At 58.3% G+C, this 48,988-nt stretch carries 40 protein-coding genes (1 of these 40 only partly in view); 17 read left to right on the top strand and 23 right to left on the bottom strand.

The window, feature by feature from the left end; all coding sequences use genetic code 11:
• Positions 1–11 precede the first annotated feature (11 nt).
• The 5 genes from E4634_RS16380 to E4634_RS16360 are packed head-to-tail and all read right to left on the bottom strand — an operon-like array spanning position 12 to position 4,916.
• The gene (locus E4634_RS16380) at positions 12–794 is read right to left on the bottom strand and encodes an SDR family NAD(P)-dependent oxidoreductase (RefSeq protein WP_135445729.1); all 783 of its coding nucleotides are present in this window, start codon (positions 792–794) and stop codon (positions 12–14) included.
• Between the two features lie 46 nt (positions 795–840).
• A complete protein-coding gene (locus E4634_RS16375; RefSeq protein WP_135445728.1) occupies positions 841–1,584 on the bottom strand; it encodes a carboxymuconolactone decarboxylase family protein in 744 nt (247 codons plus the stop codon).
• A 25-nt stretch (positions 1,585–1,609) separates the two neighbouring features.
• Positions 1,610–2,710 (bottom strand): MBL fold metallo-hydrolase, encoded by a 1,101-nt coding sequence (locus E4634_RS16370; protein WP_135445727.1) that lies wholly within the window; start codon positions 2,708–2,710, stop codon positions 1,610–1,612.
• A 27-nt stretch (positions 2,711–2,737) separates the two neighbouring features.
• Positions 2,738–3,472, bottom strand: coding sequence for an SDR family oxidoreductase (locus E4634_RS16365; RefSeq protein WP_434783509.1), 735 nt, complete (start codon positions 3,470–3,472; stop codon positions 2,738–2,740).
• Between the two features lie 34 nt (positions 3,473–3,506).
• On the bottom strand, positions 3,507–4,916 hold the full coding sequence (locus E4634_RS16360; RefSeq protein WP_135445725.1) for an MFS transporter: 1,410 nt from the start codon (positions 4,914–4,916) through the stop codon (positions 3,507–3,509).
• A gap of 222 nt (positions 4,917–5,138) precedes the next feature.
• On the opposite strand from E4634_RS16360, the gene E4634_RS16355 reads away from it, so the two are divergent.
• Positions 5,139–6,074, top strand: coding sequence for an AraC family transcriptional regulator (locus tag E4634_RS16355; protein ID WP_135445724.1), 936 nt, complete (start codon positions 5,139–5,141; stop codon positions 6,072–6,074).
• Positions 6,075–6,161: 87 nt separating this feature from the next.
• Entirely contained in the window at positions 6,162–6,590 is a 429-nt protein-coding gene (locus tag E4634_RS16350; RefSeq protein ID WP_135445723.1) for a hotdog fold thioesterase, read from the top strand.
• A 58-nt stretch (positions 6,591–6,648) separates the two neighbouring features.
• Here the strand turns inward: E4634_RS16350 and folE are convergent, their stop codons facing one another.
• Entirely contained in the window at positions 6,649–7,332 is a 684-nt protein-coding gene (gene folE, locus E4634_RS16345; RefSeq protein WP_135445722.1) for a GTP cyclohydrolase I FolE, read from the bottom strand.
• A 76-nt stretch (positions 7,333–7,408) separates the two neighbouring features.
• Positions 7,409–8,701, bottom strand: coding sequence for a DASH family cryptochrome (locus E4634_RS16340; protein WP_135445721.1), 1,293 nt, complete (start codon positions 8,699–8,701; stop codon positions 7,409–7,411).
• A 133-nt stretch (positions 8,702–8,834) separates the two neighbouring features.
• Here E4634_RS16340 and E4634_RS16335 point away from each other — a divergent pair, with 133 nt between their 5' ends.
• The 15 genes from E4634_RS16335 to E4634_RS21715 all read left to right on the top strand — a co-directional run bounded on the left by E4634_RS16335 (position 8,835) and on the right by E4634_RS21715 (position 21,465).
• Positions 8,835–9,470 (top strand): flavin reductase family protein, encoded by a 636-nt coding sequence (locus E4634_RS16335; protein ID WP_135445720.1) that lies wholly within the window; start codon positions 8,835–8,837, stop codon positions 9,468–9,470.
• A gap of 161 nt (positions 9,471–9,631) precedes the next feature.
• Positions 9,632–10,906 (top strand): bifunctional O-acetylhomoserine aminocarboxypropyltransferase/cysteine synthase, encoded by a 1,275-nt coding sequence (locus tag E4634_RS16330; RefSeq protein ID WP_135445719.1) that lies wholly within the window; start codon positions 9,632–9,634, stop codon positions 10,904–10,906.
• 314 nt (positions 10,907–11,220) lie between these two features.
• A complete protein-coding gene (locus E4634_RS16325) occupies positions 11,221–11,712 on the top strand; it encodes a Rap1a/Tai family immunity protein (RefSeq protein WP_135445718.1) in 492 nt (163 codons plus the stop codon).
• Positions 11,713–11,716: 4 nt separating this feature from the next.
• Entirely contained in the window at positions 11,717–12,214 is a 498-nt protein-coding gene (locus tag E4634_RS16320) for a Na+/H+ antiporter subunit E (RefSeq protein ID WP_206046918.1), read from the top strand.
• Entirely contained in the window at positions 12,214–12,489 is a 276-nt protein-coding gene (locus E4634_RS16315) for an MrpF/PhaF family protein (protein ID WP_240725220.1), read from the top strand. The genes E4634_RS16320 and E4634_RS16315 overlap by 1 nt, the downstream gene beginning before the upstream one ends.
• Positions 12,482–12,805 (top strand): monovalent cation/H(+) antiporter subunit G, encoded by a 324-nt coding sequence (mnhG, locus tag E4634_RS16310; protein WP_135445717.1) that lies wholly within the window; start codon positions 12,482–12,484, stop codon positions 12,803–12,805. Before E4634_RS16315 ends, mnhG begins: the two co-directional genes overlap by 8 nt.
• Positions 12,802–13,779 carry a DUF4040 domain-containing protein gene (locus E4634_RS16305; RefSeq protein WP_135445716.1) on the top strand — a complete coding sequence of 326 codons (978 nt, stop codon included), beginning with the start codon at positions 12,802–12,804 and terminating at the stop codon, positions 13,777–13,779. The genes mnhG and E4634_RS16305 overlap by 4 nt, the downstream gene beginning before the upstream one ends.
• The gene (locus E4634_RS16300; RefSeq protein ID WP_135445715.1) at positions 13,776–14,135 is read left to right on the top strand and encodes a cation:proton antiporter subunit C; all 360 of its coding nucleotides are present in this window, start codon (positions 13,776–13,778) and stop codon (positions 14,133–14,135) included. The genes E4634_RS16305 and E4634_RS16300 overlap by 4 nt, the downstream gene beginning before the upstream one ends.
• 4 nt (positions 14,136–14,139) lie before the next feature.
• On the top strand, positions 14,140–15,633 hold the full coding sequence (locus E4634_RS16295; RefSeq protein ID WP_135445714.1) for a monovalent cation/H+ antiporter subunit D family protein: 1,494 nt from the start codon (positions 14,140–14,142) through the stop codon (positions 15,631–15,633).
• Positions 15,630–17,099: a proton-conducting transporter transmembrane domain-containing protein gene (locus E4634_RS16290; protein WP_135445713.1), complete on the top strand. Its 1,470-nt coding sequence runs from the start codon at positions 15,630–15,632 to the stop codon at positions 17,097–17,099. Before E4634_RS16295 ends, E4634_RS16290 begins: the two co-directional genes overlap by 4 nt.
• On the top strand, positions 17,096–17,362 hold the full coding sequence (locus E4634_RS16285; RefSeq protein WP_135445712.1) for a hypothetical protein: 267 nt from the start codon (positions 17,096–17,098) through the stop codon (positions 17,360–17,362). The genes E4634_RS16290 and E4634_RS16285 overlap by 4 nt, the downstream gene beginning before the upstream one ends.
• Positions 17,355–19,061, top strand: coding sequence for a Na(+)/H(+) antiporter subunit D (locus tag E4634_RS16280; protein WP_135445711.1), 1,707 nt, complete (start codon positions 17,355–17,357; stop codon positions 19,059–19,061). Before E4634_RS16285 ends, E4634_RS16280 begins: the two co-directional genes overlap by 8 nt.
• Positions 19,062–19,086: 25 nt before the next feature.
• Entirely contained in the window at positions 19,087–19,371 is a 285-nt protein-coding gene (locus E4634_RS16275) for a PLP-dependent transferase (RefSeq protein WP_206046917.1), read from the top strand.
• A gap of 319 nt (positions 19,372–19,690) precedes the next feature.
• Positions 19,691–20,791, top strand: a complete 1,101-nt coding sequence (locus tag E4634_RS16270; protein ID WP_135445709.1) for a hypothetical protein — start codon at positions 19,691–19,693, stop codon at positions 20,789–20,791.
• A gap of 164 nt (positions 20,792–20,955) precedes the next feature.
• A complete protein-coding gene (locus E4634_RS21715) occupies positions 20,956–21,465 on the top strand; it encodes a zinc ribbon domain-containing protein (protein ID WP_206046916.1) in 510 nt (169 codons plus the stop codon).
• A 616-nt stretch (positions 21,466–22,081) separates the two neighbouring features.
• On the opposite strand, the gene E4634_RS16260 is transcribed toward E4634_RS21715, so the two are convergent.
• The 16 genes from E4634_RS16260 to E4634_RS16185 form a co-directional block, all read right to left on the bottom strand.
• The gene (locus E4634_RS16260; protein WP_135445708.1) at positions 22,082–23,251 is read right to left on the bottom strand and encodes a DUF3322 domain-containing protein; all 1,170 of its coding nucleotides are present in this window, start codon (positions 23,249–23,251) and stop codon (positions 22,082–22,084) included.
• A 5-nt stretch (positions 23,252–23,256) separates the two neighbouring features.
• Positions 23,257–26,589 (bottom strand): ATP-binding protein, encoded by a 3,333-nt coding sequence (locus E4634_RS16255; protein ID WP_167854942.1) that lies wholly within the window; start codon positions 26,587–26,589, stop codon positions 23,257–23,259.
• Positions 26,582–27,343 carry a DUF4194 domain-containing protein gene (locus E4634_RS16250; protein ID WP_135445706.1) on the bottom strand — a complete coding sequence of 254 codons (762 nt, stop codon included), beginning with the start codon at positions 27,341–27,343 and terminating at the stop codon, positions 26,582–26,584. Before E4634_RS16250 ends, E4634_RS16255 begins: the two co-directional genes overlap by 8 nt.
• Complete coding sequence (locus tag E4634_RS16245; RefSeq protein ID WP_167854941.1) at positions 27,340–28,770, bottom strand: DUF3375 family protein; 1,431 nt, start codon at positions 28,768–28,770, stop codon at positions 27,340–27,342. Before E4634_RS16245 ends, E4634_RS16250 begins: the two co-directional genes overlap by 4 nt.
• A gap of 177 nt (positions 28,771–28,947) precedes the next feature.
• Complete coding sequence (locus tag E4634_RS16240) at positions 28,948–31,062, bottom strand: UvrD-helicase domain-containing protein (RefSeq protein WP_135445704.1); 2,115 nt, start codon at positions 31,060–31,062, stop codon at positions 28,948–28,950.
• A 1-nt stretch (position 31,063) separates the two neighbouring features.
• Positions 31,064–37,471: a DEAD/DEAH box helicase gene (locus tag E4634_RS16235; RefSeq protein WP_135445703.1), complete on the bottom strand. Its 6,408-nt coding sequence runs from the start codon at positions 37,469–37,471 to the stop codon at positions 31,064–31,066.
• 84 nt (positions 37,472–37,555) lie between these two features.
• Positions 37,556–37,942 (bottom strand): type II toxin-antitoxin system VapC family toxin, encoded by a 387-nt coding sequence (locus E4634_RS16230; RefSeq protein ID WP_135445702.1) that lies wholly within the window; start codon positions 37,940–37,942, stop codon positions 37,556–37,558.
• Between the two features lies 1 nt (position 37,943).
• Positions 37,944–38,183, bottom strand: coding sequence for a type II toxin-antitoxin system Phd/YefM family antitoxin (locus E4634_RS16225; protein ID WP_135445701.1), 240 nt, complete (start codon positions 38,181–38,183; stop codon positions 37,944–37,946).
• A 79-nt stretch (positions 38,184–38,262) separates the two neighbouring features.
• Complete coding sequence (locus E4634_RS16220; RefSeq protein WP_135445700.1) at positions 38,263–39,387, bottom strand: HNH endonuclease; 1,125 nt, start codon at positions 39,385–39,387, stop codon at positions 38,263–38,265.
• A complete protein-coding gene (locus E4634_RS16215) occupies positions 39,384–40,091 on the bottom strand; it encodes an OmpA family protein (protein WP_135445699.1) in 708 nt (235 codons plus the stop codon). The genes E4634_RS16220 and E4634_RS16215 overlap by 4 nt, the downstream gene beginning before the upstream one ends.
• The gene (locus E4634_RS16210) at positions 40,091–41,782 is read right to left on the bottom strand and encodes a hypothetical protein (protein ID WP_135445698.1); all 1,692 of its coding nucleotides are present in this window, start codon (positions 41,780–41,782) and stop codon (positions 40,091–40,093) included. Before E4634_RS16210 ends, E4634_RS16215 begins: the two co-directional genes overlap by 1 nt.
• A gap of 56 nt (positions 41,783–41,838) precedes the next feature.
• Positions 41,839–42,540, bottom strand: coding sequence for a macro domain-containing protein (locus E4634_RS16205; protein ID WP_135445697.1), 702 nt, complete (start codon positions 42,538–42,540; stop codon positions 41,839–41,841).
• A 1-nt stretch (position 42,541) separates the two neighbouring features.
• The gene (locus E4634_RS16200) at positions 42,542–43,453 is read right to left on the bottom strand and encodes a DUF4433 domain-containing protein (protein WP_135445696.1); all 912 of its coding nucleotides are present in this window, start codon (positions 43,451–43,453) and stop codon (positions 42,542–42,544) included.
• A 20-nt stretch (positions 43,454–43,473) separates the two neighbouring features.
• Positions 43,474–45,087, bottom strand: a complete 1,614-nt coding sequence (locus E4634_RS16195; RefSeq protein ID WP_135445695.1) for a hypothetical protein — start codon at positions 45,085–45,087, stop codon at positions 43,474–43,476.
• Positions 45,088–45,199: 112 nt separating this feature from the next.
• Positions 45,200–45,385, bottom strand: coding sequence for a hypothetical protein (locus tag E4634_RS16190; RefSeq protein WP_135445694.1), 186 nt, complete (start codon positions 45,383–45,385; stop codon positions 45,200–45,202).
• A 121-nt stretch (positions 45,386–45,506) separates the two neighbouring features.
• A protein-coding gene (locus tag E4634_RS16185; protein WP_135445693.1) for a DNA methyltransferase family protein crosses the window boundary here: on the bottom strand, positions 45,507–48,988 show its 3' portion. Its footprint extends 1,501 nt past the window's final position; the window shows 3,482 of its 4,983 coding nt (coding positions 1,502–4,983); its start codon lies off the right edge, out of view; it ends in the stop codon at positions 45,507–45,509.

Raw genomic sequence — 48,988 nt, 5'->3', positions numbered from 1 at the left:
CCTACCCACCCCTACCCTCCCCCAGCAAGAGTGATGCCGGAACGCTCGCAACACCACGAAAGCAACGCTTCCTGCCGCCACATCTCCAGAGCTGCGGCATCCGGTTGCTGCCGTTGCCGGTGAAAGAAATACTGGCCGGACACAGCACATGAGGCATCGTCCCCGGCAGCCAGCCAGGTCTGGGTCAGGATGCCTTCGCGCAGGTCGTCGGGTGCGCTGGGACCCCCCATGCGCGTCGGCACCCAACCGGGGTCGACTGCATTGACGTTCACCTCCGGCCAAAACCGCGCGACGGCCAATGCCAGCATCACCACGCACAGCTTGCTCTGTGAGTAGGCGGCGGAACTGTTCCACTGCCGCCGCTTCCACTCGAGGTCGGACAGGTCCGCGCTGGCGCCCTCATGCATGCTGGATGCCAGGTAGACGAGCCGCTGCGGGCGATGGATAAGGGCCGTCAGCACGTAGGGCGCGAGCACGTTGACCGCAATCGTAGACGGCAGGCCCTCCTCGGTCTCCACGCGCCCCTGCGCATCGCCGGTGAACAAGCCTGCGTTGTGAATGATGGCATCGAACTGCCCCAGGTGATTGACCTGCTCTGCCACCTGCACCATCTGCGCCAGTTGCGCGAGGTCGCCGATCACCACCGGGGTCATGGTCGGCAGCCGGGCTACCACATCGCGGGCGCGATCGGCATTGCGCGCGTGCAACACCACCTCGTGCCCCTGTTGCAGCAGTTCCTCGGCGGCGAGGAAGCCAAGGCCGTCAGTCGAGCCGGTAATAAAAATACGTGCCATAGGATGTTTCCTGCCCAGTCGTCGCTCTCGCGGCTGTCGCTATCCCTTACTCGGGAAGATCCATTTCCTTGACCACTGCCGCAGCCGAGAACGCGCGCGGCCAGCCGGCATAGAATGCCAGTTGGGTGATGACCTCACCGATCTCGGCGCGGGTCAGGCCGTTGCCGATACCCTTGTTCACATGCACGGGTATCTGCTCGACGTTGCCCTGGGTAATCAGGGCACTGACCGTGACCAGGCTGCGATCGCGGGGCGACAAGTCTTCGCGCAACCACAGGTCACCGTTCAGGATCGTGTTGGAAAAGTGCGCGAGTCCCGGGGAGACATCGCCGACCATCGACAGCACCACTTCGCGCTGGGCCTTGGCGGCCTCCGCGTCGGGTGCCGGCTTCGCTTCAACCACCTTGAGGTCGGCGGTCTTGATACCGCGTTGGGCGAACACCCGGGCGAGTACCGCCTCGGCCTCGACCGCCGCGGATACGCCGGAATAGTAGGCAATATGCGTCACCGCACCGGACAGTTCCTGCGGCTCGACGCCGTTCTCCAGTGCCAGTGCAAACTGGAAAGGCAGGGACTCAAGATGCCCCTGGGCAATCTCCGCGGTGATCGTTACCAGGCTGCGGTCGCGCCGGGTCAGCTCGGGACGCTCCCACAGTTCGGCGAACACGACGTTCTTCACGTCATCGTCCAGGTTGGGTGCAGCGCCCAGCGGCGCCGTGGATTCTGCGCCAACGGCAGGCGTCGCGCTGGCCGCCAGCATGGCCAGGAACAGGGAATAGGCTTTCATCATTGTGTCTCCAAAATAGTGCGGTTGATTACCACCAGCGGGTGAAGGAGCGGCGCTCGACACCCGCCAGCGGGACCGGCTCGCCGATTCTCGGCGTGAGCAGGTGGTAGCGACGGCCCTCGCTGGCAGCGGCGATGCGCTGCAGGGGTTCGTCCCAGGCGTGCCGGGCCAGCGCAAAGCGCCCGACATGGGCGGGCAGCAGCGCCGCTGCCCCGAGTTCCTCTGCCGCCCGCGCCGCCTCCTCCGGCGTCATGTGAATGTAGGCCCAGCGCGGGTCATACTGGCCGTGGTCCAGGGCGGCGAGATCGAAGTCGCCAAAGCGCCGGCCGAGTTCGGCGAAATGCGGGCCGTAGCCGCTGTCGCCAGAGAACAGCAGCCGTCGTTCCAGCGTCTCCAGCACGAAACCGACCCACAGGGTCTGGTTGCGTTGCAGCGCACGGCCCGAGTAGTGCCGCGCGGGAATGACATGCAGCGTCACGCCGGGCGCCAGTTCAACGCTGTCCCACCAGTCCCCTTCCACGATACGGGCGGGGTCATAGCCCCAGGCCTGGAAGTTCGCGCCCATTCCCAGGCCGGTGACCACCTGCCCCACCTTCGGCTTGAGGTCGACGACCGAAGGATAGTCCAGGTGATCCCAGTGGTCGTGACTCACCAGCAGGTAGTCGGTAGCAGGCATGTCCTGCGCCGAGAACACCGTGGTGCCGGCGAAAGCGCGGTTGACGAACGACAGCGGCGAGGCGACCTCGCTGAACACGGGGTCGATGAGGAAACGTTTGCCGCCCAGTTGCACGTAAAAGGACGAGTGCCCCAGCCAGATCACCATGTCTTCGCTGGCGTCCAGCGCCATGAAATCGACAGGCGCGACAGGGATATCGACCAGCGGCCTCAACTGCGCATCCGGGGCGCTGAGGTTTCCCAGCAGCACCGACGCGAAGGACTCGTCCGCGGTGAACAGCGGGGTTTCCACCAGGTTGCGAAATTCACCATCGACATAGTTCGGTGACTGCTGCACGCGCGCAAGCGCCGCGCCCTGCGCCGCGCTGCCGAACTGCGGTTGCTGCAGGAACCACCACGCCCCAGCGGCAGCTAGCGCGACGATAGCGACGAACGCGTACAAGACCTTGACCATCAAACCGGCACCATCACATCAGCAGCATCAGATCGGCTGCGCGGTGGGCCGGAACAGGATCTCGTTGACGTCCACGTTCTCCGGTTCGTTGATGGCGAAGGCGACCATGCGCGCGAAGCTGTCCGGCGGGATGGCCACCTGGGTGGCGAATTCGCGAGTTTGCGCCTGGATGGTGGTGTCGCTGATATGGTCAAGCAGTTCCGTCGCCACCAGTCCCGGCGAGATGATCGTGGTGCGGATATTGTAGGGTTTGACCTCCTGCCGCAGCCCCTCGGACAGCGCCCGCACCGCGAACTTGGTCGCGCAGTACACGGTCGCGTCCGGGCCCATCTTGTGGCCGTATACCGAGGACACGTTGATGATGTGACCGGACTTCTGCCGCTGCATGTGCGGCAGCGCGGCGGCGATACCGTACAGCGTGCCCTTGAGATTCACGTCGATCATGTGATCCCACTCGTCGGTCTTGAGTTGTTCCAGCGGCGCCAGGGGCATGACCCCGGCGTTGTTGATGATCACGTCGATCCGGCCGTACTCCTCCACGACCGCGTCCACCGTCTGCCGGACCTGGACCTTGTCGGCAACATCCGTGGGCAGGGCTTGCGCCCGGTAGCCGGCGGCGATCAGTTCATCGCGCAGCGCGTTGATCCGGTCTTCCCGGCGCGCGGCCAGCACGACCACCGCGCCGCGCTCCGCCAGGTGCCGGGCGGCGGCCTCGCCGTTGCCGCTGCTGGCGCCAGTGATTACGATGATTTTGTCTTTCACGTTGTCCATCATGTCGATTCCCTCCGTTATTTGATCAAGCCTGCTCACAACACTGTTCGACCGCGACCACTCGTTCGCGCGAGAACATGACGACCAGGGCGCCGAGCAGGGAAAAAGACGCCGTGACGCTCACTGCCTGGTCCCAGCCCCAGAGCAACCCCGGGGCTGCACCGGCCTCTTCGCCGTGGGCGATGAGCACCGCCCCCAGCGTAATACCAATAGCAGAGCCCAGGTAACGCGCCGTGTTGTTGGCACCGCTGCCCATGGCGCTGAGGTGGGCCGGCACACTGGATACAGCCTGCTTGCCCAATGCGGCATTGAGCACACCGTTGGCCGCGCCGGCCAGCACCAATGCGGGCAGCAGCGGCAGCAGGGATGCGTCCGGTTGCGGCGCAATCAGCATGAGTTGCGCCACGCCGCACGCCACCAGACCAAGGGTCAGCAGTATCCGCGGTGAATGCCGGACCAGCAGCCAGCGCGAGCCCAGTGCCGTGACCACGCTGGTCACCGACCAGGCCAGCAACACGAGCGCGGCGAGCAGTGCACCCACGTGCATGGAGCGCTGGAGCAGTGTCGGCACCAGCGTCATCAGGGCCAGCACGCCGGCGCCGGAGGCAAACGCGGCGACCGTCGCACCGACGAAATCCGGGTAGCGGAACAGGGAGAAATCCAGCACCGGTTGCTGGTGGCGAATCTCGACCAGCACAAACGCCGCGAGGCAGGCACCCCCGATACACAGCAGCAGGAGCGTCGTCGGCTGCGCCCAGCCCAGGCGCGATTGGGTGAGGCCGGACATCAGCGCAGACAACCCGGCCAACAGCAATACCGCACCCGCCCAATCGAAGCGGCCAGTGCGCGCAACCTGCGTCGCGGGCAGGGCGTTGCGCCCGGCCAGCAGCAGGGCCAGGGCCAGCCACGCGGTGCCGGCATAGGCCGCACGCCAGCCGCTAAAGGCGGTCAGCAACGCCGCCAGGATAGGCCCGCAGGCTACTCCAGCACCCAGCGCCGCCGCCCAGATACCGGTTGCCCGCGTGCGCTCGTGCTCGTCCCTGAACACCTGCCCGAGCAGGCCCAGGCCACAGGCGAGTACCGCGGCACTGCCCAGGCCCTGGATAATTCGCGCTGCCACAAGCACCAGGCCGGTGGGTGCCAGCGCGCCCAGGGCCGAGGCCGCTACCAGGATCGCCAGGCCCCAGAGAAATACGGCACGCCGGCTGTGGTTGTCGCCCAGCGAGCCGGCACCGAGCAGGCCCGCGGCGGCGCCGAGCGGCATACCGCTGAGAATCCACGCCTGCAGGGCCGGCCCGGCGGCCAGTGACTCCGCGCTGGGCGCGAGGGAGGTCAGGGGTACTGTAAACACGACCAGGGCGAGCATGGTCGCCCCGGAAACAACGGTCAGCGCGGACGCCTTGTGGGCCTCCTCGCTCTGGATTGAATAACTCAACGGTCACCTCCTGCTGCCGGTGATGGCCCGTGGTCCGGACAGTACGTGTTCACTGGTCCGGCTCGGCACAGGGCATTTCGATGAGTGCATTGTCCGGGCCGCCGCCTGGGATGGTTAGAGCATTCCGCTTGAATTATTGCCTGATCCTATTGATATTGCGGATTTCGATGGAATTCCTCCAGACCCCCCTATACAGTCGAAACTGAGGAGGACACCCACATCATGGTCAAGAAACACAGCTACAGCACGCAGTTGCGCCCCGACCAGCAGGCGATGGCCGGCATCATTGCGCGGCACGTCCCCGAAACAGCAGACTGGGCATCGCCCATACCCAACCTGCTGCTGTTCCGCCGTGACCAGCCGACGGAGCCCGACTTCTGCCTGCTCGAACCCAGCGTGGTGCTGGTGGTTCAGGGCACCAAGCGAATCATGGTGGGCGGCGAGGCGTTCCCCTACAACACCTCCAACTTCCTGATTACCTCGCTGGACCTCCCGGCCACATCGCAGGTACTGGAAGCCAGTGACGACGAGCCCTGCCTCGGCCTGGCGCTGAAGCTCGACATTCGCATACTGGCCGAGCAGATCGCCCAGGGCGTGTTGCCGAGTAACAGCGAGCGTGGCAACGGCATGAGCGTCGGCCTGGGCACCATGACGCCGGAAATACTGGCCCCGTTGCGCCGACTGGTGGACCTGCTCGAAGAGCCCGAAGCAATCGGCGTGCTGGCACCGCTGATCCAGCGCGAAATTCACTACCGCCTGTTGCGCAGCGATCGCGCTTCCCTGCTGCGCCAGATCGCCTCCGTGGACAGCCACAGCTACCGCATCGCCAAGGCGGTGGACTGGCTGAAGACCCACTACGCCTCGCCGCTGCGCGTCGACGAACTGGCGTCGCTGGTGCAGATGAGCGCGCCCACCTTTCATCACCACTTCCGCCAGCTCACTTCCAAGAGCCCGCTGCAGTACCAGAAGTGGTTGCGTCTGAGCGAGGCGAAAAGGTTGATGCTGAACGAGCACCTGGACGCCTCCAGCGCCGCATTCAAGGTGGGCTACGAGAGCCCCTCGCAGTTCAACCGCGAGTACAGCCGCTTGTATGGCATGCCGCCGAAGCGGGATATCGAGCACCTGCGACAGCAGGCCGGCGGCATGGTGATGAGCTAGTACCCGACCGGCATGCCGGATCGGAATGTTGCCTATTCCTTCTGGCCTTCGAGAAATCACCGTTGCACTAACCATGAGCACAAGCCGATGAGCATCTGGAAAAAGACACCTGACATCGCCGCGCTGGCCGAACTGAGTGCCGGATGCGCCGACGATGTGCTGGGCATAACGGTTGTCGAGATCGGCGAGGATTTCGTTCGCGGCGAAATGCCGATCACAAAACGCACGCAACAGATCTTCGGCCTGCTGCACGGCGGCGTGTCATGCGTACTGGCCGAGACCCTGGGTTCGATCGGTGCCAACCTCGCCTGCGATGACGACCACTACGCGGTCGGCGTAGACATCAATGCGACACATCTCAATGGCATTCGCGGCGGCAAAGTGATCGGTATCGCAACACCTCTGAAGTTGGGCAGAAGGCTCCAGACCTGGGCCATAGACATCGAGTCCGACGATGGCAGGCCGATTTGTTCGGCGCGCTTGACGACGGCGGTGCTATCGTCCGCTCCTCAATAAGCAGACAGCGCTGCCTCCATGTAGGGGGACTTCCCCACCCTGCCCCGCGCCGTAATGCCTAGCGCAAAAACTCCGCCCGGGTGCTGGCGTCGTTCTTGAACGCGCCGCCCAGGGCAGTGGTCCGGGTGGTGGAGTTGCTGTCCATCACACCCCGCGACTTCACGCAGTAGTGAGTCGCGTTGATGGTGATGGCCACGTCCTCGGTTTCCAGCAGCGTCTGCAAGGCGACGAGCACCTGCTGGGTCAGGCGCTCCTGCACCTGCGGGCGCTGGGCGAAGAAGCGCACGATGCGGTTGATCTTGCTCAGGCCGATGATCCGGCTACCCGGTATGTAGGCGACCCGGGCACTGCCGTCGATGGTCACGAAGTGGTGCTCGCAGGTACTCACCAGGTCGATATCGTCGATCAGCACCATCTCCTCAACCTGCATCTTGTTGTCGATCACCGCGACCTTGGGGAATTTGCTGTAGTCCAGCCCGGCGAAAATCTCGTCGACATACATCTTGGCGATGCGGTCCGGTGTGTCGCACAGGCTGTCGTCCGCCAGGTTCAGGCCCAGCGTGCGGGTAATGTCGGTGAATGCGGCGCTGATGCGCTCGAACTTTTCGTCCCGGCTCAATCCGTTGTCGATCAGCGGTGTTTCCAGGCCGCGCTCGACCAGTGCATCACGGACCCGTCGGGCGTCCTCGGAGATAGCAGGCGAGCGGTGTTGGCTGGGGTAGGTAGCGACAACGGCATCCATGGGCAATTCCTCGGCTATTTCAGCTTGCTACGCCGCCGCGGAGAGGATGGATTCTCCGCGGGCCATAAAAATGTGCCTAGGTGATCGGCCAGTCCGCCGCGTCCACGGTGAATTCGGGCTGCGGCGCACACTCGCCGTGCCAGCGCCGGACGAACTCGCCGTCCGGGTCGTACAGGGCCGCCTGCTTTTCGATATTGAAATGGCGGCCGCCGCGGGGGTCGGCACCTACCCCGGCGATGTACTGCCAGTTGCCATAGTTGCTGGCCACGTCGTAGTCCAGCAGGTGCTTCTCGAAAAAGGCGGCACCGAAGCGCCAGTCCAGGTTGAGCTCGTTCACCAGGCAACTGGCAGCGATCTGGCGACCGCGATTGCTCATCCAGCCTGTGGTGACCAGCTGGTGCATCAGCGCGTTGACCAGCGGATAGTCCGTGGCCCCCGCGCACCAGCGGGCGAAGTTGCGCGGCTCGAAGGTTCTCAGGTGGCGTCGGGGCTGGCGCCCGTGGGGGCGGAACAGCGCGGTGCCATCCTCGTAGGCGCGCCAGTGGAAGAACTCGCGCCAGAGCAACTCGCTGTAGAGGTGCCGGGTTGATTCGTTGGCGCCGTGCGTGCGTTCGTAGTCGCGCAAACTCTGCGCGACACGGCGTACGGACAGGCTGCCGTTGGCCAGCCACGGCGACAGGAAGCTCGAGAAAAACAGGCCCTCGAGTTCATTGCGCGTGGCCTTGTAGTTGTCCACCGCGCGCTCCCGGAACATCCAGGTGTGCAGCCGTTCTCGCCCTGCCTGTGTCCCGCCACGCACGATGAACGATGGGTGGGGATGTGTCGGATGGCCGGCCAGTGACATCGCCTCGAGCTGCCCCGGCGGCGGGGGAAGCCTGAGCACGTCCTCTGGCGCGTTCCAGGCGACCCCTTCCACGCCCTGGCGGAACGGTGTGTACTGCCGGGGAATATCGCCCATTTGCCAGGGCAATCCGGCGGCGGGGAATAGGGTGTTCCCCTCGTGCACCACCAGGGGCACGTCCAGCAGTTCGCCGAGTTGCCTGAGCTCCTTCGCCTCGTAGACGCCGGGGGTCTTCGCAACTCCCACCCGCTCTACGGAATAGCGCAGGACCAGCTCCGGCAGCCACCGCTCGGGCGAGCCCTGCAACACCAGCAATTCCTGGCCGCGCTCGCGCAGGTCAGACTGCAGCGCGACGAGGGACTCGGTGAGAAACCGCTCGCGCTGGCCGCCCAGGCCGGTGAGGTTGCACCAGGGCACCTGGCGCGGCCAGAAGTACACGCAGAGCAGGCGGGAGGCGCAGGCGTGGGCGCTGAGGCCAAGGTTGTCCTCGACGCGCAGATCGTTGCGGAACCAGTAGAGCTCGGTCATCGGACTCTCTATCAACCCCCTTGCAAACCCCTGCAAATGCCCTGGCTACGCGCGAAGACCCTCCCCGGTTCAACCGCCAGGAATCCGGCCATTCGCCGCTTGCGTAGAGAGAGCTGGAATCAGGAGTTCAACTATGCACATCACGTCCCAGGATATCCAGGACATGGACAAGCGGCGGCGGGCCGCGTTCATCAACTCGCTGTCGGGCTACAAGCCGGCCAACCTAATCGGCACCGCCGATGCGGCAGGTAACACTAACCTCGCGATCATGAGTTCCGTGGTGCACCTGGGTTCCCACCCGCCGCTGCTGGCCCTGGTCATCCGCCCGGGCGGCGAGGAGCGTCACACCCTGGCCAACATCCTGGCCACGGGCCACTACAGCATCAACCATGTTAGCGCCCACATGGTGGAAGCGGCGCACCAGACCGCGGCGCGCTACCACCGGGATGTTTCGGAATTCGATGCCACAGGCCTCACCCCGAAGTGGCGCGACGGTTTTCCCGCACCGCTGGTGGCAGAGGCCGAGATCAGCATGGGTATGGCGCTGCGGGAGCACCAGCACCTGGCGATCAACGAAACGCACCTGGTGATAGGCGAGATCAACTTCGTCGAGATTCCCGAGCACTGCCTGCGCGAGGACGGCGCGATCGATCTGGCGAGCGCCGACACCGTGGTGCTGGCCGGGCTGGACACTTACTTCGATACCAGCGCGATCAAGCGCATGGCCTATGCCAAGCCGGACCTTCCGCCGCGGGTGATCCCTGACTGAGAGCGGCCACAGCAGTGCCCGCACTCAATGAAAGGGTATTGACCCGCACTGCCCTCCTCCCCCGCGCGAGATTTCTACGCAGGGGCCAAAACTGCGGGCTGATCCTGTAGTATCTGTCTCGCTGGAGCTACAAGGCTCAACACTCCAATAAGGATTAGCCCATGAAAATCGAAACGCTCGCCGTGCGCGCCGGCTTCGAGGTGGACCCCACGACCAAGGCCGTGGTGACGCCCATCTACCAGACAACCTCCTACGCCTTCGACAACACCCAACACGGTGCCGACCTGTTCGACCTGAAGGTCCAGGGCAATATCTACACGCGGATCATGAACCCGACCAATGCGGTACTCGAGGATCGCGTCGCCGCCATGGAAGGGGGCATCGGCGCCCTGGCTGTCGCCTCCGGTATGGCTGCGATCGAGTACGCGCTGGAGACTATCTGCCAGGTCGGGGACAACATCGTCACCACCAGCAAGCTCTATGGCGGCACCTACAACTTCTTTGCCCACAGCCTGCCGCGGCGCGGCATCGAGGCGCGCTTCGTCGCCCACGATGACTTCGACAGTATCGCCAACGCCATCGACGACAACACCAAGGCCGTGTTCTGCGAATCCGTGGGCAACCCCGCGGGCAACATCGTCGATATAAAGCGCCTTGCGGATATCGCGCACCAGGCCGGCGTGCCACTGATCGTGGACAACACCGTCGCAACGCCCTACCTGTGGCGGCCCATCGAGCACGGCGCGGATATCGTTGTGCACTCGCTAACGAAGTACATGGGCGGGCACGGCAATTCCGTCGGCGGGATTATCGTCGACTCCGGCAAGTTCCCCTGGGCAGAACACAAGCAGCGCTTTGCCATGCTCAACGAGCCCGATCCGTCGTACCACGGTGTTGTGTACACCGAGGCGCTGGGCGAAGCGGCATTTATCGGTCGCGCCCGAGTGGCGCCCTTGCGCAACACCGGCGCTGCGCTCAGCCCGATGAATACTTTTCTTATATTGCAGGGCATCGAGACCCTTCCCCTGCGCATGGACAGGCACTGCGAGAACGCGCAGAAAGTCGCCGAGTTCCTGCGCGACCACCCGCAGGTTGATTGGGTGAACTATGCGGGGCTGCCGGAGAGTCCGGACCATGCGCTGGCGCAGCGGTACATGAACGGTCGTGCCTCGGGCATCTTGAGCTTTGGCATCAAGGGCGGCGCGGAGGCCGGTGCGCGGTTTATCGATGCGCTCGAACTGGTGCTGCGCCTGGTGAATATCGGTGACGCGCGGTCGCTGGCGTGCCACCCCGCGTCGACCACACACCGTCAGCTGGATGATGCGGAACTGGCCAGTGCCGGAGTGAGTCGGGACATGGTGCGGCTGTCGATCGGGATCGAGCATGTTGACGATATTCTCGAGGACGTCGGCCAGGCGCTGGATGCATCGCGGTAATTCTTCGTTGCAGGCACTCTACGACGAGAGTTTCCAAACGCCGTCTCTCCCGGCCCTCAAGCCCTGCGTCGTAAAGTACACAACTTCGCGACCGATAATATATTTTCTGGAGGCTTGAAAGGTCGGGAGCCGACAGTCGCGGTGACCAGCGTGGTGTCAGTCGACGTGTTGCGAAGATCGATGCCAACGCCTTGCGCCGCGGCATTGGTGGCGAATGCGCTATCAGCGCCGTAGAACCACCGTCGCCCGACCGTCGATTTTCAATCCTACTTCACTATAATGAAGGCGAGTTCCCGATCGCCACTGAGAACCCCATGACAAGATTGCTTCGCTCCTCCGCCGTCAATACAAAGCTCAGCTGGCTGCCACTTGCCCTGTGTTTCGGTTTCGCCCAGCACAGCCAGGCCCTGGAATTGCTGACAGTTCATGAACTGGTCATCCACTGCAAGCACCTCACCGCTGAGCCTGATGGCGTGGACGGACAATATTGTCTCCGCTATATCCAGGGCTTTATCGACGGTGCAGTAGAGACAGACGAGCGTATTGTGCAGGACATGGACTCCGCAGACGCGCAAAAGGAGACCCTCACCGAGCGGGCGATGCGCACGCGCATGCCACGTCGCGGCATGTACGACCGCCCGGGGAGCCTCGCGGGCTTCTGCCTCGGCGACCCACTGCCCCTGCGCGAAGTCGTCGATACTGTCGTCGCCGACCTGGTTGCGCTGGACATCGGGGACACCGCGGAGTCACCGGCACGCATCGCTGTCGACGACTCGCTCCGCAGCCATTATCCCTGCGGAGAGTAAGGCCTTGAGTTCTTCCTACAGCGCCAGGCCGCTGCAGATCGCAGGATTGCTGTTGATCCTGCTGATCAGCTGGGCGCTGTGGTCCGGCATCTACAAGCCGTTGCTCATCGGCCTGGGCGTGTTTTCCTGCCTGCTGAGCATCTGGGTAGCGATGCGCACTGGCTTTTTCCTTCACGCCATGCCCCTGCGCACTTTTCTCCGCCTGCCGCTGATGTGGTGGTGGCTGTTGGGGGAAGTCGTCAAGTCCAGCCTGGAAGTGGCCCGGGTGATACTCTCGCCGTCGCTGCCGATCCAGCCCGAACTGGTGGAGCTGACCACTACCGAGGAAACCGACTCCGGCAAGGTTATCCTCGGCAACTGCATCACCCTGTCGCCGGGCACCGTCACCATCGACGTACACGAGAACCGGTTGCTGGTGCACTGTCTCACAGCGCAGGGCGCGGCGGGGCTGCGCAGCCGGGAGTCGGAGCGACGCGTCGCCCGCCTGGAGATCAAGCGCTGATGTACGTTGTCGTTTCCCTGGCCATACTGGTGACCATGGTGCTGGCGCTGGTGCGTGCACTGCGTGGTCCCAGCGTCTACGACCGCGTGCTGGCGGTCAACATGTTCGGCACCAAGACCGCCCTGCTGCTGGCGGTTATCGCCTTCCTGTTCGAACGCCCGGATTTCCTGGACCTGGCGCTCGCCTATGCACTGATCAACCTGGTCGGAGTGCTGGCGGTCCTGGAGTTCATCCAGAGCAAGCCGCGCAAAGCGGAGGCGGCGGACCTTGATTGAACTCGTCCTGGATATTCTCAGCTGGGTACTGCTGTGCACCGGAGGCGCGTTCGTCCTTATCGGTGGCATCGGCGCCCTGCGGCTACCCGGGTTTTACACACGCCTGCATGCCGCCAGCCTGACCGAAACCATGGCCACCATACTGATTTTCGCCGGCATGATACTGCAGGCGGGGCTGTCCCTGGCGGCGATCAAACTGTTTGCCATCATGGTATTCCTGCTGCTCACGGCGCCGACCGCCAGCTACGCCCTGGCCAACGCGGCGCTGCAGTCAGGTCTGCGCCCGGTAGCCCAACGCGAGGGTGAAGACGCGTGATCATTATCTTCGCCCTCTTCCTGCTGTCATTGCTGGTGATCACTGCCCTGGCCATCGTGCAGACCAAAAATCTGTTCGTGGCGGTCATGCTGACCTCGATCTTCAGCCTGCTGATGGCGGCGAATTTCTTCATCCTCGATGCCGCCGACGTCGCGCTGACCGAGGCAGCAGTCGGCGCCGGCATCACGACGGTGATCTTTCTCTCGGCGCTGGCCCTGACCACGGAACGCGAAAAAGCCGTGCAGTCTGCGCAACGACTGACGCTGGTTGTGGTGGCGGTGCTGGCCACGCTGATCATCTACGCCACCTTCGACAAACCGCGGCTGGGTGATCCCGAGGCCCCGGTACACCAGCACCTGGCGCCCTGGTACCTCGAGAAAACCCCCGAGTACATGGACTTTCCCAACGTGGTGACCGCGGTGCTCGGCAGCTTCCGCGGCTACGACACCCTCGGCGAGGTGTTCGTGGTGTTCGCCGCCTGCATCGGCGTGCTGTTCATTCTCGGCGTTAAACCGCCGGGCGACAGGCACTACGATCCGCACGCGTCGGGCCTGCGACATCACCTCATTCCCCAGGTCGTCGGGCGGCTGCTCATTCCGTTTATCGTGCTGTTCGGGCTGTATGTGCAGTTTCATGGCGAGTACGGGCCCGGCGGCGGCTTCCAGGCCGGTGCACTGATCGCTTCCGGCGTTATTCTCTACGCCCTGCTCGAAGGCGAGACAGCCGCGCTGCGGGCAGTTCCGCGCTACGTGCTCATGGGCCTGGTGATTGGTGGGGCCAGCCTGTACGGCGCCGTGGGCCTGGTTTGCATCCTGCTCGGCGGGAACTTCCTCGAGTATTCCGTGCTGTCGTCCAATCCCGTCAGTGGCCAGCAACTGGGCATCCTGCTCATCGAGGCGGGGGTCGGCATGGCGGTCTGCGGTGCACTGCTGAGTATCTTCCACGCCTTCGCTGCAAGGCCCATGCGCGTATGAACCTGCTCGAACTGCTCGGCTATTTCAATTACTGGGTGTTCGCCATCGTGCTCACGGTGGGCCTGTACACGGTGATCGCCAAGATCAACCTGGTCAAGAAGCTGATCGGCCTGTCGATCTTCCAGTCGGCCGTGTTCCTCATGTATATCACTATGGACAAGGTGGAGGGAGGGACTGCCCCCATCATCCAGAAAGGCATGGAAAACCAGGTGTTTTCCAACCCCCTGCCCCAGGTACTTATCCTGACGGCTATCGTGGTGGGTGTCTCCACCCTCGCGCTGGGACTGGCGATCGTCGTACGCATTTTTGAAGCCTACGGCACGATCGAAGAAGACGAGATTCTGGACGCGGATTGAAGTCATGGATCTGACGCCCCACCTGCCGGTACTGCAGGTTGTCGTGCCGCTACTCTCCTCGCCGCTACTCCTGCTGCTGCGGCCCCGCGGACTGGCCTGGGCGGGAGCTGCGGCGGTGGCCCTGCTCAGCTTCGCCATTGCCCTCAACATGGCCCTGGCAGTCGCCGCTGGCATTCAGTTCAGCTACGCCGTGGGCGGCTGGGAGCCACCCTACGGTATCGCGCTGTCGGTGGACGCCTTCAGCGCGCTGATCCTGCTCATCGTAACCGGCGCCGGTGCCATCGCCATACTCGCGGGCAAACCCAGCGTGGACCGGGAGATCGACGCCGAGCGCCAGCCACTGTTTTACTCGGCCTGGATACTGGCCATGGCCGGCCTGACCGGCATCGCCCTGTCCGCGGACGCTTTCAATATCTTCGTGTTCATGGAGATATCCTCCCTCGCCAGCTATGTCCTGATCGCCGGCGGCCCCGACCGGCGCGCCCTGCCCGCCGTGTTCAAGTACTTGATCATGGGCACCATCGGCGCCACGTTCTACCTGATCGGCGTCGGCCTGGTCTACATGATGACCGGCACCCTCAACCTGGCGGACATGGAGGCGCGCATCGGCGGTGTCACCGACATCAATCCGCTCCTGGTCGCCGCCGGTTTCATCACCATCGGCCTCGCCCTGAAGGCTGCGGTGTTTCCACTGCACGTGTGGCTGCCCAACGCCTACACCCACGCGCCGCACATGATCACGGTGTTCCTCGCCGCCTGCGCCACCAAGGTGGCCATCTATGTGCTGCTGCGTTTCGACTTCTTCGTCTTCCAGGCCAATCTCGACCGGCACGATGTGCAGTTTTCCCTGTTCCTGATGCCGCTGGCCCTGCTGGGAATCCTGGTGGCGTCGGCAGTGGCCATGTTCGAAGGGCACATCAAGCGCCTGCTGGCTATGTCGTCGGTGGCACAGATCGGCTACATCATGCTCGGCGCCAGTTTTATCACCGAGGCCGGACTCACCGCTTCCGCGCTGCATATGTTCAACCACGCCCTGGCCAAGGGCGGCCTGTTCCTGGCCATCGCCGGGCTGGCCTGCCACTACGGCGACCTGCGCCTGGCCCGCCTTGCCGGGGCGGCCCGCAGCATGCCCTGGACCGCTGCCGCCCTGGTTGTCTGCGGCTTCAGCCTGGTCGGTATCCCGGGCACGGCCGGGTTTGTCAGCAAGTGGCTGCTGCTCGACGCGGCCCTGGACGAGGGCCGCTTTGCCGCTGTGCTGGTGGGCGTGATCCTGGTCAGTTCGCTGATGGCGCTGGCCTATGTGTGGCGCATCGTGGAGACCCTGTACTTCAAGCCCGCCGCGCAGGACGTGGCGACCCCAACCGGTGAGGCGCCGCTGCCGCTGTTGCTGGCGGCCTGGCTGGCAGCCATCGCCAACATCGGCTTCGGCCTGTTCCCGCAATTCCCGCTGGAGCTGTGCAGCGCCGCGGCGGAACTGCTGCTGGGACATACGCTATGAGCGCCGATCTCGCCATCCTGCTCGCCATCTGCGTACCGCTGGCCACGGCAGTGGGCATCCAGCTCGCCGGCCGCATCTCGGACAACCTGCGCGAAGCGGTGACGCTGGCGGGCGCAGCGACACTGGCCTGGGTGGTATGGGGCATGCTGCCGGCGCTGTTCGCCGGTGAGCGACCGGCACTGACGCTTGGCGAACTGCTCCCCGGCATCGCCATCGCCTTTGAGGTGGAACCCCTGGGTATGCTGTTCGCCGCGCTCGCGTCGGGGCTGTGGATTATCAACTCCATCTACAGCATCGGCTACATGCGCGGCAACCGCGAAAAAAAGCAGACCCGCTTCTACACCTGTTTCGCCCTCGCCCTGGCCGCCACCATGGGCATCGCCTTCGCCGGCAACCTGCTCACCCTGTTCCTGTGCTACGAGTTGTTGACGCTTTCCACCTACCCGCTGGTATCACACAAGGGCGACGAGGCGACGGTGCGCTCCGCGCGGGTCTACCTGGGCATCCTGTTGTGCACCTCGATCGGCCTGTTCCTGCCGGCCATCATCTGGACCTACCACGTGGCGGGAACCGGTGACTTCATCGCTGGCGGCATCCTGGCGGGGAAGATCGCGGGGGCCGATGTCGGCCTGTTGCTGGCGCTGTTCGTGTTCGGGGTCGGCAAGGCCGCGGTCATGCCCGTGCATCGCTGGCTGCCCGCGGCGATGGTGGCCCCCACGCCGGTGAGCGCCCTGCTGCACGCAGTGGCGGTGGTCAAGGCCGGCGTGTTCAGCATTACCAAGATTATCGTGTATGTCTTCGGCGTCGATTTCCTGTTTGCCACCCCGAGTTCCGGCTGGCTGGTGTACGCGGCCGCGTTCACCATCATCGCTGCCAGCCTGATCGCACTGCGCCAGACCAACCTGAAACGCCTGCTGGCCTATTCGACGGTGGCGCAGCTGTCCTACGTGGTGATGGCAGCTGCGGTGCTGAAACCCCTGGCCGAGATCGGCGCGGCTATCCACATGGTGGCCCACGCCTTTGGCAAGATCACCCTGTTCTTCGCCGCCGGCGCCATCTATACCGCCGCCCATAAAACGGAGCTGAACCAGCTCTACGGTATTGGCCGGCGCATGCCCTGGACCATGGCCGCCTTCACTATCGGGGCGCTGAGCATGATCGGCGTGCCACCCACAGGCGGCTTCGTGTCCAAGTGGTACATCCTGGCGGGAGCCTTCCAGGCGGAGAACCTGCTGGCCATATTCACGATTATCGGCAGCACCGTGCTCAATGCGGCTTATTTCCTGCCCATCATCTTCATGGCCTGGTTCGCCGATGAACGACCCGGCGGGCCGGAGCACGGCGAGGCGCCACCACTGGTGGTACTGGCCCTGGTCCTGACCGCGCTGCTGACGCTGGGTTTCTTCTTTTTCAACGGGCCGGTGATCGCGCTGGAACAACAACTGGTCGGGGGTATGGCGCAATGATGCAAGGCGAGAAACCTCACTGGCTGACCCGCAAGGAAAATATCCGCAAGCTGTGGTGGGTCTTTTCAGCGGTACTGGCCCTGACCGTGCTGGCGCAGGCTGTTATCTACGTCAAAGGCTATTTCACCGTCGATGGCTGGTTCGGCTTCGGCGCCATCTACGGCTTTGTCTGTTGCCTGTTGATGGTGCTGTTCGCCAAGGGCCTCGGGCTCTTCCTCAAGCGGCCCAACGAGTACTACGCCGAGCGTGACGACGATGCCTGAGCTCATGTCGCCCGCACTGATCATGATAGCCGGAGCCCTGGGCATCGGCCTGGCCCGCGGCCACCTGCGCGCGGCAATGGTACTACTCACCCCGCTACTGACCCTGTGGGCCGTGTGGCAAGTGCCCGACGGTGTGCAGAACACCATGCACTTCCTGTCGTACGAGATCGAGCCGGTCGAGGGCAGCCCGCTGCGCCGCCTGTTCGCCACCATCTTCGCGTTGATGGCCTTCGTCGGCGGCCTCTACGCCTATCGCCTGGCGAAGTGGTATGAACTGACCGCCGCCTTCTTCTACGCCGCCGGTGCCATCGGCGTGAGTTTCGCCGGCGACCTGATTTCCCTGTTTGTGTACTGGGAACTGATGGCCCTGTTCTCCACCGTGGTGGTGTGGTGCGGCGGCACCGCCGCCTCGCGTGCCGCGGGCATTCGCTACGCCATCCTGCACCTGCTCGGCGGCGTGGTGCTGAAGGTGGGCATCGAGGGCGTGGTGGTGAGCACCGGTTCAATCCAGATCACACCCATGCTGGCGCAGGATTTCAGTAGCTGGATGATTCTCTGCGGCATCCTGATCAACGCCGCGGCGCCGCCGCTGTCCGCCTGGCTGGCGGACGCCTACCCCGAGTCCAGCCCCACCGGTTCGGTGTTCCTCTCCGCCTTCACCACCAAGACCGCCGTACTGGCGTTGATACTGCTTTTCCCCGGCGAACCGGTACTGATCGGCGTGGGCCTGTTCATGGTCGTCTACGGCATTATCTACGCGCTGCTGGAAAACGACATTCGCCGCATTCTCGCCTACTCGGTGGTCAACCAGGTGGGCTTCATGGTGTGCGCGGTGGGCATCGGCACACAGATGGCGCTCAACGGCGCCGCAGCCCACGCTTTCGCCCATATTGTCTACAAGGCTTTGCTGTTCATGAGCGCCGGCGTGGTGATCTATCGCACCGGCAGGAACCGCTGTACCGAGCTCGGCGGGCTGTTCCAGACCATGCCGGTAACCACCATTTGCTGCATCATCGGCGCGCTGTCCATTTCCAGTTTCCCGTTGACCTCCGGGTTTACCACCAAGAGCCTGATCTCCCAGGCGGCGGCCAACGAAGGCCTGGTGTGGGTCTACATGCTGCTGACCGCCGCCTCCGCCGGCGTGTTCCTGCATGCCGGTATCAAGTTCCCCTGGTTTGTATTCTTCCAGAAGGACTCCGGGCTGCGGCCCAAGGACGCGCCCTGGAACATGGCGCTGGCCATGGTGATTTTTTCCGCCCTGTGCCTGCTGTTGGGCCTGTTCCCCGAGTGGCTGTATCGCTTCCTGCCCTACCCCGTCGATTACGTGGCCTATACACCGGGCAAGGTCGTCTTCTATTTGCAGCTGCTGCTGTTCTCGGGGCTGGCGTTCTTCCTGCTACTACCGCTGATGAAACGCACGGAAACCATCAGCCTGGATGTTGACTGGCTCTGGCGCCGCGGTATTCCAGCGGCGATGCGTTGGCTGGGCCGTGCGATGCAGCCCCTGCGGGCAACCGGCGGCAGGCTGGGGAGCGCCAGCCAGCAGTTGCTGCGTCACCTCACCACCCATTATCTAGGCCAGCCGCACACAGCGGATCGCGAGGAGCGCGCACTGTTTGCGCGTTCCTGGCCTATAGGTACTACTGCGTTATGGATTGCGATTTTGTTGTCGGGTTATGTGTTGATTTATTACATTTGATTGGGGGGCGGTGGAGTGTGTCGCTGTGTTGGGCGACATCGGTAAGGTTCTCAGCCCGATTAATACGTTTTTCATTTTGCAGGGTATCGAGACCGTTGCGCTGCGCATGGACAGGAATTGCGAGATCCTGCAAAACGTGCCCGGGATCCTGCGCCATCAACCGTTGGTGGATTGGGTGAACTATTTGTGGCTTCAGGAGAGTATGCCTGGATCATGCGCAGGATGCGTGAAAGTGGCTTCTAGTCACCTGCTCGCGGTTTGGAGCGTGCGCCGCGAGAGATTGATCAGAACAGCCTTGAGGCTGTTCTGAGCCAGCGGGCTTCGTCGCTGCGCTCCTCGTCCAAAATGTGCCTGAAGTCGCATTTTGTCGAACCGTAGGGTTCGAACAAGATCATCGCTCTGCGCCATAAACAAAAAGGGCCGCCCGTCTGCGCAGCCCTTTTTTCTTTATAGCTGTGGAGGCGTTCTTAGGGAATCAACAGGGAAATCGACCGAGAGGTACCCACAGGTACCCCTACTGACAATTTTCTGCAAGCTGGGATGCCGGCGTGACCCGACGCTTTCACGTCACAGAGTACTGGCGCTATACTCATCCCATAGGAACTAACTAAAATCACAGGGAAATCAACATGTTGTCGGAACTCGCCGGATTTAACCTCACGCGGACCATCCCCGACAGCGTGCTGCTGGATGTGTTGACGGGCGCCAACAAAATCTACGGTGGGGTGGTACGAAACAATTCCGGCCAAATCGTGGCGCACCTCGTTAATAGTGCCAATCCAATCAGCCTGTTGAACTTCCCCTTCGCACCTTCGAACCTAGCCCTCGCCGGAGCGAATACCTACCAGTTGCATCGAATCGGACAAAATATTGACGAGCTAATGGTACTGGCCAAGGGAACAATGGCTATGTCCGGACTCACCCTGGGCGTGTGTACCGCCGGTTTTCTATTCCTTAATCACAAGCTTGGAAAGGTTGACCAGAAGCTTGGGGAAATTAGCAAAGACGTAAAAGCGATAAAAAGCTTCCTCGAACAACAAGAAAGAGCACGGCTGGTCACTGCTCTCAAATCCCTGCGCGGGCTCGATCAGGGCACAGCCACAACTGCACGGGAACAAATTCTTATCAACAGCAAGCAAACGTTGGGGGAAATTCACGAGAAGTACCGTGATCAACTCGAGCGTTGCACTGTAATAGAGGAAGCATTTGCCCTCGAAGAATACTATACGGTAACCGCTCTAGGACATGCGCTTTGTTTCGGCGAACTTGATATGTCCCATCAAGCCAGAAACGATCTGCGGGAGGCCTATGACTTTTGGGCGAAAACAGTCAAGCGAATTCTGCGAGAGCAGATTATTAAAGATGACCCTGAACGCTTCCTGAGGGCCAAATACGTTTCGACAGCAAAAGCGATTGATCTGACGACTTGGATGGACTTTATTAACGATACCAATAAAGAACTGAATTGGATTGACGAATTTCGCGCCGCTCCAACACCACTACTGCCTTCACTTTCTAAGACTCTGGATGATCGCGAGCAATTGGAAGTCGATTTGATGCGCAAGCTTGTAGCCAGGGACAACGTATACGAAGGCTACGTTAGTCAATATGATTACTACGCGACCATAGAAGCAAGACCTTCTGCGGTTCAGCAGTATATTGAATCAGTCCCTGCGGAGAATTCGGTAAATGAATGTCTTATGTTCCTGAATAGCGATCTTTCTAAGTAGACAAGTAACGACCCAATCAGTGGAACTGCCGGCCCGAGCTAAGGAAGGCTGGCATTAGCCCAGAACAGTCTCTGGCTTTGGTGAATTAGGGCAGGTAAGTTATAGTCACCGCGTCCTACGCTAGTATTGGACAAATAAAACAGACTATTCAGGGACGATGAAAAATGGCTCTAATTAACTGTCCAGAGTGCGACAAGGAAGTATCTGACAAAGCTCCAGCCTGCCCTAACTGTGGAGCTCCCATAGCTAAATCAGAGGCGAAACCAACGAAGAAACCAAAGAAAGAGCCGAAGCAATACGGCTGTGGCACGCTCATCGTTTTGGTGATTATTGGTTTCTTCATTTACTCGGCCGTCACACCCGAATCACCCAATAAGCCAAAGACACCAAAGAAGCCAAAAACAGCGGCGGAGCTTCGCACGGAAAAGCTAGGAAAGTGCTTCAGTGCCTGGGATGGTTCTCATAGGAATCTGGAAAAAATTGTAAAAGCTTCGATGAATGATCCAGACTCATATGATCACGTGGAAACTAGATATACCGACAAAGGCGACTTCCTTATTGTTCGTACCGAATTTAGGGGGAAGAATGCGTTTGGCGGAACAGTTAAGAACTTTGTAACAGCCAAAACTGACTTAAACTGCAAGGTCGTTGAAGTTTTTGAACAAGGGCCCTAAACCGAAAAGTAGGCGATTACCACACTGGTGAACTGGGGTCAGGAGTTAACTTGACCCCAGCAAGTTGAAAGTGGAAGCGGCGCTAAGGACATGTGCTATTTCGACTGAGGGCTGCTGTTGGGGACCGTTGGTCGTCAAGTAGTCCCCATCGGACTCATCTCGATCGACCGTGCGCCATCACAGTCAAACCCCCTCGCCAAGCGCAGAGAACCAACTCTGAGTGGCTGAGGAGGCTGGCCGCCTTTTCTCAACAAGGAGCGCGAACTTCAGAGGCAGCGTTTGTCGCTCGCCTTTCTCATCCGAGTCCGACTCACCACCAAAACCGACAAGTGCTACCCACTTGGGCAGTTCTTTTGGGTTATGGTAGTGGAGGTAATCTGGGCAGGGGCTGCCTCCGCTAAACTTCCGTGAATATGCAAAATATGCAGTGAAGCGTTATAGCTTGCAGCTACTTATTCTTAGTCTAAACACGCTACCCCATTGCCTGTATCAAGTATTTTTGTAGATCCGAATCCGATCGGCAAAATTTACAGGGAGATAACAAGGAATTAGCTTGATATTCCCCCAGTCGCAGATGTGTGTGAGCGCGACACGGAGACCAATCATAAACCGACAGCTATCGACAGAGCCATTCAGAGATGCCGTTTGCAATCACCTCCCCAGGCAGTCGCTCCTGTTCGAGGCGGTAATTTGTTCCCTCTTCATCTGACAGTGCTTTGACACAATCCAGAATCTCCGAATCGAAGAAATTGGTCGAGTTGATAAAGCCTGTCGGATCAACCACTAACCTAGCCCGATGTTCACGTACCAAATTACCACTCATCAACACCGGCTCAGTTCTACTGTAAAACCTTTTGGCGGACTCCAGCATTACCAGACCATGCATATCCATATCACCCCAGTATCCGACCTTGTCAGCCGACTCTAACCAAGCACAATCTCTCATCCAGGCGAGATTATTACCTCCGCCGCCAACGATGACCATGCCTTGCGGTAGATCCGGCACAAAGACCGACTCAGCATTTTCTACGATGAGGACGATACGGGGCTCAAATCTACTCAGCCGGTTAACTGTCCTCCAATCCGCCTTGAAATGCGGCATCCCCCCGAAAAGGTTCGATAAGTCACCTGCGAGTCTCACGATTATATTGTGCTCCGGCTTTCCAATGGCCCCTAGCCAAGGAAGAAGGCCATCTTCCTGAACTGCTTCACCCCATTTGCAGGCACAGAGCACCGTCAGCAGCTTCTCGTTGGATTCGACGAATTTGGTATCGACGCCGGGGAATACCAAACTACGAACAAAACCGCCCTCTCCCATACCCGGCTTTATCAGTTTCACTACAGACAGCGCTTTGTCGACTAACTCCGGCGTCCACTCCTCCGGTAGAGGGAGGTAGTTAGACAAAGTTGCCTTTGAACCTGAGTGCCAGGATTCCACGGACGAAATAATCTGCGCCCAACGTGCCGCCTCGTTGGAGCAATCCTGACCCAGAAATGAAACCAAATCGGAGAACCGGTGAATTCGCATAGCATACGGAACTCGCTGCTCACCTATCGAGCGGTACTTGATGGTTTTCCACTCAATATCTACATGAGAGACATCTTGCCAGTCGCGCTGAAAACGGTGGAAGACATCGGGTGAATCACCGGCTTCAAATCCTGTCGGTGCGCCTAAAGACACCTTTATTGGGAAAGCGCGCTCACCACCTATACGCCCCCGAAGATTCGCCTTGTTAGCCCATTCCCGCTTGAACAGCATTTCGCGCACAGAAGTTACGAACTTCATTATGATTATGCAGCCAGCTCTCCCTCGTCAGGAATCTCTTCCCATCGGGCAGGCCTCGCGTAGCTGAGGTTGGAGTCAGTGTTCTTGGACACGATGATAACGGAGTCGGTTGTCCGCTCAGCAACCCGGGTGGATTTCCAAGGAGTGACCAGAATCACGTGCAGCCCCATTTCCTTGAAAATGTTGAGCACTTTTAGAGCACGCTCATCAGACGTATTAGAAAAAGCCTCATCGATAACAACGGTGCAGTATGCCGGCGTAGAGAATCCATCCGGAGTGAGTACATAAGCCAGACTAGCGGCTACGATCACGCCAGCAAACGCTTCTTTCTCACCCCCACTAAGACTTTCAGAAGACCCTAGATAATTCACTACATCGCCATTATTGACATCTATCTCTTCAGCGTAAAACGTTCGTTGGTAACGAGGATCGATAATCTCACTAGACTGAATATTCCGTGAATTACACGCGTCTTCTAGCTGCTTGATTACCGCGCCAATCGCAGAAAAACGCGCGTCAGTGTCTTCGCTGCCGCGCAACTGACGAGCGTGCCGGGTCAACTGCTGAAGGTGGACCGCATTACCTTTTACATGCTTTTCAGCCACAATCTTTAGGTATGTGCCATCTTGAAACTCAGTTCGCTTCAAAACGCCATTGATGGTCTCAATTCGTTCGTCAATTTCGGCGTGCTCATGCTCGATCTGCGCCAATACTCCTGTCAGGCTCTCGTCAGTCTGACGGTTTAGTAGCTCCTGGAATGCATCCCTGAACTCCGGAAGCGCCTCCTCCCGGAGCCCCGTAAGGTAATCCAGGTAATGCTGAACACAGGTGTCATCATCTTTGTCCACACCCCATTCTGACGAAATATGCTCCCAGCGATCAGTGAAGCGCACCATGCAGGTGTTGATAGTGTTTCCGCAGCGGTTGATGATGTTAATGGCTGTAGCGAGGCCATTTTCCAGTTTTTTACGGACATTGTCAGCAATTTCGTGCGCCCGGGTGTAGTTGTGGATGGTTATCAACTCAGTACTGGAAGTCAGAATACCGCGCGCTTGGTCCGGCACCCCGTTGGAAGCCTTTTCAAGTGCCTGGCGGAAAGCACTTGAAATCCTGTCCGCCTCAGAACGAACTGATGCGCGGTCGGCCACGCACTCATTGACACGATCCTTCGCCTCATCCCGGGCGACTTTACAGTCTGCCAGCTGCTGCTGGATCGCCTGTAAGTCTTCGCGACGATCCAAAAATGCATCACGCTCTGCAGCCAGAAACTCTCTCCTTGTTAATTGGTGCTCTACATCGATGTGGGTCCATTCAAAAGACATCAGTTCATCCAATCCATTACGAACCATCTGCGCTTTAGCGACTTTCTGACCAAACGATTCCTTTTCATTCTGGCAGTCAGAGTACTCCACCCCAAGGGCTTGAAAGCGCTCTTTACGCTCAGCCAACAGTCGGGTGTTATCAAATCCGAGGCACCAGTCCCGCGTATCCGTGATGGGGCGCCGGTCGTCCTTGTCCAGAGAGCCATATTTCCAGTGTATGGCCCCCTCCCTCGTGATTGAGTAGGCTCGACCGCCCAGTTCGTCGCCGTCTTCAACACAGTGGAGGTCTACTTCAGCCATATAGTGCTTAAGCCAGTCACTATATTCATGGCGCTTCCACTTGATCTTAAGTAGGAATCCGTCATCTTTGAATTTCGCCATTCCCTTGATGTCAGCCACCTTCTCCACGCTAAGCCTGACACCAAGATGACGGGTATTCATCCATACAGCGGTCTGGCGGAACAAGGATTCGGGTACAAGTAAGCGCAATTTATGACGCCCCAAGGCACGCTCGATGGCGCCTTGCCACGCCATTTCGCCATCTTTCACCTCCATCAACTCCGCGGCAAAAGGCAGAATTTCTCGGCTCAACCCAAGAGTCTGACAAAGATCATCTCGACACTGCTGTAAGCGCACATCGACACTGGAATGCTTTCTGGACTCGATTTCACGAATCTCTTTAGAGAGTGACTGCATCTCCTCCGACAAGTTATGTAGATGTGCAGCCTTCGCGATATGGCTCGTCTCGAATACCTTCAATTCTTCGTCACACTTCTCGATCTTCGCCGGCAGTTCAGTGGCTCGATTCAGGAACTCTACTTCTGAAATTTCTTCTCCATAGCCTGCAACACGGGCATGTTTGGTATAGCGTACCCTGGCCTGTGTAACCTGCGGGATAACGGTATCATCCAGCGATTTGATCTTAGCTTCGATTACCTGGATTTCATTGCCGCCACTTTCAGCAAACTGTGCCGTTAAACGGTCATGATCTTCCTGAATATCCTTGAACTCACGTTCAGCCTGCTGGACAGCTGCTTCCGCGTTCAACACTTGGATATCGAGCTCGTCTTTGATCACCTGCAAAACTGCTGCAGTCTGTTCTGCCAAAAAAATATCTAGATAATTCTTAGCACTGGTAATAGATACTTTCTCCAAGTGAGCCTCATTACGGGCTGTCACGGCGTCGGGCATATTTGCCAATCGCTCGTCCTGCTCACAGGCCTCTACCAACTTTTCATGACTGTCCTTCAGGGCTGCAAAGCCATCAATCGCTGTCTGTGCAGCTGCGCGCACCTCGCTGGGCTCCAAAACCAGGTCCCGAAGTAACGATGTCAGGTTGGAGACCTCCTTCATGCCCATCGCCCTAGCTAGCAATCCGGGTGCATTGGGGTTCTCCACCCCTAACAGCATTAATGCGGACTCGTGATAGTCCCTAAACGTAGAAAATGGCTGTGTCGATGGCTGGTCAGACAGATATTCCTTCAGCCCACGCGGCCCCTTGTTCCCGGCTCCTTTGAGTATGCCATCTGGGTCTAGGCCCGTCCGCGACGTAAAGTAAATTCGGGCAATATCCTTGGATTGATTCGACACTCCATTGATCCAGAACATGGAGCCAAGCGAGAGTTCATTTCCGTCTTCATGGTCGTAAACAGCTAAAATCAGTGAAGCCGTAGCCCCAGGGCGGAGACAAACAGAGCGTGAGCCTGAGCCATCACGTTCCTGGGCATAGGCCCCGCGGATATACGACATAAGATCTCGGTCAGCCGCCCTCTCCTTCGCAGCAGCTGCGTTGTAGCGAATACCGTGAGTCGGTGTCAGTAGCGTAAGATGGGCGTCCAGGGCTGTTGTTTTACCGGCGCCAGTCTCCCCCGTAACGACTGTGCCATTGGGGCTGAAATCAAACTCATGAAGGTCGCTAAAGGAACCCCAATTGTAAAGGTAAATCTTGCTGAGCCGAACTTGGCCCTGAAACAGGTCTGTTACCTCAACAGAGTCGTTTGGCGCGAAGTTATTCATCGCTGTCATCCCCCTCCACAATATCCTGTCCTGCCACAAGATCTAAGCCCCGGTCTATAGCCAACTTTTTCAACTGCTCAATGATGTGCTCCATCTCGCTTGCAGTCACAACGTATCGCAGTACTGGCGTAATCTGAAACGCGTCATCATCTCCGCGTACCTTGCGAATGAAACGCTTGTCAATGAAGTTTTTGAGTGCTGAGCGTACCCGGCGTTCGTCGATGCTTTCGCTATTGGACTTTGGAAGTATCGCCTTGACTCCGGCGACCAAGGTGTCCACATCGATCTTGGGCTGTGTGACGCCGGCGATGTCCTGAGCGAGATAAAATTTCCTTAGATATACCAGGATGACGCTGTCTTGGAGTGAAAGGGACTTCCGGCTTATCAAGCTAGCATGGGGTAGTTCCGTATCTTCCTGTAGCAGGATATAGAAGCCCCCTATCAGGTCATGCTTCAACTCGAGGAAAAATTGCTTGTAAGTGCTCGAGGCCAACTCACGGTTTTGACTGACCGATTTGAATAAGTCAGGATTTTCATCTTCATATATCAGGCCATGCTTCAATAGATAGGTAACCGCCTGACGATACTTGTCCCACTCCTCTTGAGTTAATCCGTAGACTTCAGAACCCTCAGCGTTGGAAAAAGTCGATTCCACAGACGATGCGCCTTGAATCGCGCTGTCCGTATCGGGCATCTCTATATCAAAGTAGTGAGCGCCTTCTCCTCCCAGGTTTTCGTTGCTGATATCGTTCATATCAATATTTCATCGCTATTAACGGGCATAATGTCTCGACTAAACCAATATCTTGGGAAATATCCAAGGTAGCGCCGATCACCATTGCTGAATTCAATGATATCCTCACCCTCCAAGAGGGGGGCCTGGTACTTAAGTGCGATCCGAATATAAGTAAGGGCTTCTTCAAGCCCACGGGTAATAGGCTGCTTTTCAGCGACATCAGAGATGCTCATAGGGCCATGCTGATCGAGTAATGTGGCGAGTCTGCGAGCGATCTTGGTCTGGTTTACCCCGCGCAATTTGGCCGCCAACTCATCGGTGATCTCGCCTCCGGTGGCTGCTACGGTGTAGGAAGACGTGTCGATAACCGACTCAGGCCCCTGCGCCCTGCCCGATAGTGGGGTAGTTCGCTCCATCTTTCCGGTGGAGGGTGTATATCCTGTATCAACACCTCCTCTGACACCGTGGTCAAACAGTTGCTGCGATACCGAGCTGAACTCCTCAAAGAGTTCATCCATGCGGTGCTTTTCACCCCCGACGCCCGCCTCAAGAAAGGCCCGGAAGTTCTGATTGATGGTTTTACGGCGGGTAAAGACCCGCTGGCTCTCCTGATTGAGGTTCCGCTGAAGTCTTGTTAGCGCCTTTTTTTGCTCCGGTGATAGGTATTCATCGGGCGTATATTGGCAAATCGTCAGTAGACGGTCATTGAACTCATCGGCCCGGATGCTGTTGGACAACAAGTCGTAGAACCCCTCAAAGGCCTGGCCTGATTCAGATGCAGACAAAGCCTGCTCACCCTCAAGACGTGCCTGCATCGCAACACCACGACCACCACCCTCCTCGGCGATCCGCCGGCGCATTTCCCGATCCATATCGATGTGGTCATCATGGATCAACGAAAAGTCCCGGCTCAACAACATGGCTTGCTTATACAGATTGCGAACACCCTCCCGATGACGGGCTGGTGACAACCGCTTTTCCAGGCCGGCGTCTAATTCAGACAGCTTCAACTCAAGTTCTGCTATCTGGGCCTGATACTGCGTTCGCTTTTGTTCAATATTTGGGGAAAGTTCGATTGCCAATGACGCCGCCATAGACTGAACAACGCTTAGGTGGCCTGCGCTGGCCCCACTATCGCGCTGCTTTTTGTTCATTGATGTAGCAAATCGAATCGCCGTCTCGAATGCATCGGTCGGCATTATCTTGTCGGACTCCTCCCTCACCCAGCCGTACCGGACCCACTCCCGAACATAATGGCGGGCAGAAGTATCAGAATCACCCAGGCGGCCAGCCGCCCGCAATTCGCCAATCAAGCCCTCGAGCCGGACATAAATCTTTGGAAGTTCCTGCTCCCGGCTTTCCTCAAACGCATCCTGAAGAAAAGCGAGAATCCACCAGGCGTTGGAACTGCGCAGAAGTACCCAGGAAGGGTCTTCGGCGCTCATGCGCTCAAATATCGTTAAGGATTGACGTAATCCCATAGGTCATTGCAAGTTGCTGTTGTGGAGCGGGCTACTATTCATTAGTTCGAGGATCTGGGCAACGCTGTATGCTCCCACATGTCGATTAATCAGGCATAACCGAGAATTCGACGAAATTTTGCGTAGCAACCGGATTGACGCCTAGTCCCTGTCAAACCAGGGACTCAAGACTCCGTACCCATACACGTACGCCAACTTCCGTGCGCGCGTCAGGCTCACGTAGACTAATGCCCGCTCTTCATTTTCTCGCTGGCGCCTGGTTACCGGGTCCGCAGCCCCATCAACAACAAACTCCAACGGAACGAGCCCACGGTTGGTCGAAGCCACGAATACAGTATCGAACTCCAATCCTTTCACCCTGTGCATGGTCGCGAGGTTAATCGCACCCTCAGCTGTCTGGGCGCTGCGACCATCCAGGACATGACAGCTTTGTTGCCTGCTCTCCAGACTACTTTTCAGCGCGTCGACTTCTTTCCTGGTACGGGCTATCGCGCAGCAAGCCTCCGGAGCGAACTTGTGTACTGAGATTTGCTCAACGATCGCCTCAGCCTGCTCATCGATTGAGGCAAAGCAATGAATCTGAGGGGCAGGACCGTGCATCAGCGAGTGGTAAAAAGCCTGGCTGTCCTCGCCACCATCCAGGTCGTCGACTGAGATGCCCTCCAATATACCCACCGCCAACCTGCGGGTCTCATCGGTCGTACGGTAATTTACTTTCAGCCGCGCACTGCGCCCACGGATGTCGATACCACACTGGCCCAACACCACCTTGTTTTTGCCATAGATTCGTTGGTGGCCGTCACCGACGATGAACAAGTCATTCGGGCCAGCCGGAACAAGAGCCCGGATCAGCATAAATGCCTGGGTTCCCATGTCTTGGGCTTCATCAACGATCACCGAACACAGCGCTGGTCGCAGATCTGGCTGGGCTTCCAACAGGGTCCTGGCGTCGCGATAGGCGTCATCCGTTTCCTTGAGGTGATTACTGGCGAGCAAGTGCCGATAACGCTCAAAAACCGGCCAGATATCTACCCGTTCCTGGCGATTCAGGCGGGTACCGCGGCCGATTCGGGAGGCCTTTTTATACTCCTCGACATTCCCGATGGACTGGGGCTGCACCACCCGGGCCCATTCTTCCTGGAAGAAGGCCATACTCAAGGCAGAGCTGGCGGGCTTTTCCGAATAGGCTTGCTCCCAAAGCCGCCTTTCTTCCCGGCTATCCATAAGAAGTCCGTAGTCATAGCCCTGTTTCTTCAAAAAGCTGATTACCCAGGTATCCAGGTTGATGACTTCGATACGTTGGAGGGCATCCTGCGAGCAGATTTTGTTCAGGTTCTGCTGGATGTCGGTGGCAAGATTGCGGGTAAACGTAGTGAAGAGCACTTTGTTCTGTTCGGTTGCTACGTTCTCGACGAGCCACTTGGCACGGTGCATGGCGACTACCGTTTTGCCTGTACCTGCTCCCCCCAAAACGCGAACCGGGCCGTTCTTCTTGCCAATGGCCAATCGTCGCTGCGCGGGGTGCAGAAATACCCGCCACTTTTCCAAAGACTGGTTTAGCACTGCCTTCAGAGCTTCTTCGTCTTCCGCGACGGCAAAGTGTGCCTGCGACTCAGGACGTGCGAGGGCAGCAATGAAGTCTTCTGTATCCACAGCTTCCGGCTCTGCCGGGACCACCTCGTTGTACGCTTCCTCAAAGGTCGCGCCCGCCAGCAGCATAAACAAGCCCTCATAGGCATCAGGGGGAATCTGATCCCGATCGCGGGCGTTCTCCAGGTCTGCCTCGATACGCATGGAGCGCACGAGTGGAAGGCTGTCTTCGGGCACACCGAGTTGTAGCAACTGGCGATCCCGCACAGCGTCAAACAACCCTGGCTGATCCGGTATACCAGACGACTTCGATCCTTCACTTTGCACGCCCTCTTCCACCGTGTACACCTGTACGCTGCCCGTGCTCGGATTAATCTCCACCTTACGCTTGGCAGCCCAATGATACGCAGGCTCATGGTGGTCCACGTAGAGCATCAGGTACAGGTCTTCTTTTTCCGCCGCGGCGAGAATGATACGGACGTCCTGGTTGGCACGAATTGAGCGGAGTTTGTTGTCTTTATAGGCCGTCAGTTTCTCGTAATGCAGTCCGCCATGCTGTGGGTCTTGCTGGAACAGCATCACCGCTTTATTTGCCTGGCTCTGCTCATTGGGCGTCAGCTTCAGCAGGCTGTTAAAGTACTTGTCGGAGAAGGCCACACTGACCATGTCAGGCTCCTGTATTCAGTTCGTTGATTGCGGGGACCAGGTCATCAATTGATGTGCAAACACGCCAACCCAGCGACTCAAGCCGGGTCTCGATAGGTCGCTGTTCTTCCATTAGAAATACGACCTTCTCGTTTTCGAAGGCAATTTCAGCGAGCCCGATAACCTCTTCATCTGCATCCAGGATGTCATCTCCCACGAGCGGCACGCTGGGCCAAGCCACATCAAAGGATCGCAGCTGACTCGCTATCTCGGAATCCAGTAAGTCATACCAACCCGGTTCGGTGCTGAGCTCCTCCGGCTCGCCACCCGCTAGCGTGGGTGTCGGCCATAGTAGGCCAGCCGCAGTGCCATCATGTTTCGACTGGGGCGTAAAGCCGTAGAACACCGGCAGGAATTGCAGAAAGTTGACTGCGGCCCAGAACCGTTGCCATTGGTAGAGGGCATGCTTTTCTTTGCCCTGCTGGAGGTCGTAACACAACGTAAACATCGCCTGCGCGAGGTCGAAATTTGTCAGCAACTCATTTCCAGCGAGTAAGTTCAGTGTTACGGAGGCAGCACCCTTTACGTCCTGAAATTCCACCTCTCCCGCTAAAACAACCGACTCAGGCTGCAAATCGACAAAGGCAGCCGGCAGTCCACTCAAACTATCTATCACGCGGGATCTCACCTCAGAATTCGCCAGCGCTTGAGCCGGAAGACACTGCAAGGCAAAGAAAAGTGCCTGCTGCGCCAATGCTTCTGCATCCTGGTCTGCCAGGAAAAACATCAACAGCTCAAAAGCAGGCTTATTCAAGTGCTGCGCATGATTTGTGATCCCGCTCTTGCGGGCCAGTTGCGTCACTGCCTGGTGGTTATGTTCAGGAGACGTCAGTCCAGTGGGGAGCGGTACATCCATGGCTTTGTCACCGAGCACCTGATTCACGTCATACCAGTTCAGACTCCAAACGACATACCCTGCACGCATCAGGCTCTGGCGCTTCAGCAGGTCCGTGCTGCACTTCTTGTCATGGTACTGATACCCGTCCAGGAATATCGCCACCGGCTTGTGCCCTGCATGCACAGGCCAAAGTACATAGTCCGGGCAGCTGGCGAACTGCACGCCCTGACCCGCACCAAGGTCAACCTGTGGCTCCATTTCATAGGAGAGAGCCCCGATGGTGACCCGATAGCCCACCTTGCCATGTACCACATCCTTGATGACACGGACCCGCTGCTCCCCAACGCACTCCAGACCAGAGAACTGGGCCATCGCTTCGGGGAAACGTTCCTCGAGTTCGCTGCCAGCCCAGGGATTGGCCTTGAGTGTGCTCAACGATTGTTCATTCTGCACCCACGGCTTCTCACGCTCGACGATGTCTTTCAGCATCTCCAGCGCAATGGACTTGCGCGTACTCTCCATGCCGTAGGCATTACGGTATTCCAGCAAGCAGCGATAACAGCCATCCATGGTGTTCTCGTAGCAATCGCAGTCCTGCATGACTTCATAAGCCATACGAAACACTGACTGCATGTTCTCAGCCTTGCTCAGCAATTCGTGCAGGTAGCCGGTACCGCCGGGTACCGAGTCGTACAGTACGATGAAATGGCGGCGTTCATCGCTATTCCCCAGCGGCTCGCTCTGGTGAGCCACCCGAAGATGATCCACCTTGCCACCAAAGCGGCGCTTCAAGCCAAGCTGAAGTGCAGCCACGAATGAGTTCACCTGCTCATCTGTGCCGCCAGAAGCCAGGCGGGGCAACAGGATACGCAGCCCTTCCGAGGCGAACTCCCGGTACAAATACAGGCAGTTTTCAATGCCGCAATCTTCGGTGCCATTTGCCAGCTTTCGGGGGCCGCGGGAAAAACTGCAGCTTTTTAGATGTTTCGCCTCGCCGCGGTGTGGTTGCACTGAGCCGCATTCCCGGCAGACCGGGAAACCCGAGCGCTGCAGGTGCTCCCCGGCCACATCGAAGAACAGGTCTTCTCCATTCCTCCGCCCGAAGTTCACCTCCAGAAACCGGGCGGAGCGAATGAACTCGAAGCCAAAGGGTCGCTCCTGGTCGTCCAGGACCCAGGTAATCGCCACGTCGGACGGCGCGAAATCGATCAGCATCTGCTTGTTGAAGAACTCGGGTTCACGATCATCCGAGTAATCGTCCAGCTGTGAGTCTTTAGCGCTGGTAAAGGCGTAGACCTGCGTCATCTTGAGCATCTTGGTGCGAGCGCTTTCGTCGCTCCACTGGATAGTCTGGCAGCGAGGGCAGGTGTTCTCCCCGTAGCCGGCCGCAGGATTCTCCGCTGCAGCGGAGTAATGACAGCGAGGGCAGAAGCGCCAGTCCTGAATATTGCGGCCACGGGCAGTCTCTACCCGGGATATCCCGACGCGACGATTGCCGGCATAAAAGACTGCATCGGGCGCCAGTTCCGTCAGCGCCGCCTGGGCTGGACGCTGATATTCGTATTCGCGTTTGATGTATTCGCGCTCGGCACCGTCGCCCGTGACTGTCTTTTCTGAGCGGAAGATCACCGAGTGCAATGTTGCCCCCTCTTCGGGGAAGGCATAGTTGGGCAGCAGTCCTTCGTCAGTGAAGAAATTCAGTGTCTCGCGTTTGTTGAGGCGTACTCGCAGGCTACGATACCCTGCGGCCTCTCGCTCCAGCTCAATTATCTCGTCCTGCGTATGGTCGTCCTGTGGCTTGCTACGCAGTGCGGCAATAGCCTTGTCCAGATCCTTGGCTGCATCGGCAATTTGCTTGCGTTCGTCAGCAACACGCTTGAGGCGCCCCAGTACATACAGCAGCAAGTGATCGTCCGGATACTGGGGGCCACCGAACAGGTACTGGCGCAGAAGCTCACGATCCTCCTCACCAAGCTCTGTGGCAACGTGACTGCAAAAGCCGTCCCAGATTTCCTGCATGTTGTGCTTGAGGTAGTTCAGCAGGGTGTAGGGGAAGTTGTCTTCCTTTACCTTCTCCACGGCGTCCAGCACAGGCTGCATGGTGGCCGGCACCTGGTTATCGCCCCTGGCAAAGCGCGTCCAGCAGTCCATCGCGTAGGCCAGTAACTGCCGGCGCAATACATGGCGGGCCTTGAGGAATACGGCGGGAGGCTCGACAGGAGTATCCAGCATACGGCCGGGATCGGCATAGAACACGAGGTCGTGGGGCCGGCCATTGGCCACGGTGAGCGTAAAGGCGTTGCCGTCCCGACGGCCGCCGCGGCCTACACGCTGCAGGTAGTTAGCCTGGGCCGGAGGCACTGAACAAAGCAGGACGCTGGACAAATTGCCAATATCAATACCCATCTCCAGTGTCGGAGTGGCTGAGAGCAGATTGTACTCCCAGGGCTTGTTCCCATTGATGAAGCTCTGCTCCACCCTCTCGCGCTCGCTGGCCGCCAGCAAGCCCGTATGTTCGTGGGCGATTACCCGGTGAATCTCCCCCTGACGATAGAGGTTGCGATACAGCGACTCCCGTACCGGAACCTGCCTTTCGTAGACGGCGTCAGGTCTGGCCGCGCTCAACATCGGCAGACCCAACCAGCTCTCCGCCTGTGATGCAGGCACATGCAGCGGCCGATACCCCGGGCACTCCACCGCCGCAATCGCTGTGGTGATGGCCAGTTGTGCGGGATCCAATACCCAGAGCTTGACGCCCCGATCATTGAGCTCCTGCTGGGCCAGACCTGCCTCACACAGGGCATCGAGGCTCGCAGCTAAAACTCGCTCCAGTTGTTTCTTATCGACCAGGACATCGGGGTTCAGGCAGGCAAGCCAGCGCGCATACCAGGATTGCCCCTTGCTGCTGTCCAGCGGTTCGTAACCTTCACCTTTGCCTTCCGCTGGGCATTTTGGCCGAGCGGAGCCGGGGCCCAACCTCGGGGTATATGTCAGGAATGACAGGAGATAGGCTTTACCAGATTTCTCGCGGTAGTACTTCAAGTCTTCCAGCCCGATCGCCCCCATGTGGACAAGGTGCTGCACCAGGCCGGTCATGTAGGCGAGCGCCCTATCGCGCTCTATTCGATAGCCAAGGCTGTTGTCCACCGTCTCCGCCCAAGCATCGGCAGCACTTGCCACTTTATCCTGGGGCCACTCCAGCGCGGCGACTCCCACCCGATGCAGGGAGCGACCAATTTCCGAGCGCCAGGCCAGATCTTCCAGCGCCTGCCAGAGAATACGCTCGCGAATCAGCTTGAGCAGCGGATCAGGCTCACGCACCTGGCCGGACTGCTCAAACTGTTCAAAATCTGCTCGATAGCGTTTGTCGGGGGGCATAAATTCGCGGAGGTAGGCGGCTACTGGCAAACGCCCCGTGTGTGCGGAGTGGTGTAGCCAGTAATCCTCGAAGCTAGCCGGCAGGCCCAGTAACGGCACAGCCTGTGACGCGTTCTCCAGCATCTGAGCCAGCGCCATGCGGATGTTGTTCTGCCAGGTGCGCGCGGCAAAGAAGCCGGCACGATGAGTGGCATCCTGTACCGAATCGCTGAAGGTGAGCAATTTGCGATCATCGTTATCGCGGCTGCTGAACAACTGGTGGATGGCTACCGCACTCAGACTGGCGGCCCGGGCACCGAACACCACCAGGGCTGAACGCGCCGCGCAGAAGGGGCAATCGTGCTCATGAATTATACGGTTCACATTGCCCTGCCGTACTTCCTTGAGCATGTTTGGTCGGCTAACCCGAACCAGTGCGTCATTGTCAGCCTGGCAGCCTTTGCAGTTCCCGGCGTGATCCAATCGCGCTGTCGTGCCGCATACCCGGCACACGCGAAAATGATCCAGCAGCATGCCGCCCGTCGACTGCGTCTGCCCCGGCTGATAAGGCAATAGAAGCGCAGTCTCCTCGTGCTTACCGAAAAATGCGGGGTAGATCTGGGATAGATCAGCCTCGATCACCTGGTCGGTCGGGTGTCCCCCACCCATGCGAGTCAGCCAGGCAGTGCCGTGACATTCGCGGCACTGTACCAGTGGCAGCCTTACCAGCTGCTGCTCTCTAGGGGGCTGGTCATCGCCAAAGGACAGCAGCGGCGGCAGGTGCGCCCCACTCTCGTTTTCATCCGAGCCTTCCAGCAACCGTGGCGGCTCGCGCAGGGTGCCGACGATACGCCGCAGCTCGCGCGACCAGAGTTGCAGGCGCAGCTGCACGAATGGCTGCCCGGTTTCCGCGCGCGCGTGGGCCAGCAGCGAAAACAGCGCGACCAGGACAAGCTCCGGGCGGCGGGCGAAACGCTTTGGAATTTGCGCGGCGAGTCTGCCCACCAGATCACTAAAGGTCGGGGTGCCATTGCCGAACTTGAGTTGCCGTAGCAGGTTGGCCAACTGGCCATGCTGTTTAAGCGCCGACCCCAGTTGAATTCGCGCCGGCATGCTCATCAAATCGTCTGAGGAAGCGCTACAGAAGTACAGTTCATAGGCGGCGTGAAGGTATTCCGCCAGCCCTTCGCGCAGTGCGCTGTGCAATTCCTCTGGACCAATTTCGGGGTTCAGGTTGAGATAACCAATATTGTCGAGGAACTCCGCATCGCTCAACCGCTGTTCGGTGATGACTGCATCGCGACGGAAAGCGCTGGAGAAAATGTCCGACGCGTAGTTGAGTAGCCCCGCGGCACTTTCCTCCCCACCCAGGGTTGCAGACGTGCCAACACAGATGAGCCGCTCCACCGGCATGTCGAAACGCGCGCGTAAACGGCGGATCAGCAAGGACAAGTCCGTCCCCTGGGCCCCGTCGAAAGTGTGCAGTTCATCTACTACCAGGTAGCGCAGTGTTTCCGGACCATTATGCAGCCACAGCTTCTGGTCCTTCGGGCGCATCAACAGGTAGTCGAGCATCTTGTAGTTGGTGAGCAGGATATCCGGTGGATGGGAACGCAACGCATCCTTGTCGGTGATGACATTATCCGGCCCCATGACCTGGGTGCCGTGGCTGTCCCCACCCACGAACAGGCCGACGCGCAAGCCCTTGAGCGCCGCCTGCCCGTGAATGATCTCAGCGAAGCGCTTGGCCTGGTCCGTGGCCAGCGCGTTCATCGGGTAGATGACAATTGCCTTGATGCCAGGCTGCCCGGCGCGCAAGCAGTGATCGAGTACTGGGTAAAGGAAACACTCTGTCTTACCCGAGCCCGTACCGGTTGCAACCAGGGTGTTCGCCGCAAGCCCGTCTGAAGTCAGGCGCTGCCAGGCTTGTTCCTGGTGGGCGAAAGGCGGGTGTTGGGTCTGGAAACCGCTGAAGAAGTCGGTACCGGATGTACCACCCAGGAACGGGAGACCTAGCGATACGTAGGGCCCCTTGAGGAAGGCTTCGCCGTCCTGCTGCTCCTCAACCAGGCGCTGGAACTCACCCTTGAAGGGTGCGGTTTCGGTCTCGAAGCCGGTGATGATGAATTCGCGCAACGCGGCGGCGACTTCGCTGGCTAGCAGGCCAGGGATCATGGGTAGTCCTTACCTCAGTTCTTATAGAGGGCAATACGCTTTTACAAATTTTGCGGCAGCGCTACTTGAGCGCGCCGCGCGTGTTCATACCTTTTGAATCGGCCCGGGGTACTGGGCTACCTGCTCATCCGAGGTCAGCAGGGCTATGCCCTCAGATTCCGCCTGGGCTACCAGGATCCGGTCGAACGGGTCTCGATGTAGCGGCGGCAGATGGCTGACTGCCAACGTGTGCGCGGCGGTAATCGGTAACTCTGTGTAGCCGTTTTCTACCAGTCCCCGGCGCAATAGGTGGGGATCTACCTTGAAGTCAGGCCGCTGCAATCCGTTCTTTATCACGATTTCCCAGAGACTCGCGGCGCTGAAGTAAAGCCTGTTATCGCGATCTTCGATAAAAGCCTGGGCTGTGGCAGACAGCCGCTGCGGTTCCCCCGCGGCCCACAACAAGAGATGAGTGTCGAGCAGCAGGTTCATGTCAGCTTCCGAACATCTCGGCTATCTCGACTTCAGCCATACGGTCAAAGTCCTCCGGCACCTTGAACTGGCCGGCCAGGAAGCCGGTGCGCTTTTGCTGCGCAGGGTCCGGGCTGTCTATCGCTGTGACACGCGCTACCGGCTTGCCCGCCTTGGCAATAACGAAAGGCTCCCCTTTTGCGGCCTTATCGACCAGCTGGGAGAGCCTGGTTTTGGCTTCGTGCATATTCACGATTTCCATCGATTCACCACTCGATTAGTTTAGTCTTTTAGACTTAGTCTATCAGAATATTGGCTGATTGGAATAGAAATTTTGGCGCTCAGCCATTCATGGACTTCAGGGCATCGCCCACAGTCAGCACATTCCACCCAAGCTCTCTCGCTGCTTGCAAATGCGCTTCGTCAATGGCGATACCTCGTCTGGATTCCGGCCAGGCCACTTCGAGTTCAGCAACCACTTCATCATTCGCATTAGCCAGTTCATACCCTACCTCGGGTGTAGCGAGCCCCCTTGACGCGTAGTAGCGCAGCAACCCATCGAGGGCCTTATCAGCTATTCGGATAACCCCTTCCCAACCGCTCGAAGAGTGCAACAAACCTTGCGCTTTGCGCAGTTTGTTGATGACGCCCATCTGATCGTGCGTAATGCGCATATATCCGTGCTTCGGCTGCTTACGGTGACAGTCGAGGCACAATGCCTTCAAGTTGGCAGAATGATTCTCACGCTTGTTTCCACTGATGTGATGGGTGTGCAATAGGCCGGGCTCGCTGGTCAGATCAACGGAGCAAGACTCGCAGCGGTAGCTGACCGACTCCCGGTATCGAGTTGAGACTACTGACCAATCATCGCTGTAGGTTCCAGCCTCTTCAAACCCATCCCGATCTGGCATGCTTTTAAACAGGGTACTGTAGGTCGAGAGGAATTCCGCGATATCAAAATTGGAATAGACATTGGTCTTCTCGGACCCAGAGCCTGATCTATAACCACGGTAATTGAGGTACATAAGACAGTTCTTACAAACCTTTAACCCAGCTTCACCTTTGCGCTCAACCCGCTGGGGAAAGGAGACACCATAGACCTGAAACTTTCCGCTGATGTTATAGGTGGCTTTGTAACGGCTAAATCGCTTTTGTCGGCGCATCGAGTCCAGGGTACGACAGTCAGCCACGTGAAACTTTTTGCCCTCTGCCTTTCCACTTAGAACATCGTCAATATTTGAGCCTTGGTCGGGTATAAAAAGCAGTACCTGACGGCCTTCGTAGCTAAGCACGCCTTTCTGAACATCGATATCACCAATATCGACTTCATAACCTTCAGAACTTGAAAGCCCATTATCAACATCTTCGAAACCTGAGTAATTCACCTTGATATCAAAAACGACTCTGTACTCCCCCATGCGTTTTGCGCTGGCCCAGAGGTCGTTAAAGTCAGATTTAATCTTCACTCGCCAAGCTCCAGAATCTTGCGCATTTGAATATCTGCATTAGTAATCACACGAAAAGTAACACGCCGAGAGCGCAAGCGATCCTCCCTTCCATTGCGATCAAGCACAACCCGTGAGGAAGATAGCCCAACTGCGGCAAAGTGCCGCTTGATCCAGGGACGAAACCGCTCGACCGAATCTAGATCGTGAACATACGCCAATACGCTTCTAGTGCGCCCTTGAGACAGCGCCATGTTATGAAAATAGGCTTCGGCCTCAGTTGAAGAACTGTTCCAAATACTGCTGGTATGCCCTTCAATACGAACCTCATTTATGGAGTGTGAAAACTTATTGAGCACTTGCATGTAGCGCGGGAAAAACTCACTAAGTAGTTGCTGGTAACGCGGACTGACCTCAATTTTTCCCCGCGCAAACAGCACATCGGGCGAGCGAAAGGTAAATGTCAGAGATTCCTTATCAATATCCGCATCCCATTTTTCAAGATCTTCCTCGAATTCGCTCATCAGCGCATCGTAGATCGCCACCTGGTTTTCCTGGTAGGCGATAGCCACGTCCTTGACCTTGTCGCGCTCTATGAATGCTTGCCGCATTAGTGCGATTGCGATAAACAGGAACACCATCATCAAGCCCGCCATCAGGTCGGATACCGACAACCAGTGGGATTCCTCCTGCTCTGCGCCCTTGGGATCCAGTAATAGACTCATTACTGACCCTGCCCACGCATCTGCACGACTTTGGACATGCTGTTCACCAAGGACTCGTAATCACTGGTGAATTTTCCAGATATAGTCGTCAGTGCCTTACCCATTTCCGTCATTACCTCACTCATCTCATGGGAAAGTGCGTCGTCCAATGCTTTGATCTGCTTCTGTACCGATTCGGCTGTGTCTTTTAACGCAGCATCTGCGTGTCGACTCATACCACTCAGTACACGCTGATTTTCCTGCGCCTGCTGCTCTATCAGTCGCTGCATATCCTCAGACAACCTACTGCGCATATTCGACAGCGATTCCTCGAATCGAGATTTCATTTGCTCTGTCTCGGTGACCAGCGACTCGCTCGCTCCCCGGTATGACTCGGTAAGCTTCCCACAATCCTCCTTGAGATCGGCGACTAGTACACGCAGCACTGAATTGGTTTCAGTCATTGCGTCGTCAAGCAGTTGACGAGTTTGCTCCGTATTGTCGGTAATCATGTTTGACGTATTACTCAATGAGTCATTTACCGCCTGACTGTTACGAACGAAATCTTCGCTGCCATCGATTATCGCGGACTTCAACTGGTCGGCGCTGTCAGTGACCCCCTTAGTGAGCTCACCTGTAGCCGCCGCCATACCAGCAACTGTCTCAGTGATCTGCTTGCGAATCTCGGGTACCGCCTCTACCGCCCTGTCTCGAATGTCCTTGAACGCATCAAGATGCCGCTCCAGCTCCTGAAGCTGGTGCTGATTCACTTCCAACACAGCTTTGAGCTCCTGCATACTCATGGGAATGGCTTTTGATTCTTCACTGATATGGGCTACAGCGCTCTCAGTTTGCGTGATCGCCAGCACACCCTGCTGATACTGCTCAGTCATTTGCAGAAGTTGCTGCTTGTAATTCTCCTGCCACTGCACTAACTCAAGCACGGCAGCATTCAACTGCTTGAAGTTTTCGCCAAACTGTTCCACAAGATTATTATTGAAGTCACTGATAACTTCTTTGAGGGCATTGATTACCTGCTCGGTAGCCGATTTGGACATCATGTCCGCAAAATCCTGGAGCTTGATCCAAAGTCGATCCTGAAACTCGGCAAAGGCTATTGTCTGCTTTTCACTATTGACACTGATCTTTCCGAGGAGCGTAAGCGTCGATTCCAGTTCTCTGAATGTCGCTTTGTGCTGGTCGCCGACATCGGACCGCAAGAGCTTCAGTTGTCCGACGAGGCTTGCCTCACTATCACCACCGATAGCAGTCTTCAGCGCATCGATACCACTGGATTGCTCCTTCATCACTCCGTACAGCTCCGCAATACCAATGGCTTCTTCATCGATCTGGTCGGTATGCTTTGGCGTAATCCATCCTGCCGCGATGAGCAATTTGTAGGCAATGGAGAGGGTCATACCCGCCAGACTGGTTGTAAATGCTGTTTTCAACCCCGCCAGAAGCTCCCCAATACTGCCGTCAATATCGTCGATATTGAAAGCCAATAACCCGGAGATTATCCCTGCGAATGTCCCGAGGATGCCCAATGTCGTAAGAAAGGTGGGCGCATAGTGCGTGTAGGCGTGTGCACGATTCGCACGGCGCGCGAACACCGCGATGAAAAATGCCACGGACATCGCAATGAGGAAGCCGTCCGTTAGTGTAGCCGCACCGGTATCGCGTAGCGTGGATTCAATCAAACTCGACAACATGGATTCATTTCCTGTTTTCTGTGACTAAATAGCGCGGACTGACATGGCTCGAACAGCTACTCAAACAACGGGATCGAGCCAGGATGGTTCGAGCTTTCGTCCTTGTTCATCGCAAGGTGGAACACTTTTTCAACCGTTCCCAAACCAATTCCCTTAACACTCAGTAACTGATTGACCTGGCAAATGGCTGGGTTACTTACCCCATCCATCAATGCGTGCATCTGGGGTCTCCTGATGCCGCTCAGCGCACATGCCTGATCACTACCCGTGCTCAGTAGCCAGTCTCTAAATGTGTCAAACACTTCGTCCTGCGCAAGCGGATCGTATTGGTAGATTTCAACGGAAATATCCAGGCCTTCCAGGTACTCCCGGAGAATGGCCCGACTGGTTTCTTTCGGAATTCCACCTTTGTCTGCTCCCAGCAAAGGAAACGCTATCGATGTGATCCCTTTATCGGCGTAGGTCTCTACGAACTTTGTTAGGCCACGGCGCAGATACCCCTCTTTGGAGGGGTGCTTCCAGTCCTTCTTGGTCGGGAAATTCAATACCCACCTCTGCTCAGACTTGTAGAGCCACAGCAAGCCAATATCCAGCTGCCTTTTCTGGCACATCGAGACGTACTTTTCATACATTGCCGGGTAACGGAGCCGACACTCCAATGCGATACCAGCTCCCATCACACCAACACAATTGACCGTATTGACCAACGTCTGGCACTGGCTGGTGAATATATTGCCTGTGAGAATTTCTAGCGGCACTCTAACCCCCGAAAAACGTAGATGGATTGAACCTTACATTGCCATAAATGCCGCCTAACTCCTGGGCCAACTGTCGCGAGTAGCAGTGAATAGCCGATATATGCCGCTTGGCGACTTTTGGGTGAATCAACACTTCAGCACAGCGCTTGCGCTTGCCGTCTTCCTTGTCGTTCCAGTACTCCGCCATCAATACGTCCCAAGGTAGATTGTCGAAGCCTTCCATACCCGAGAAGAAATTTGTCGCGCCTGAGGCAGCATTTCCGTCCGTATAAATCAGATCTCTGCTTCCGGTATCGCGCAATACGTCGAGCGATATCTCCAGCAGACATAAACTGTTGTTCAGATCTTGCAATCGAAACAGCATCGGATTGCGTGGATTGACGTATAGCGGCGCATAATCGTGCAAACATCTGCCAAATATCGGCTCTGCTGCAGTGCGGCGTTGCTGCACACTCGCGTCAGAGATATCGACGATTTTGTGCGCTTTGCGTGCCTCGCTATGGCTCAGAATTCCCTGATCGAGAATATTTCGGACATTGTCCCTGTGTGTCATGTGCCAGAAGGCGGTAACACCTTTTGCATTCAAAAGTGACCTAGCTTGTAAAAACTCCGGGCTTTCCCACGTTTCGGCCTTGCCCCAGTTCTCACCCAGCCACTCATCCCAGTCCTCAACGCTTCGATTATCAGAGCGACTTCCGCGGTTGGACGACGAACCGCTGGCCTCTACAGTAGCCCCCCGTACAACAGGTTCGACCTTTCGAACCAACGATTCAGCGGGAGGAGAAGATGGTGCGGGTGGTGGTGACTGTGGTGTCGCCGCGTGTTCACGACGAAGTTCAGTCTGGCCAGATTTACTGGTATCGAAAAGAACTGAAAGTCCTCCCAGTATCAGGAACCCAATTATCCATTCCATGTTCAGATATTCCTTAGGTATCAGGACAACACCAGTGAAAACAGCCCCGCCACCCCGGCAGACTGCGCTCCGTCTTTCACCAGGCTGCGCCGCTCTTCAATCGATGACTCCTTGCCCTTCAACAACACGCCGACATTTCTAGCCAGCGCCACGGTGCCGGCCACTGCCATGCTGTCCAGCACGCCGGGGTCATACCATCCGTCCAGTTGATCCGTAACGCCTTCCACATCTTGCTTCAGCTCGGCGTTGCTGAATCCGGAGGAATCCACACCCGGCGTCGCCTCGGCGACTTCCGAGGTCGCAAGCACGTCGATTGAATCGTATCGCTCGTTGTGCGCCTGTATAGCGTGCGCGTAGTTCGTGGCCTTCAGCTGAACCTCATGGATTTCGCCCGTTTCGAGGTTGGTAATGCGCACGTCTGAACCGGAGTGATTGGTGGCCTCGAAGAGTTCGGCGGTGTACTTGTCGCCGTCTGTGTTCTCGGCCTGGGCGAACCGGAGCTCGTGGTAGATGCCTTTGACGTTGTTCTGCAAGCCCGGCAATTGGTCCGCATCCAGGCCCTGAACATACTCTGCAAGCTCTTCTTCGCTGGCGTCAGCCAGTACACCGTTGCTGCGGCGTAGCGCTTCCAGCACCAGCTGCTCCTGCCCAGTGAATTCGCCGAGGTCGTCCGCCAGCAGGCGAAGGAAAACTACAGACACAACACCGGTGGTGATATTCGGGTGGTCCTGCGACCAGTCGCGCAACTGCCGGGTCAGCTCAGACAGCTTGCGGGCTGCACGCTCGCAGCGCTTTCTTGCGGGTAGCGGCCGGCCCGTGTCCGTGTGCTGAATTTCATCCAGTAGGTCACAAAGTGGTTGCAGTGCTTCACGCTCGAGGTAGCTGGCGCTGACGGGGTCTACGGGCTTACCGGCCTCCGCCTGCTTGCGAAAGGCAATCGCCAGCGCCATGCAGGCGTCCACCGCTTTGCGCTCCTGCTCGGTCAGCTCCTCTGGCTTTCGCGCCTGGCCGTATACATACTTCTTCGCCGCCCATGCTGTACCCAGCGCAGCACCGATACCGCCTGCCAGGCTCGCCACGCCGAGGATGGCGGTACCGAGCACTACCGAGCCTCCCAGCCAGGCGAGGGACGCACTGGTAAACGCTGCACCAGACAACGTGCCGATTGCCGTTCCGGTGCTGGCCGTGCCAATCAGCGAAGCGACAGAAAATATTCCAGCGGAGGTGCTTACCGCGCCCAGCTTGGCTGCCACGCCACGGCTCAAGCGCCCGGATACTCCGTCCTGTGTGCCCTGGAGAGCATCGGCATTTTGTTCGCAGGCGTCGGCGGTGCGCGCATACCAGTTGTGCACATCGGTCTCTGCCGTGGCATCTGTCCACTTGTCCCGGGCCCACTCACCCGCACTATTCGCCCCACGCCGAACTGTCTCGCCCGCGTCGATACTTCGCTGCTTTACACCCTGTGCAAACTCACTGCCCAGCGCATCGACGGTCACCTGCTTGCCTTTTCTCAGGTAAGCTTTGCCGGCATTTGCGGCTGCTTTCGCTGTATCGCTATCGGCAAGCTCATCCAGCGAGCGCCTGGCCTCGCGCACGGCGTGTACCGATTTTTCCGCTATCGATTTCCAGTCCATTGGCTCATTCCTTTGGCAACACTTCGAGTCAACTCCCTCAGTTGATCTCGGAATGCCGTACTACCCTGCTTTGATGTTCCATCTCGCCGAACTCTGGCAAGTCGCCAGATTGCTAATACGGAATATCATCATCAAAGTCGCCCGTTTCACTCGATGCACTTCTGCCCAGGTACGACGGCGCAACCAGGCCGACCATAGTCACCTGCTCTCCATCGTCCGATCCGTATTTCAATAGTGAGGCGTTGAAGCAGACGCATCGATTGAGAAGCACATTTTCCGCCAGTTCTCGTTTGTCCACGACCCAGAAAACCTCCTTCTGGCAGTCACTGCAGAACCGCACTCCCTCGTCCCGGGTTGGCTGCAGATCACTCCATTTTTTCTTGCAGGAATATCCCCAGGGACAGTTCCTTGTCGTAGTTTCAGGCACGGCTGAATATCTCCCACGCCACCTTATAGTCCTGCTCGCGATCTGGCTTGAAGAATGGCGCGTGATACTCGACGGTGCGCTCGGTGGGTCCGCCCGGAAGAGTGTCATCCATGAAAGTCCTGCTGACGACGCCGCCTACCATGTGCTGGACGTCTTCCCAACCCAGGGCGATGCCACTTTCCTCGCGCCCGGGGCTGTGGATGGCGTAGTGAATGCCGTCCCTCAAATCCGACGGGCGGGCCTTGCGCGGCAGGCCGACGCCGACCAGACCCTTGCTGGGGGTAAAGACGATACGACCGCGCTGGTCGTACCAGGTATCTGCCTCGTACTGGCGCATCACAGGGAACTGCACACGGTAGATGGTGAGCAGTTCGTCCAGGGTGAGGCCTAGGGCCTGGGCGACGAGGACGTCGATTTCCACCAGAGCCTGGCGGCGGGGATAGTCGCTGCGCAGCGCGTTGTTGCGTTGCCATTGCGGTGTGAGGTTGGCGAAGAAGTCGAGGGGCAAGACGCTATCGGGAATGGTTACAGCGGCGCCCCAGTGTTGTTGGCGAAAGTTCCCCGTCCATATAGATTGCCAGAGGTCGCCATAATCCTCGGTCAAAGCAGATGAAATCAAAAGCCGCAAGATCAGGGAGGAGCTACTTTCCAGAAGCGGATAATCATCGAGCATCTGGTGGAGATTGGTGCGCCCAGTGCTTTTAATAAGAAAATCAAAGGGAATAGATGATACTTGAGCGGCAAGCGTAGCTAGCTCTTGCTCTCGATTCCGCGCAAAAACGTAACTCCGACAACCATTTGTATGCCCAGGCCCCGGAGGAAAAAGAGCGCCAAATAAAGTGTGCTCGTTAGCCGGTGGAAGCATCGCCCGGAGTACCACTCGATAGTAGTCCGTCACCAATCTCTCACGATTTTCTCCCTCGTCAACCCACGGCACCCGCGGTGTTCGATCGCGGTAGATACCGGGATCGTAGGCGGGAACGTAGTTGGTGCGCGGCAGGTAGTCGTCGGGCAGAGTTTGCAGGTCGAGGATGTCGTAGTGGCTGTTCTGCATGCACTCCGCCCGCGGTGTTTTGTAGAACGGACTGCCGACGAAGAAGTGGGGACCGGAGAGTATCCACTCCTCCGAACTGTTTGGGAAGCTGGTATTCCGCTTGATTGTGCCATCACGCTGAGCGTTAGTTTCGTCAAACATCACCGTCGAAAAATACTGCCCTTTCATGTCCCCCAGCCGTCGCGGCTGGGCGGCAAATTTCTCCAGCACGTTGATCAACGGGCGCGCATGCAAGGCCGGCAGTCGGGCCTCCAATGCGTCGGTGCCGGTCTCGTCGTAGAGCTGAGCGAAGAGGGCGAGTTCGTGTTCACCGATTTCAATAATGCGGTCGCGGTGACCGTTTGTGTTCCAGATGGTTTTTACAGCCCCATTGGCTGCCTCGATTTCCTCCTTGATGCCCGGTACCTGTCCCTGCCCTGCATGGGCGAAGGAGGTGTCTACTGTAGATGGGATAAACAGATTCGCGAGATGGTTGAAGCTCGGTTTTTCGTGCGCAGGGCCGTAGACGTTAACGCTATAGATAGTGGCGTGGTGCACTTCGGCAAACAAGTCCATCTCATTGTGAAACTGGAAGTGCTGCCGCAAGCGCGGATACACCGCCCGTCGTAGCCTCCCTCCCTTGGGATCATCGTAGATCCCCTCCGGATGCAGAAAGCCGCTCACTCCCCGCCCATTCACATTGGCCCAAGCGCGCGGCAAGAAGCACTTGTAGAGATTGGTCTGCACGCCCTTCAATTGCGGGTAGTTCTGGGTAGCATTGAGGAATCCCTGCGAACCCTCCGCCTCCGCCAGCTCAGCGAACCACGCCGCCTCCACCTCCGGGCCGCGCTCGAATGCGGCCTCCCGCTGCTCAGTCAATTGCTTGGCACTTAATCCGTGCAACACGAAGGCCGGGTTGTAATCCCCCAGCACGCCGCCCTCCTGCCACTCCACCTTGCGCCATGGCGGGTTCCCCAGCGTGATATCAAAGCCGCTACGGCCGGCGAAGATATCGGCAAAGGCCAGCTCCCAGTGAAAGAAGCGATACTGCTCGCCCAACTGGTTAGCGATATCCAGCGTGGCGAAGAAAGGATTCCGGAACAGCTTCTCCAGGTTAAGTTCACCGCGCTGGTTGCTCACATCGCGCACGGCGAGAGCTTCCGCACGCATTTCAAGCTGGGCATCCTGCGCTCCGAACATATCGTCCTGGGGTTCGGCGAAGGCGGGCTCCGAGTAGCGCGCGCTATCCTCTGTATCAGCAGTAGCTTCGGTTTCCTCGTTGGCCGCAAACAGCCCCTCCTGCTCCGGTGCGAAGTCGAATGTGCCGGCGCTGTTGAGGATGGTGTTCAGGTCGATCAGCCACTTTTGCCGGTCCGGTAGTTGCGCAACCTTGTCCAGCGGCCAGAACCAGAGGGCGCACCAGTAGTCCATCGCCAGTTTCAGGCGGCGGTAGGGCGAGGCCAGCCTGGCATTGGTGTTGAAGATGCCGCGACTGCGGATGGCGTCTTTTTCGTGGGTGCTGGTGTGGCGCTCTTCCACGCTCTCCTGGCCCCAGAGGGGGTAGGCGTCCTCGGTGCGCTGGCGGTCCTGGGCCAGCACCTGGGTGTGTTCGCGCCAGAGTTTGTCGACCGCGTCACTGAGGAACTGGAGGGTACGGATTTCGCCGTCGTCCAGGGGAGCACAGAAGGACTTTTTCCAGGCCTTGATTTTGGCGAAGGCCTCGGGGCGGAGTTGCTTGGCGACCTTGTCGTTGTAGCCGGCCATGCCGGGGTCGGGAAGGAGGAAGTGGTAAATCTCGTTGGATCTACGGCCGCCCTCACCCTCCACGCCCAGCAGGGTTTCCGGCGCCAACCGACGCGGCGCATTGCTGTACCACAAGCCTTCCTTGGGCTGCTTTTTCAGCGTGCTTTGAGAATAGACTTCACGCCGGGCGCCAATCAGGCTGTTACCTGTAAAGAGCTGGTAGCCAAACCAGGGCACGCTGTAACCGCCGGACAGGGCGTTAAGCCACAGCGAGACTTCCGCCAGTTCCACGGCGATGGGGTTCAGGTCCACCCCAAACACGTTGTGGTCGGCGATATGCATCTTCACACGCTGCAGTTCGCGCTGGTAATCCTCGTGGGGGACGCGCTTGCCCAGTTCCTGCTGCTTGCGGGTGAGGTAAGCCTCGGCGAGCTGGCTGACCGCCTCGTTCAAGAAGGCCGCGCTGCCCATGGCGGGCTCGCAGACGGTGAGCTGCAGAATGTCGTCCGCGCTCACGTCGTCGGTCAGGCGTTCCTTCAGGGTGTATTTCACCAGGCTCTTGGTGAGCACCTCCGGGGTGTAGTAGCTGGCGGACTTCTCCCGGTCGCGCCCGGCCATGCGGTAGATAAACTTGCCTTTTGGGTGCAGGCGCAGACTCTTCCTGCCATCCACAAGGTCATGTACGCGCTCGTCCTGGT

This window comes from Mangrovimicrobium sediminis (assembly GCF_004745945.1).
GTDB lineage: Bacteria > Pseudomonadota > Gammaproteobacteria > Pseudomonadales > Halieaceae > Mangrovimicrobium > Mangrovimicrobium sediminis.
Note: the sequence above shows the minus strand (reverse complement) of the source record. Positions and strands in the feature narration are given on the sequence as shown.

Bases quoted from the DNA above. Each gene is read 5' to 3' on its own strand.
- E4634_RS16315 (WP_240725220.1), top strand. From the start codon at position 12,214: ATGTACGTTGTCGTTTCCCTGGCCATACTGGTGACCATGGTGCTGGCG.
- E4634_RS16380 (WP_135445729.1), bottom strand. From the start codon at position 794: ATGGCACGTATTTTTATTACCGGCTCGACTGACGGCCTTGGCTTCCTC.
- E4634_RS16235 (WP_135445703.1), bottom strand. From the start codon at position 37,471: ATGATCCCTGGCCTGCTAGCCAGCGAAGTCGCCGCCGCGTTGCGCGAA.
- E4634_RS16280 (WP_135445711.1), top strand. From the start codon at position 17,355: ATGCCTGAGCTCATGTCGCCCGCACTGATCATGATAGCCGGAGCCCTG.
- E4634_RS16195 (WP_135445695.1), bottom strand. From the start codon at position 45,087: ATGGACTGGAAATCGATAGCGGAAAAATCGGTACACGCCGTGCGCGAG.
- E4634_RS16290 (WP_135445713.1), top strand. From the start codon at position 15,630: ATGAGCGCCGATCTCGCCATCCTGCTCGCCATCTGCGTACCGCTGGCC.
- E4634_RS16250 (WP_135445706.1), bottom strand. From the start codon at position 27,343: ATGAACGATATCAGCAACGAAAACCTGGGAGGAGAAGGCGCTCACTAC.
- E4634_RS16350 (WP_135445723.1), top strand. From the start codon at position 6,162: ATGAGCATCTGGAAAAAGACACCTGACATCGCCGCGCTGGCCGAACTG.
- E4634_RS16340 (WP_135445721.1), bottom strand. From the start codon at position 8,701: ATGACCGAGCTCTACTGGTTCCGCAACGATCTGCGCGTCGAGGACAAC.
- E4634_RS16245 (WP_167854941.1), bottom strand. From the start codon at position 28,770: ATGAGCGCCGAAGACCCTTCCTGGGTACTTCTGCGCAGTTCCAACGCC.
- E4634_RS21715 (WP_206046916.1), top strand. From the start codon at position 20,956: ATGGCTCTAATTAACTGTCCAGAGTGCGACAAGGAAGTATCTGACAAA.
- E4634_RS16255 (WP_167854942.1), bottom strand. From the start codon at position 26,589: ATGAATAACTTCGCGCCAAACGACTCTGTTGAGGTAACAGACCTGTTT.
- E4634_RS16375 (WP_135445728.1), bottom strand. From the start codon at position 1,584: ATGATGAAAGCCTATTCCCTGTTCCTGGCCATGCTGGCGGCCAGCGCG.
- E4634_RS16230 (WP_135445702.1), bottom strand. From the start codon at position 37,942: ATGAACCTGCTGCTCGACACTCATCTCTTGTTGTGGGCCGCGGGGGAA.
- E4634_RS16300 (WP_135445715.1), top strand. From the start codon at position 13,776: ATGAACCTGCTCGAACTGCTCGGCTATTTCAATTACTGGGTGTTCGCC.
- E4634_RS16225 (WP_135445701.1), bottom strand. From the start codon at position 38,183: ATGGAAATCGTGAATATGCACGAAGCCAAAACCAGGCTCTCCCAGCTG.
- E4634_RS16260 (WP_135445708.1), bottom strand. From the start codon at position 23,251: ATGAAGTTCGTAACTTCTGTGCGCGAAATGCTGTTCAAGCGGGAATGG.
- E4634_RS16215 (WP_135445699.1), bottom strand. From the start codon at position 40,091: ATGAGTCTATTACTGGATCCCAAGGGCGCAGAGCAGGAGGAATCCCAC.
- E4634_RS16335 (WP_135445720.1), top strand. From the start codon at position 8,835: ATGCACATCACGTCCCAGGATATCCAGGACATGGACAAGCGGCGGCGG.
- E4634_RS16240 (WP_135445704.1), bottom strand. From the start codon at position 31,062: ATGGTCAGTGTGGCCTTCTCCGACAAGTACTTTAACAGCCTGCTGAAG.
- E4634_RS16270 (WP_135445709.1), top strand. From the start codon at position 19,691: ATGTTGTCGGAACTCGCCGGATTTAACCTCACGCGGACCATCCCCGAC.
- E4634_RS16325 (WP_135445718.1), top strand. From the start codon at position 11,221: ATGACAAGATTGCTTCGCTCCTCCGCCGTCAATACAAAGCTCAGCTGG.
- folE (WP_135445722.1), bottom strand. From the start codon at position 7,332: ATGGATGCCGTTGTCGCTACCTACCCCAGCCAACACCGCTCGCCTGCT.
- E4634_RS16200 (WP_135445696.1), bottom strand. From the start codon at position 43,453: ATGGAATGGATAATTGGGTTCCTGATACTGGGAGGACTTTCAGTTCTT.
- E4634_RS16370 (WP_135445727.1), bottom strand. From the start codon at position 2,710: ATGGTCAAGGTCTTGTACGCGTTCGTCGCTATCGTCGCGCTAGCTGCC.
- E4634_RS16295 (WP_135445714.1), top strand. From the start codon at position 14,140: ATGGATCTGACGCCCCACCTGCCGGTACTGCAGGTTGTCGTGCCGCTA.
- E4634_RS16210 (WP_135445698.1), bottom strand. From the start codon at position 41,782: ATGTTGTCGAGTTTGATTGAATCCACGCTACGCGATACCGGTGCGGCT.
- E4634_RS16355 (WP_135445724.1), top strand. From the start codon at position 5,139: ATGGTCAAGAAACACAGCTACAGCACGCAGTTGCGCCCCGACCAGCAG.
- E4634_RS16330 (WP_135445719.1), top strand. From the start codon at position 9,632: ATGAAAATCGAAACGCTCGCCGTGCGCGCCGGCTTCGAGGTGGACCCC.
- E4634_RS16285 (WP_135445712.1), top strand. From the start codon at position 17,096: ATGATGCAAGGCGAGAAACCTCACTGGCTGACCCGCAAGGAAAATATC.